This is a genomic window from Pseudomonas sp. QLc11A, from assembly GCF_052112305.1.
Classification (GTDB): domain Bacteria; phylum Pseudomonadota; class Gammaproteobacteria; order Pseudomonadales; family Pseudomonadaceae; genus Aquipseudomonas; species Aquipseudomonas laurylsulfatiphila.
The window spans coordinates 171,427-214,530 of sequence record NZ_JAVAJJ010000012.1; the positions used below are offsets into that span (position 1 = coordinate 171,427).

A 43,104-nucleotide genomic window follows, 5' to 3' on the forward strand; every position below is an offset into this window, starting at 1 on the left:
CCTCGGCGGAGCCCAGGCGTACTACGGCGTGACGCCGGACCTGACCACCTTCGGCAAGATCATCGGTGGCGGCATGCCGGTCGGCTGTTTCGGCGGCAAGCGTGAAATCATGCAGCGCATCGCCCCGCTGGGTCCGGTCTACCAGGCCGGTACGCTGTCCGGTAACCCGCTGGCGATGGCCGCCGGCCTGACCACCCTGCGCCTGATCAGCCGTCCGGGCTTCCACGCCGAGCTGACCGACTACACCACTCGCCTGCTCGACGGTCTGCAACAGCGCGCCGATGCGGCGGGCATTCCGTTCGTGACCACACAAGCCGGCGGCATGTTCGGCCTGTACTTCAGTGGCGCCGACGACATCGTCACTTTCGATGACGTGATGGCCAGTGACGCCGCGCTGTTCGGCCGCTTCTTCCACCTGATGCTCGAAGGTGGCGTGTACCTGGCACCGAGTGCCTTCGAAGCCGGTTTCACGTCGATCGCCCACGGTGAAGCCGAGCTGAAACTGACCCTGGACGCCGCCGAGCGTGCCTTCGCTGCCTTGAAATAACGCTGTAGCGCTGACGTTGGCCATTGCCAGCGTCAGCTTTCACCTACACGCCCGCCTCCATTCCTACACTTCCAGCAAAAATCCTCCGCAAAACGGGAGATATATTTCCCGCGCAGCAGAAAAACGAGTAAAGACTTTGTAAGGTTGGCCCTGCTTATTTCATAATGCGCGCTTATTGGATCCCTCGATGGGTCCGCGCGCCCTTCAGAGGTAAGTCGATTCCCATGAACCGCACCGGCCGCACCCTTGCACTGGGCTGCCTGTTGCTTCTTCAGCCCCTGCTCGCGCACGCACAAGCAGGCGGCAACTCGTTGTTGATCCCAGCGATGGGTCGCTGCACCCTCAATACCCAGCCGCAAGACCTGGAACAGGCGATCGCCGCCTGCCAGAAAGCGTCGGATGAAGGGGATGCGCAAGCGCAATACGAGTTGGGTGAGTTCTACTACGAAGGTAAAAACGCGCCACGCGACCTCAATCAAGCCCTGAGCTATTTCGAAAAAGCCTCGCTGCAAGGCCATGCCCAGGCGCAATTCAAGCTCGGTACCATGTTCTTCCACGGCGAAGGCGTACCGGCCAATAACGTTCAGGCGTACATCCTGCTGAAGATGGCGGCGGTCAACGGCGCCGAAGACGCACTGGACACCGCCGACGAAGTCACCGAAAAAATGCCCCGCGAAGAGCTCGAACTCGCCACCCAGGTGCTCGGGCAAATTTTCCGTAAATATTTGATGGAGTTGCAGAGCGCTGACGGGCGTACGCCTTTCGCGCCGCTGCCCTGATTTTTGCGTTGATCTGACTGGCCCCATCGCGAGCAAGCGCGCTCCCACATTCGACTGCATTCCCATATGAGAACTCGGTCAACTGTGGGAGCGAGCTTGCTCGCGATAGGGGCGACTCGATCTTGAGGCTTACTTCTCAGGCATCGGCATCGGAAACGGCATGACATTGCCGACCGCGCCACGGGCTTCGCTGATTTTCGGGGTCCCCAGACGCTCGACTTCGTCGATCCGCACGATCGAATGCATCGGCACAAAACTGCGCACCACGCCCTCGAACTGAGCCTTGAGCTTTTCTTCGCTCGGATCGACGACCACTTGCGTGCGCTCGCCAAAGACGAACTCTTCCACTTCCAGAAAGCCCCACAGATCACTTTGATAGATCTGCTTGGCGTACATTTCGAACACCTGGCCCTGGTTGAGGAAAATCACCTTGTAGATTGGAGCTTCACGTTTGGTCATGGTGGGCGGGTAACACATCGAGGGATAAAAAAGAGGGCGCGAACTATAGCATAGCCGCCGGACGCACAGCGGTAGGAACCTTGAGACATGTTCCCTATAATGCGCGGTTCTTTGAATCACGTGATGACTCTTTCCATGGCCAAGAAGCTTTACATCGAAACCCACGGTTGCCAGATGAACGAGTACGACAGCTCGCGCATGGTCGATCTGCTGGGCGAACACCAGGCCCTGGAAGTCACCGCGCGCGCTGAAGACGCCGACGTCATCCTGCTCAACACCTGCTCGATCCGCGAACGTGCGCAGGACCGCGTCTACTCCCAACTCGGGCGCTGGCGCGAACTGAAGCTGGCCAACCCGGACATGGTGATCGCCGTCGGCGGTTGCGTGGCCAGCCAGGAAGGCGCGGCCATCCGCGATCGCGCACCGTACGTCGACGTGGTGTTCGGCCCGCAAACCCTGCACCGCCTGCCGGAAATGATCGACGCCGCACGCATCAGCAAGCTGCCGCAAGTCGACGTCTCGTTCCCGGAAATCGAAAAGTTCGACCATTTGCCCGAGCCACGCATCGACGGCCCGAGTGCTTACGTGTCGGTGATGGAAGGCTGCAGCAAGTACTGCACGTTCTGCGTGGTGCCCTACACCCGCGGCGAAGAAGTCAGCCGGCCGTTCGACGACGTGATTGCCGAGATCATTCACCTGGCCGAAAACGGCGTGCGCGAAGTGACACTGTTGGGGCAAAACGTCAACGGTTATCGCGGCCTCACCCATGACGGGCGCCTGGCGGATCTGGCCGAGCTGATCCGCGTGGTTGCCGCCGTCGATGGCATCGACCGCATCCGCTACACCACGTCGCATCCGCTGGAGTTCTCCGACAGCCTGATCCAGGCCCACGCCGATGTGCCGGAGTTGGTCAAGCACCTGCATTTGCCAGTGCAGTCGGGCTCGGACCGCATCCTCGCCGCGATGAAACGCAACCACACCGCGCTGGAATACAAATCCAAACTGCGCAAGCTGCGCGCCGCCGTGCCGGGCATCTGCATCAGCTCGGACTTCATCGTCGGCTTCCCGGGCGAGACCGAGAAAGACTTCGAACAGACCATGAAGCTAATCCAGGACGTCGGTTTCGACTTTTCCTACTCGTTCGTCTACAGCCAACGCCCCGGAACTCCGGCCGCAGACCTGGCCGATGAAACGCCGGAGGAGCTGAAAAAAGAGCGCCTGAATGCCCTGCAACATCGCCTGAACCAGCAAGGTTTCGAGATCAGCCGACAAATGGTCGGTTCGATCCAGCGAATCCTGGTGACCGATTACTCGAAAAAAGACCCGGGCGAGCTGCAAGGCCGGACCGAGAATAACCGTATCGTCAACTTCCGCTGCGACAATCCGACCCTGATCGGCCAGTTCGCGGACGTGCACATCGATGCCGCGCAGCCGCACTCGCTGCGGGGTTCGCTGATTCAATAACACCGAATATCCCTGTGTGAGCGGGCTTGCTCGCGAAGGCGGTCTGTCAGCGCCATTAATGTCGACTGACACTCCGTCTCCGCGAGCAAGCCCGCTCCCACAGGCACAGCGCCAGAGGCGGGAATCGGGTTGCCTCATTTAAGAGCTTTCGCACCCGCGCCACTGGCGTTATCCTTGATTTCATCTCAATTGCCCCAGGGCGGCTAAATACGACCTTGAACGCACCCATAGAACCACATCGTTTCATCCTCGAGCCTTTTGAAGCTCGCCGCTTCGCCAATCTGTGCGGGCAATTCGACGAGCATTTGCGCTTGATCGAGCAACGCCTGACCATCGAGATCCGCAATCGCGGCAACCAGTTCGAGCTGATCGGCGAGCCCAAACACACCACCTCCGCGGAAAACCTCCTGCGCCGCCTGTACCGGGAAACCAAGGGTACCGAGCTGTCGCCGGACATGGTGCACCTGTTCCTGCAGGAATCTGCCGTGGAACAGCTGGACAACCACTCCCCCGCCGAACCATCCGTGGCGCTGCGCACCAAAAAAGGCATGATTCGCCCCCGCGGCTTGAATCAGCTGCGCTATGTGAAGGAAATCCTCGGTAACGACATCAACTTCGGCATCGGCCCGGCCGGTACCGGCAAGACCTATCTGGCCGTCGCCTGCGCGGTGGATGCACTGGAGCGCGAGCAGATTCGCCGCATCCTGCTGGTGCGCCCGGCGGTCGAAGCGGGTGAAAAACTCGGTTTCCTGCCTGGCGACCTGTCGCAAAAAATCGACCCGTATCTGCGCCCGCTCTACGACGCGCTCTACGAAATGCTCGGTTTCGAATACGTTGCCAAGCTGATCGAGCGCCAGGTGATCGAAGTCGCGCCACTGGCTTACATGCGCGGCCGCACGCTGAACAACAGCTTCATCATTCTTGACGAAAGCCAGAACACCACGGTCGAGCAAATGAAGATGTTCCTGACCCGGATCGGCTTCGGCTCCACGGCCGTCATCACCGGGGACATCACCCAGGTCGACCTGCCACGCGGCACCAAGTCCGGCCTGCACCATGTGATTGAAGTGCTCAAGGAAGTGCCGGGGATCAGCTTCACCCATTTCCAGCCCAAGGACGTCGTGCGCCATCCGCTGGTACAGCGCATCGTTGAAGCCTACGAGCGCTTCGAAACCCGTGCGGCCGACGATGCAGCCGCCAAGGATAGCCGCCGCGATGCTTGAGCTTGACCTGCAAATCGCTACCCAAGCCCCTGCCCCCAGCGAAGCCGAGTTCCGCCAGTGGTGCGAACTGGCTTTGCGCCAGCGCAGCGCCGACTCGGAAATGACCATTCGCCTGGTCGACGAAGCCGAAGGACGCGAGCTGAACCACACCTGGCGGCAAAAGGATTACGCAACTAACGTCTTGTCATTCCCGGCCGATGTGCCGGATGAGTTCCTCGACATCCCGCTGCTGGGCGATCTGGTGATCTGTGTCGCCGTGGTCGAGCGTGAAGCCGCCGAACAAGGCAAGCAACTCAAGGCCCATTGGGCACACCTGGTGATTCACGGCTGCTTGCATCTGCTCGGTTACGACCATATTGATGACGACGAAGCCGAGGAGATGGAAGCACTGGAACGAACGTTGCTTGCAGAATTGGGCTTTCCCGATCCGTACGCGGACGACGAAACCGATTTATCCCCCACAGAAACAACAAAGGATTCAGAGTAATCGCTATGAGCGAAGATCGATCGAGCAACGGGCAGAAGTCATGGCTGGGGAAGCTCACCCAGGCTTTTGCCCACGAGCCGAAAAACCGCCAGGAGCTTTTGGAGCTACTGCGCGATGCACACCAGAACAAACTGTTGGACAGCGAAGCGCTGGCCATCGTCGAAGGCGCCATCCAGGTGGCTGACTTGCAGGTGCGGGACATCATGGTCCCGCGCTCGCAAATGGTCAGCATCAAGGCGAACCAGACACCCCGCGAGTTCCTGCCCGCCGTGGTCGACTCGGCTCACTCGCGCTACCCGGTCATCGGCGAAAGCCACGATGACGTGATGGGCGTGCTGCTGGCCAAGGACCTGCTGCCCTTGATCCTCAAGGAGAACGGCGACAGCTTCAACATCAAGGATCTGCTGCGTCCGGCCACCTTCGTGCCGGAATCCAAGCGCCTTAACGTGCTGCTGCGCGAATTTCGCGCCAACCACAACCACATGGCCATCGTCATCGACGAGTACGGTGGCGTGGCAGGCCTGGTCACCATCGAAGACGTGCTGGAACAAATCGTCGGCGACATCGAAGACGAACACGATGTCGAAGAAGACAGCTATATCAAGCCGCTGCCGAGCGGTGATTTCCTGATCAAGGCCCTGACACCGATCGAGAACTTCAACGAATTTTTCGACAGCGAGTTCTCCGATGATGAATTCGACACCGTTGGCGGTCTGGTGATGAGTGCGTTCGGGCATCTGCCAAAACGTAACGAAATCACTGAAATCGGCCCATACCGCTTCCGCATCCTGAACGCCGACAGCCGTCGGATTCACTTGCTTCGCCTGACGCCCATTGCTCGCTAAGGATTGAAATGCGCTGGACAACCCGCCCCGGCTGGCCCGGTAACCTGCTGGCCGTGGCGGCCGGTGCAATCACCACCCTGGCCCTGGCGCCGTTCGATATCTGGCCACTGGCACTGCTCGCCGTCGGCCTGTTCTATGCCGGCCTGCGCGAACTGAGCCCACGTCAAGCCTTGGGTCGCGGCTGGTGTTTCGGTTTCGGCCTGTTCGGTGCCGGCACCAGCTGGATCTACTACAGCATTCATCACTTCGGCGGCGCTTCGGTATTGCTGGCCGGCTTCCTGATGCTGCTTTTCACGGCGGCGATTGCCTGGTTCTTTGCCCTGCCCGCCTGGATTTGGGCGCGCTGGCTGCGCCGCAATGAGGCGCCGCTGGCCGACGCCCTGGCCTTCGCTGCGCTGTGGGTCGCCCAGGAAGCCTTCCGCGGCTGGTTCCTGACCGGTTTCCCGTGGCTGTATTCCGGCTACAGCCAACTCGATGGCCCGCTGGCCGGGCTCGCGCCCCTTGGTGGGATGTGGCTGATTTCCTTCACCCTGGCCTTGACGGCAGCGCTGATCTACAACGGCTTGCGCCTGGTTCGCACGGGGCGCAAAGGCTTCATTGCTGCCGGTGTATTGCTGCTGGTCGGTCCATGGCTGCTCGGCATGGCGCTCAAACACCACGCCTGGACCAGCCCTTCGGGCCCGCCACTGAGCGTCGCCGCCATTCAGGGCAACATCGAACAAAGCATGAAGTGGGATCCTGCGCAGCTCAACGCGCAGTTGGCGCTGTACCGCGACATGAGCTTCAGCTCCAAACGCGTCGATCTGCTCATCTGGCCGGAAACGGCGATCCCGGTGCTCAAGGAGTCCGCCGAGGGCTACCTGAACATGATGGGCGACTTCGCGGCCGAACGTAAATCGGCGTTGATTACCGGCGTCCCGGTCCGCATGGAGGTACGCCACGAGAAGCGTTTCTTCAATGGCATCACCGTGACTGGTGAAGGCGACGGCACTTACCTCAAGCAGAAACTGGTGCCCTTTGGTGAATATGTTCCCTTGCAAGACATCCTGCGCGGGCTGATCGCCTTCTTCGACCTGCCAATGTCGGACTTCGCTCGCGGCCCGTCTGACCAGCCGCTACTGCAAGCCAAGGGCTATCAGATCGCGCCGTTCATCTGCTATGAAGTGGTTTATCCGGAGTTCGCCGCCAGCCTTGCCGCCCGCAGCGACCTGTTGCTGACCATCAGCAACGACACCTGGTTCGGCACCTCCATTGGCCCGCTGCAACACTTGCAGATGGCACAGATGCGCGCGCTGGAAGCCGGCCGCTGGATGATCCGCGCCACCAACAACGGCGTGTCCGGCCTGATCAACCCGTTCGGTCAGATTACCGATCAGATCCCGCAGTTCGAACGCGGCATCCTGTATGGCGAAGTGGTGCCGATGCACAACCTGACTCCGTACCTGGAATGGCGTTCATGGCCGCTGATCATTGTCTGTGTGCTGTTGTTTGGCTGGGCACTGATTGCCAGCCGGATGGCCAAGACCCTTTAAAAGCTTCGCGAGCAAGCCCGCTCCCACATTTGATCGGCGTCGTAAACAAATACTGTGACCGACTTAGATCCAGTGTGGGAGCGGGCTTGCTCCGGGCGGCGATCCGACGAAGGCGGCATCACAGGCACCGCATCAATCAGTGCCGACATCACCTCGATAGAACAACGAATAACCGACCTGCCCCACCGCCTCGTTCATCAACTGCCCGCTCTGCCAGATCGCCTTGAATTCCGGCATCCAGCCACCCAGCGGCCGCGAATTATCGCCGCCCAGAAACCCTACCGGCGCCGGCACCACCTCAAAACCGGCCTTGCGAAAACTCCAGGCCGCCCGCGGCATATGCCAGGCCTGAGTCACAAGCACGACTCGCTTGATGCCCTGGGGAAGCAACAGCTCGGCGCTGAACTGCGCATTTTCCCAGGTCGTGCGGCTGCGCCCTTCCTGCCAGCGCACGCTCAAGCCAAAATCGTCACGCAAAGCGTCAGCCATCATCTGCGCCTCGCTGGGCGGCGTGCCGTAATGCAGGCCGCCGCTGGTCAGTACCGGCAATCCGGAAGCCTTGGCCAGCCGCGCGGCAAAGCGCTGGCGCTCCAGACCGACGCCCGTGGGCTGGTCGGCGCCCCAGGCCACGTCACCGCGCTCGCGCCCCGAACCGAGGACCACGATCGCATCCGCACGCTGCCCCAGGACTGCCCATTCACTGCGGGCAAGCGGCGGCTCCCGCTCGAGCAGGCCGGCAGCCCACTGGACAACCACCGGCAGGCTCATCAGCCAGAAACCACCCAGGCCCAGAGCAAAGCACGCACCGGCAAGCCTCGGCCTTGAGCGGCGCAACCACCAGGCGAGCAAAAGCAGCAGCAATAGAATGCCGGGCGGCAATAGAAGTTGTTTTACGAAATAACGGAACGGCATCGAGCATCTCCTGGAGATGCCCGAAGCCTAAGTGGGTTGGCGCAATGCGACAATCAATATGGAAGGACTATGCTTCAAAAACTCATGGAGCATGGCACCGTGTCCTATTTGAACTGCAAAGACCGGACCTTTACCGCGTCTCTGCCGGGAACCTTGTCCTTGAGCCAGATGATCTTGGCTGAACGTGGTGCGTCGAGTTGCTTTACCGCTTCTGACAAGCATCCGTGCGTCTCACGTTCGCTGCGATCCAGATACGCCTTGACCAGTGCAAACTCTGCGGGGCTCAGGCCGCGCAGTTCCAGCTCCAGAGGGCGTTCGTCGCGCAACCGGCCAGCGGTCCTTGCCGCTTCCAGGGCCAAGGCCAAACGATCGATCAGCCTTTCGTATAGCTCCGGTTTTGTAGCTTTTTGCTGTGACTCAACCATCCCTCACCTCATTGGAAGATATGACCTACTCCCCAGTTAGAGCTTAGCTTCCATGAACAAACCGGCTGAACGCCGCGACCAACGGCCCTCGCAGCGGTTTTCGCAGGACGTGTGGCAGCAATCAGGGTTTCCCTCGGTAGAGCGCGGTCATGTATGCTACGGCGCTTCCTGTAACTCCACTTCCAGCTCGGCTGGCCAGCGAAAACGCCAATGAGGCGGCTTCAACGTCCAGCGTTGCATTGAAGAGGATTAGGCCACCCCTATTCAGTTCAAAAGTAGCCATGCACGAACAATATCAGCCCCGTGAAATCGAAGCCGCCGCCCAGTCGTTCTGGGACGAGCAAAAGTCCTTTGAAGTCAGTGAACAGCCAGGCAAGGAGACGTACTACTGCCTGTCGATGTTCCCTTACCCCAGCGGCAAGCTACACATGGGGCATGTGCGCAACTACACCATCGGCGACGTGATCTCCCGCTACCAGCGCATGCAGGGCAAGAACGTTCTGCAACCGATGGGTTGGGACGCCTTCGGCATGCCGGCGGAAAACGCCGCGATGAAGAACAACGTAGCGCCCGCCAAGTGGACCTACGAAAACATCGCCTACATGAAAAGCCAGCTGCGCAGCCTGGGCCTGGCGGTGGACTGGTCGCGCGAAGTGACCACCTGCAAGCCCGATTACTACCGCTGGGAACAATGGCTGTTCACCCGCCTGTTCGAAAAAGGTGTGATCTACAAGAAAAGCGGCACCGTTAACTGGGACCCGGTCGACCAGACCGTCCTGGCCAACGAACAGGTGATCGACGGTCGCGGCTGGCGTTCCGGTGCACTGATCGAGAAGCGCGAAATTCCGATGTACTACTTCAAGATCACTGCCTACGCGGATGAACTGCTGGAAAGCCTCGACGAACTGACTGGCTGGCCTGAGCAGGTCAAGACCATGCAGCGCAACTGGATCGGCAAATCCCGCGGCATGGAAGTGCAGTTCCCGTACAACGTCGACTCCATCGGCGAAACCGGTGCACTGAAAGTCTTCACCACCCGTCCGGACACTTTAATGGGAGCGACTTACGTCGCCGTGGCCGCCGAACACCACCTGGCCACCCTCGCGGCACAGAACAATCCCGAGCTGCAAGCGTTCATCGCTGAATGCAAAGGCGGCAGCGTGGCTGAAGCCGACGTCGCCACCCAGGAGAAAAAAGGCCTGCCGACCGGCCTGTTCGTCGAGCATCCGCTGACCGGCGAAAAGCTGCCGGTATGGGTCGCCAACTATGTGCTGATGCATTACGGTGATGGCGCGGTAATGGCGGTTCCGGCCCACGACGAGCGCGATTTCGAATTCGCCCACAAATACAACCTGCCGGTCAAATCGGTCGTGCGCACCAGTTCCGGTGACACCAACCCCGCGCCATGGCAAGACGCCTACGGCGAGCACGGCACGCTGATCAATTCCGGCGAGTTCGACGGCCTCGACTTCGCGGGCGCCTTCGACGCCATCGAAGTCGCGCTGATCAAGAAAGAACTGGGCGCCTCGCGTACCCAGTTCCGCCTGCGCGACTGGGGCATCAGCCGTCAGCGCTACTGGGGCTGCCCGATCCCGATCATCCACTGCTCCACCTGCGGTGACGTGCCGGTACCTGAAGATCAACTGCCGGTCGTGCTGCCGGAAGACGTGGTGCCGGATGGCGCCGGTTCGCCACTGGCGCGCATGCCCGAGTTCTACGAGTGCAGCTGCCCTAAATGCGGCTCACCTGCCAAGCGCGAAACCGACACCATGGACACCTTCGTCGAGTCCTCGTGGTACTACGCCCGCTACGCCTCGCCACACTTTGAAGGCGGCCTGGTGGAAAAATCGGCGGCCGACCACTGGCTGCCGGTTGACCAGTACATCGGCGGTATCGAACACGCGATTCTTCACCTGCTGTACGCGCGCTTCTTCCACAAGCTGATGCGCGACGAAGGCCTGGTGAGCTCCAACGAGCCGTTCAAGAACCTGCTGACCCAGGGCATGGTGATCGCCGAGACGTACTACCGTCGCGAAGCCAACGGCGCCTACACCTGGTTCAACCCGGCGGACGTCGAGCTGGAGCGCGACAGCAAGGCCAAAGTGATCAGCGCCAAGCTGATTGCCGACGGCCTGCCGGTGGAAATCGGCGGCACCGAGAAGATGGCCAAGTCGAAGAACAACGGCGTAGACCCACAGTCGATGATTGACCAGTTCGGTGCAGACACCTGCCGCCTGTTCATGATGTTCGCCTCGCCACCTGACATGAGCGCGGAATGGTCCGACTCCGGCGTAGAGGGCTCGCACCGTTTCCTCAAGCGCGTCTGGCGTCTGGCTCAAGCGCACGTCACCCAGGGCCTGCCGGGCAAACTGGACGTCGCCAGCCTGAATGACGAGCAGAAAGCCGTTCGTCGCTCGATCCACCTGGCCATCAAGCAGGCCAGCCAGGACGTCGGCCAGAACCACAAATTCAACACCGCCATCGCCCAGGTGATGACGCTGATGAACGTACTGGAGAAAGCCGCACAAGGCACCGAACAGGATCGCGCACTGGTTCAGGAAGGCCTGGAAACCGTGACCCTGCTGCTCGCCCCGATCACACCGCACATCAGCCACGAGTTGTGGCATCGACTGGGCCACGCTGATCCTGTGATCGACGCCGGTTGGCCGGTGCAGGACGACAGCGCACTGGTGCAGGACAGCCTGACGCTCGTCATCCAGGTCAACGGCAAGCTGCGTGGTCAGATCGAAATGCCGGCCAGTGCCAGCCGTGAAGAAGTCGAAGCCGCCGCCCGTGCCAACGAGAACGTCCTGCGCTTCGTCGACGGTCTGACCATTCGTAAAGTGATCGTAGTGCCCGGGAAACTGGTCAATATCGTCGCCAGCTAATTGGATCAGGCGCCAGGTGAGCCTGGCGCCGAGTAAAACCTTTCGGGCCGCTTGATCGGCCCACATGGTTTCAAGGGGAGCAACAAGATGATCAAACGCAATCTGCTGGTGATGGGCCTCGCGGTTCTGCTGAGCGCCTGCGGTTTCCAGCTGCGCGGTACCGGCACCAACCAACTGGCGATCAAAGAACTCGACCTGAGCGCCCGTAACGCTTATGGCGAAACCGTGACCCAGTTGCGTCGGGTACTGGAAGGTAGCGGCGTCAAAGTCTATACCGGCGCACCGTACAAACTGGTGCTGACCAATGAGCAGGAAAGCCAGCGCATCCTCAGCTACGCAGGCGCCAGCAGTACGGGCGAGTACCAGCTCACCACCGTGCTGAACTACGACATCCGTGGTCGCGGTGATCTGCCATTGTTGAGCGACAAGCTTGAAGTGCAGAAAGTCTTTATGCACGACGGCAGCAATCTGGTGGGGTCCGACCAGGAAGCCGCAACAGCCCGTGCGGAAGGCCGCCGGGAAATGGTTCAACGCATGATGCTGCGTCTGGAGCAACTGACCCCCGGCCAACTGGATCAGTTGCAGCAGACTGCCGAAGCCAAGGCCAAGGCTGACGCCGCGGCACTGGAAGCGGCAAAAAAGGCTGAAGCGGAAACCCCGCGCCAGTCGCCTGTCGAACTGCCGCAGCAGTAAGACTTACGGGGCGCTCAGGCGCCCCGTTCGCCCTCTCTTATGAAGCTCGCCCCCGCCCAACTCGCCAAACACCTGCAAGGCGCCCTTGCGCCCGTCTACATCATCAGCGGCGATGATCCGCTGCTGTGCCAGGAAGCGGCCGACGCCATCCGCACTGCTGCCCGTCAGCAGGGATTCGATGAACGCCAGGTTTTTGCCGCCGACGCCAATTTCGACTGGGGGACCTTGCTGCAAGCCGGTGCCAGCATGTCGTTGTTCGCCGAAAAGCGCCTGCTGGAACTGCGCCTGCCTTCCGGCAAACCCGGCGACAAAGGTGCCGCCGCGCTTATCGAATATTGCTCGCGCCCGGCCGACGACACCGTGCTGCTGATCAGCTTGCCGAAACTCGATGGCAGCGCACAGAAAACCAAGTGGGGCAAAGCGCTGGTCGAAGGACAGCAGACTCAGTTCGTACAGATCTGGCCAGTCGACGTCGCCCAGTTGCCCAGCTGGATCCGCCAACGCCTGTCCCAGGCCGGGCTATCCGCCAGCCAGGACGCTGTTGAGCTGATTGCAGCACGGGTCGAGGGCAACCTGCTGGCCGCTGCCCAGGAAATTGAAAAGCTCAAACTGATGGCCGAAGGGGGTCAGATCACGGTTGAAACGGTGCAGGCGGCGGTGGCCGACAGTGCGCGCTTCGACGTGTTTGGCCTGACCGATGCGGTGCTCAATGGTGAAGCGGCCCACGCATTGCGCATGCTCGAAGGCTTGCGCGGCGAAGGCGTCGAGCCGCCGGTGATTCTCTGGGCCCTGGCCCGGGAGCTGCGACTGCTGGCCAATATTTCCCTGCAATACAGCCAGGGGACGCCGCTGGACAAGGCCTTCAGCCAGGCCAAACCGCCAGTCTGGGACAAACGTAAACCGTTGATGAGCAAAGCACTGCAACGCTACTCGGCACAACGCTGGGCGCAACTGCTGCTGGAAGCGCAACGCATCGACGCGCAGATCAAGGGCCAGGCGGCGGGTTCGCCGTGGATGAGCTTGAGCCGGTTGACGCTGTTGATGGCCGGGCAGCGCTTAGCCCTACCCGCTGAATAACACCGCCCCCTGTAGGAGCGAGCTTGCTCGCGAAGCACCTGAGGGCAACGCGTTAAATCAGAAACTCTGGTGTTATCGTTAACGACCATCGCGAGCAAGCTCGCTCCTACAGAGAGCGGCGCTTTTTCTGATACTCACCGGGACTGGACAGCCCCCAAACTTCGGCCGATGATTTGCCGCGCAAAATCCACTCACTTGCGAGAAATCATCATGAGCAAAAAGCCATCAACGCATGGCCCCAACAAGGCCAAATCCATCATCGCCCAGCCATTGTTCCGCAGTCGCCAGGAACGTCCCGCCAAGGGCAAAGGCAGTTATCGCCGCGAAGCCTTCCAGTCTGACAACTGGGAGGCTTCTTACTTTCTGGCTGCGTAAAGCAGAACCCCCCTTCAACATGTTAAGGTCTGTACCTGATTCGTACTCCCTGGACCCGTGCATGCCCTTTTGTCTTCCCCGTCGTTGGCACCTACGCCAACTGATCGCTGCCTCCAGCCTTGTTTTGCTTGTCGCCTGTGCGGAAAAACCGACCGCAGCCGACGCTCAGCCGCTTCAGACGCTTCCTGTCGCCACCGCCCCGGCGGTTGTTCCGCCTGTGGTTCCGACGGGTGAGAACCTCGACATCCAGCCAACCCAGACCTTCGCCGAATGGCAGGCGGGTTTCCGCAAGGATGCCCTGGCCGCGGGTATCCGCGCCGATCTGTTTGATCGCGCTTTCGCCAATGTCAGCTTCGACCCCAGTGTGATTCGTGCCGACCGCAGCCAACCGGAATTCGCAAAGCCGGTGTGGGAATACCTCGATGGCGCCCTGTCGCCGCTGCGGGTACGTAAAGGCCAGTCGCTGGTCAACCAGTACGCGGACATCCTGCAAAGCATCGAGCAGCGTTATGGCGTTGATCGTCAGGCGCTGGTGGCTGTGTGGGGCATGGAAAGCAATTTTGGCCAGTTCCAGGGCAGCAAGTCGGTGATCAACTCACTGGCGACCCTGGCCTATGAAGGCCGTCGCCCAGGTTTCGCCCACGCACAATTGATTGCCGCCCTGCAAATCCTGCAACAAGGCGATATCGAGCCCGAGAGGATGCTGGGATCCTGGGCCGGCGCCATGGGCCAGACCCAGTTCATCCCGACCACCTACAACACCCATGCCGTGGACTTCGATGGTGACGGGCGGCGCGATATCTGGAGCAGTTCGGCCGACGCCCTGGCGTCTACCGCGCACTACCTGCAGAGTTCTGGCTGGCAGAGAGGCCAGCCATGGGGCTTTGAAGTCCAGCTGCCGAGCGGGTTCAACTACCTGCTGGCCGACGGCACGATTCGCAAGAGCGTCGCTGAATGGCGGCAATTGGGCATTACCCTGCCCAACGGTGGCCAGGTCCCGGCCGGCTCCGAGCAATTGTCCGCAGCCCTGCTGCTGCCGGCCGGTTACCGTGGCCCGGCGTTCCTGGTGCTCGATAACTTCCGGGCGATCCTCAAGTACAACAACTCGTCGTCCTACGCCCTGGGCGTGAGCCTGTTGTCCGAACGCTTCAATGGTGCGGGCTTGATCAGTGGCACGTGGCCAAAGGATGACTTGCCACTGAGCCGAACCGAGCGGATCGAGCTGCAAAACCTGCTGAGCGCGCAAAACTACGACGCTGGCACCGCCGACGGGATCATTGGCGCCAACACCCGCAAGGCGATCCGCAGCGCCCAGCAGTCGTTTGGCTGGCCAGCGGATGGCTATCCGACGCACAAGTTGCTGGAAGGGTTGCGTAACCGATAGTTTGTCGTATGGCTGGAACCGCTTTCGCGAGCAAGCCCGCTCCCACATTGATTTTGTGGCGCTCACAGATCAAATGTGGGAGCGGGCTTGCTCGCGAAGACTGAGTACCAGGCAACGAACATCTAACGTTTGGTCACCACATCCTGCTCCAGCATCAACTCCTTGTTCCCGGCATCCAAGCGCACCAACGCCCCCATGGGCAGCGTCAGATTCGGGTCGCAATGCCCGCTTCGCCACCCGGACAACACCGGAATCTTCAATGGCGCGAAGGTCTGCTTGAGCAACCTGTCCAGCGCGGCCACCTCCACTCCCGCCACATCTCCGACCAACACACCGCGCAGTTTGTGCAACGTACCCGCCAGGCGCAGTTGGGTCAGCAACCGGTCGATGCGATACAGCGGCTCGTTGATGTCCTCGATCAACAGAATGACGCCCTCGGCATCAATCTCGTAGGGCGTGCCCATGGTCGCGGCGATCATGGCCAGATTGCCTCCGAGCAAGCGCCCATGAGCCACGCCCGGCTCGATCGTGGTCAGTGGATAGGCCACCGGATGCGCCAGCACCGAGCCCGCCCTCACCTGCCCGCGCAGCATGTTGAAAAAGGAAGACTCCGTTGGTATTTGCTTGCCACCCAGCAGGTCGGCATTGAGCAATGGACCATGAAATGTCACGAAGCCGGCATAACGACTGATCGCCAAATGCACGGCAGTGATGTCGCTGTAACCGATGAATGGCTTGGCATTGTCGCGCAGCAATTGGAAATCGATGCGATCAAGCAGCCGGGGCGTGCCGTAACCTCCGCGCAGGCAGATGATGGCATCGACTTCACGATCCGCGAACGCAGCGTGCAGGTCATTGAGCCGCACGTCGTCGCTGCCGGCCAGGTAGCCGTCTTTCTCGTAGACCCCGGGAAACACTTTCAGTGAGTAACCTCGGGCACACATCCATTGCACCGCCTTGTCGGTGTCCAGCGTCGCGGGACCGGCGGGTGCGATAACGCCGATCATGCCTTCCGACGGCAGTGCCGGGACGGGAGCATGGGGGCAAAGGGTGTGGGTCGGTCGAGCGGTCATTCGTGAATCTCCCTGCGTAAACACGTCAGCACACAGTAGTCAGGAACGGGGACAAACTGAAGAGGGTCAATCGCCCCGCAGGTTGCAGGAAAAAGCGGCCAGTGCCGTAGGCCGGGCAAAAAAACGCCCGCAAGGCTGAACACCGTGCGGGCGTTTTTCATTTGCGTGCGCAGATCAGGACGACATCAGCTCGGCCTTGACCAGCTTGGCCTGCTCGTCGGCGTGATACGAGGAGCGTACCAACGGACCCGAGGCAACGTTCTTGAAGCCCATCTTGTAGCCTTCCTCGGCGAACCAGGCGAAGGTGTCCGGGTGCACGAAGCGTTGCACCGGCAAGTGACTGCGGGACGGTTGCAGGTACTGGCCCAGGGTCAGCATGTCGATGTCGTGCTCGCGCATGCGCTTCATGACTTCGATGACTTCTTCGTCGGTCTCGCCCAGGCCCAGCATCAGCCCGGACTTGGTCGGAATGTGCGGCATCATCTGCTTGAAGCGTTGCAGCAGGGTCAACGACCACTGGTAGTCCGAACCCGGACGCGCAGCCTTGTACAAGCGCGGCACGGTTTCCAGGTTGTGGTTGAACACATCCGGCGGCTCGGCGGCAGTGATTTCCAGGGCGATGTCCATGCGGCCACGGTAGTCCGGAACCAGGGTTTCGAGCTGCACGTTCGGCGACAGCTTGCGGATTTCGCGGATGCAGTCGGCAAAGTGCTGGGCGCCACCGTCGCGCAGGTCGTCGCGGTCCACCGAGGTGATCACCACGTACTTCAGGCGCAGGTCGGCAATGGCGATGGCCAGGCTTTCCGGTTCGTTGACGTCCAGTGGCTTCGGACGGCCGTGGCCGACGTCGCAGAACGGGCAACGACGGGTGCAGATGTCACCCATGATCATGAAGGTCGCAGTGCCGCCCGAGAAGCACTCGCCCAGGTTCGGGCAGGAAGCCTCTTCGCACACGCTGTGCAGCTTGTGCTTGCGCAGCAGGGCCTTGATGCGGTCGACTTCCGGCGAAACCGGGATGCGCACACGAATCCAGTCCGGCTTCTTCGGCAGTTCGGTGGTCGGAATGATCTTCACCGGGATACGTGCAACCTTTTCGGCGCCGCGCAGCTTGACGCCGGCTTCAACCTTGGGACGCGGGGCCGGGCGCTCGGTGACATCGAGCGTCGGGATCATGGTTTGCACTGCATCAGTAGTCATATCAGTCGATTCCGCCCGTGAGGGTCGTCTGCTCAGCATAGTCGAGGTGTTTGACGAGCTGCGCGCGCAGCCGGGCACTTACCTCGGCAAATTCAATCGATCCTGCGTGATCGCTCAGCTGGGTCATCGCCAGCCCGGCGTAGCCGCAGGGATTAATCCGTCGAAACGGTTCCAGGTTCATGTCCACGTTCAAGGCCAGGCCATGAAAGGAACAACCGTGGCGGATCCGCAGACCCAGGGAGGCGATTTTCGCCCCGTCGACGTAGACACCCGGTGCATCGGGCTTGGCCGCGGCGGTGACACCGTAGCTGGCCAGCAGCTCGATCAGGCATTGCTCCATCCGGCTGACCAGATCGCGCACGCCAAACCCGAGCCTGCGTACGTCCAGCAGCAGATAAGCCACCAACTGGCCGGGGCCGTGGTAGGTCACCTGCCCCCCACGGTCGACCTGCACCACCGGAATGTCACCGGGAAGCAGCAGATGTTCGGCCTTGCCGGCCTGGCCCTGGGTGAACACCGCCGGGTGCTCCACCAGCCAGACCTCGTCGGCAACATCGGTGCCGCGTTCGTTGGTAAAGCGTTGCATGGCATGCCAGACCGGCTCGTAAGCCATCTGGCCGAGCTCGCGAAAGCCCAGCGTGCCGGACATCACAACACCATGTGCACGAAACCGGTGGCCCGCAGTTCGCTGTTGATGTTGTACAGCTGATCCTGGTCGGTCGCGACGATGTGCAACTGAATGGTGGTGTATTTGCCGTTGCTGCTCTGGCGCTCGTCAATACGCTCGTCGTTGATCTTGGCGTGCTTGCTGACGATGTCGATGATTCTGTCCTTGTTGCCCACGCCGGTGTCGCTGATCACCTTGACTGGATAATCAGTGGCAGGGAATTCGATCTTTGGCGCCTTTACTTCGGTATCGGTCATGGCGTAACGGCCTCATAAGCGTAAGCCGTGGCGACGGCAAAGCCCCGCGCCGGATCAGCACGGGGTTTTGCAGGAGCACACTATCAGTTGAACAAGCCGTAGAAGAATAGACGGATGCTATCCCACATGCGACGGAAGATACCACCCTCTTCGACGCCATCCAGAGCGATCAGGTCGGCGCTGTGCACTACCTTGTCTTCCAGTTTGACTTCGACTTTACCGATCACGTCGCCCTTGGCGATTGGCGCAATCAGTTGCGGGTTCATGGTCATGCTGGCGGCGAGCTTTTTCAGCTGGCCTTTTGGCAGAGTCATGGTCAGGTCTTCAGCCAGACCGGCCTTGATCTGGTTGGTGGCGCCTTTCCAGACCGGAGCCTGGGCCAGTTCGGTGCCCTTCTGATAGAAGGTCTGGGTTTCGAAGAAACGGAAACCGTAGGTCAACAGCTTCTGGGTTTCGGCGGCACGGGCCACTTCGCTGTTGGTGCCGAACACCACGGCGATCAGCCGCATGCCGTCACGTACGGCCGAAGACACCATGCAGTAGCCGGCTTCGTCGGTGTGACCGGTCTTCAGGCCGTCGACAGTCTTGTCGCGCCACAGCAGCAGGTTACGGTTGGGTTGCTTGATGCCGTTCCAGAAGAACTCTTTCTGCGAGTAGATCGCGTAGTGAGCCGGGTCTTCGTGGATGATCGCGCGGGCCAGCACAGCCATGTCGTGAGCCGACGAATAGTGCTCAGGATTCGGCAGACCGGTCGGGTTCATGAAGTGGCTGTTGGTCATGCCCAGGTCAGCCACGGTCTTGTTCATCATGTCGGCGAAGGCGTCTTCGCTGCCGGCGATGTGCTCGGAGAGCGCGACGCTGGCGTCGTTGCCCGACTGGATGATGATGCCGTGCAGCAGGTCGCTGACAGTGACTTGCGAACCCACCTTGATAAACATCCGCGAACCACCGGTGCGCCAGGCGTTTTCGCTGACGGTCACCGGGTCGTTTTCACCGATCTGGCCACGACGGATTTCCAGGGTCGCAATGTACGCGGTCATCAGCTTGGTCAAGCTGGCCGGTGGCAGACGCTGGTCACCATTGTTCTCGACCAGCACGTTGCCGCTGCTGGCATCCATGAGCACGTAGGCCTTGGCAGCCAATTGTGGTGGCGAAGGCATCATCTCGGCCGCAAAAGCAGCGGGTGAGAGAAGCAGCGGGACTAACAGGAACAGGCGTTTGGCAAAGGTGGTGATGTTCATCCGTCTCTCGAAATCGCTAATGGAAACTGCCCGAGGGCAAAACTAATCAGATGACTTTCTAACGAGTCATCGCGTGTTCAGTTGCTCACTCTGTAACCCTTGCCGGGCTTTTGTTCTTCAACGAGCCAACAACCTGATTCACCCCCCAATCGCTGGTGAATCGTCAATCAAGTTCTACGTGTTGCTTACTCCGTGACCACACTTGGCGAACCAAGGTTGGCCAGGCGTACGCTGTTCTGTACCTGGGCAATTTCACCCGGCGAACCGATCGGTCCCATGCGCACCCGATGCAGGGTCTGCTGATTGCGCACGATCGAGCTGATGAACACCGGAGCGCTCACCATCCCGCTGAGCTTCGACCTCAGCAGTTCTGCAGCGTCCGGGTTGGCGAACGCGCCCACCTGCAGATACTGGCCAGAGGCTGGTGCAGAAGCGTTTTTTTTTGCGTCGGCAAGTTGAACAGGGACGACGGCGGCGGCGTGTTGCTGCGGCGGAGGTGTCCATTGCTCGACGGTGCCGGCCGAAGCCGTGATCACCGGGGCGCTATTCTGCGCGACTTTCGGTTCGTTGAGCATTAATGGTGCCGGACGGCCCTTGGCAGCCCACCATTGCTGTGGATCGATGCCTTCGACCTTGACCCGTGCGGTACCGGTTTCAGCGTAGCCGAGCTTCTTGGCGGCCGCGTACGACAAGTCGATGATCCGGTCGGAGTAGAACGGCCCACGGTCGTTGACCCGCAGGATCACGGTCTTGTTGTTGTCCAGGTTGGTCACCCGAACGTAACTTGGCAGCGGCAAAGTCTTGTGAGCGGCACTCATGCCGTACAGATCATAGACTTCGCCATTGGCGGTGTTCTGGCCATGGAATTTGGTGCCGTACCAGGACGCCGTACCCGACTGCACGTAGGTCCTGGACTCTTGCAGCGGAAAGTAGGTTTTGCCCAGTACCGAGTACGGGGCGGCCTTGTACGGGCCGGTGTGCAGGGTCGGCGTGGCGTCCGGGATACGCGACACATCGACGTCCCACCACGGCGCGCCATCCTTGTGGGCACGGTTGATGTCCAGCCCCGGCGTCGCGCGTACGGCGGTGGTGGACTTCGGGGCCGGCGCGCGGCTGGTCGAACAACTGGCGACCAGCACTGCCAACGCGGCGCATGCCATCAGCTTCAGGGGTTTATTGATAGGCAATGCCCGCATTACTTGACGCCCCGTGCTTGGACCAGCTGTTCAGACAGTTGATGTACGGCCATGGCGTACATCACGCTGCGGTTATAACGCGTGATCGCGTAAAAATTCTTCAGGCCCATCCAGTACTCGGGGCCATTGTCGCCTTCCAGGCGGAAAGCAGTAACCGGCATATCATCGCGCAGCGCATCATGACTTGACCACCCCAGGGCTCGCAACTCCCCGACGGTTTTCGTCGGTTCGATTCCTGTGGTCAAACCTTCGTCAACCTGATCGCCACGGACATCGGCGCGGCTGACCACCGGTTCGCCGGCGACCCAGCCATGACGCTTGAAGTAACTGGCGACACTGCCAATGGCATCGTCCGGGTTGGTCCAGATATTGATATGGCCATCACCGTCGAAATCCACCGCATAGGCGCGGAAACTGCTCGGCATGAATTGCGGCAAGCCCATTGCGCCAGCGTATGAGCCTTTGAGCGTCAACGGATCGACCTGCTCTTCGCGGGCCAGCAGCAGGAACTCACGCAATTCCTTGCGGAAAAACTCGGCACGGGGAGGATAGTCGAAACCCAGTGTCGACAAGGCATCGATCACCCGGAAATTTCCGGTATTACGGCCGAAAAAGGTTTCAACGCCGATGATCGAGACAATCACCTGGGCCGGCACGCCGTACTCCTGCTCGGCACGCGCCAGCACCGCTTCGTGCTGACGCCAGAAGTCCACCCCGCGGGCTATGCGCGCATCAGTGATGAACATCGGGCGATACTCGCTCCACTGCTTGACCCGTTCGGCAGGTTTCGAGATGGCGTCCAGAATCGACTGCTTGCGCTCGGCTTCGCGGAACACGCCCATCAATTGTTCACCGGCGAAACCGTAGTCGCGGGTCATTTCACCGACGAATTCGGCCACCTGGGGTGACCCTTCGTAGTCGCCGGCCAACGCTTCCTGCCCGCTGCCAAGGATGCTTACCAGGCTGACCCATGGCGCATATCGAGTCGCCCAGCCACGCATTACTTGCATTGAAAATTTCACCTTATTCAAACCTGCGCGATCCACTTGCGATGGGTATGGATCGACATCAAAACCCCAAACGCTGACAGCAGCGTCACCAGCGAAGTTCCTCCGTAGCTAATGAACGGCAACGGCACCCCCACCACCGGCAACAGGCCACTGACCATACCGATGTTGACGAAAACATAAACAAAAAACGTCATGGTCAGGCTGCCCGCAAGCAACTTGCCGAACAATGTCTGCGCCTGGGCAGTAATCACCAGACCGCGGCCAATCAACAGCAGGTAGATCAGCAGCAACGCACAGATCCCCACCAGGCCGAACTCTTCACCCAGTACGGCAATGATGAAATCGGTATGGCTTTCCGGCAGGAAGTCCAGGTGCGACTGGGTGCCCAGCAACCACCCCTTGCCGAACACACCACCGGAGCCGATGGCGGCCTTGGACTGGATGATGTTCCAGCCCGTACCAAGCGGATCGCTCTCCGGGTCGAGGAATGTCAGGATTCGCTGCTTCTGGTAGTCGTGCATGATGAAGAACCACATGGCAATCGCCACGGGAACGGCGGCAGCCAGCACGGTGAGGATCCAGCGCCAGCGCAAGCCACCCATGAACAGCACGAAAGCGCCGCCGGCCAGGATCAGCAGCGAGGTGCCAAGGTCCGGTTGCCGCACGATCAGAATGAACGGCACGCCGATCAGCATCAGACTCACGCCCACGTGTTTGAGCTGGGGCGGCAAGGTGCGCTTGGACAAATACCAGGCAATGGTCGCCGGCATCAGGATCTTCATGAACTCCGAGGGCTGGAAGCGGATCACCCCGGGAATGTTGATCCAGCGGGTAGCGCCCATGGCGTTGTGGCCCATGATGTCCACCACCAGCAACAGCATCACCCCGACCACGTAGCCCAGCGGCACCCAGCGCGCCATGAAGCGCGGCTCGAACTGGGCGATGACGATCATCGACACCAGGCCGATGCCGAACGAAGTGGCCTGCTTGCCCAGCAGATCCCAGCTCTTGCCGCTGGCCGAATACAGCACGAACAGGCTGCCGGCGGCGAGGGTCAGCAGCAGGATCAGCAGCGGGCCGTCGATGTGCAGGCGTTGCAGCAGCGTCGCACGGCGACGCATCACATCCTCACTGGAGAGCATGCGATCGAAGTTATTCATCACGGGCGGTAGCCTCTGCACTGATAGGGCTGGCGTATTCGGGCTTCAACCGACCGTCCTGGTCCAGGAGCCAGGCATCCATGACTTGGCGCACCACTGGCGCAGCGACACCGGAACCGGACTCGCCGTTCTCGACCATCACCGACACCACGATTTTCGGATCGTCGGCCGGCGCGAAGCCGACGAACAAGGCGTGGTCGCGATGGCGCTCCTGAACCTTGGAACGGTCATACTTCTCACCCTGTTTGATCGCGACCACCTGGGCCGTACCCGACTTGCCGGCGATTCGGTATTGCGCGCCGATCGAGGCTTTGCGCGCCGTACCACGGGCACCATGCATAACCTGCTGCATGCCGTGGTTGACCTTGGTCCAGTCCGACGGGTCGCGCAGGATGATGTCCGGCATCGGATTCTCATCCACCGGTTTCACACCCTCGATGGTCTTGGCCAGGTGCGGACGATTCCAGATGCCTTTGTTGGCCACCAGTGCGGTGGCCTGGGCCAACTGCAACGGAGTCGACTGCATATAGCCCTGGCCGATCCCCAGAATCAGCGTCTCGCCCGGGAACCATGCCTGGCGACGGGTCGCACGCTTCCATTCGCGGGACGGCATCAACCCCGGCGACTCTTCGAACATGTCCAGGGAGACTTTCTGGCCAATGCCGAACTTGGTCATGTACGCCGACAACCGGTCGATCCCCAGCTTGTGCGCCAGATCATAGAAGTAGGTGTCGTTGGAACGCATGATCGCTGTGTCGAGGTCGACAAAGCCATCGCCGGTACGGTTCCAGTTACGGTATTTGTGATCGTAGTTGGGCAGCATGTAGTAACCGGGGTCGAACACTCGGCTCGACGCTGTCACCACGCCAGCATCCAGACCGGCAATCGCCACCGCCGGCTTGATGGTCGAGCCCGGCGGGTACAGGCCACGCAGCACGCGGTTGAACAGCGGCCGATCGATGGAATCGCGCAGCTCGGAATAGGCCTTGAAACTGATGCCGGTGACGAACAGGTTCGGATCGAAACTCGGTTGGCTGACCATCGCCAGCACTTCGCCGGTTTTCGGGTCCAACGCGACCACCGCGCCACGGCGACCACCCAGCGCAGCCTCGGCGGCCTCCTGCAATTTGATGTCCAGGCTCAGGACGATGTCTTTGCCGGGAATCGGATCGGTACGCTTGAGCACGCGCAGCACGCGGCCCCGGGCGTTGGTCTCGACTTCCTCGTAACCCACCTGGCCGTGCAGCTCGGGCTCGTAGAAGCGCTCAATGCCGGTTTTGCCAATGTGGTGGGTGCCGCTGTAGTTGACCGGGTCCAGCGACTTGAGTTCTTTCTCGTTGATCCGCCCCATGTAACCCACCGAGTGCGCAAAGTGCGCGCCCTGCGGGTAGTGACGAACCAGTTGCGCGACTACTTCCACACCAGGCAGGCGGAACTGGTTCACGGCAATCCGGGCGATCTGCTCTTCGGTCAGCTCGAACAGGATCGGCACTGGCTCGAACGGTCGGCGCCCCTGACGCATGCGCTTCTCGAAGATCACCCGATCCTCGGGCGTCAGCTCCAGCACTTCGACGATCACGTCGAGCACTTGCCGCCAGTCGCCGGACCGCTCGCGGGTCATGCTCAGGCTGAAGCTGGGCCGGTTATCGGCGATCACCACGCCATTGCGGTCGAAGATCAAGCCGCGGGTCGGCGGAATCGGCTGCACATGGACACGGTTGTTTTCCGACAGGGTCGAGTGGTACTCGTACTGGATCACCTGCAGAAAATACAGGCGCGCAATCAACACGCCAATCAGCGCCACCACTGCAATGGCCCCGAACACGACGCGGCCACGCACCAGACGGGCGTCTTTTTCGTGGTCCTTGATGCGGATCGGCTGGGTCATGAGAGGGCAGAACTACTTGTGGTAAGGGTGACCGGACAGCACGGTCCAGGCACGGTACAACTGTTCGCCGATCAGAATCCGCACCAGCGGGTGCGGCAAGGTCAGCGGCGACAACGACCAGCGCTGGTCAGCCCGGGCACAGACTTCCGGCGCCAGCCCTTCGGGGCCGCCGACCATGAAGTTGACGGTGCGCGAGTCCAGCCGCCAGCGATCGAGCTCGACCGCCAGTTGCTCGGTGCTCCAGGGCTTGCCATGGACTTCGAGGGTGACAACGCGCTCGTTCGGCCCGACCTTGGCCAGCATGGCTTCGCCTTCCTGACGGATGAAGCGGGCCACGTCGGCATTCTTGCCACGGGTATTGAGCGGTATTTCCACCAGTTCCAGCGCCAGTTCGGACGGAAGACGCTTGGCATATTCATGCCAGCCTTCTTCCACCCACTTGGGCATGCGTGAACCGACGGCGATCAGTCGCAGTCGCACAGCGGTCCCTTATTCCTGGTCTTTGTTGAGCTTGTTGAAGTGCTCGTGACCAACTTCAGGGCTGTGGTGCTTGCCATCGGCCGCACGGCTCTGCTCGGCACCTTTCCAGAGGCGCTCCAGGTCGTAGAACTGACGGGCGTTGGAAGTCATCATGTGAACGATCACGTCGTCCATGTCCAACAGCACCCAGTCGCTGTCGCCCTTGCCTTCTTCACCCAGCGGCTTGATGCCCAGGGCTTTGACGGCCTCGCGAACCTTGTCCAGCATCGCGCCGATCTGGCGGTTGGAGGTACCGGTGGCGATGATCATGTAGTCAGTGATGCTCTGCTTGTCGCGAACATCAATCACCAGCACGTCCTGGGCCTTGACGTCTTCCAGGGCGGCTACGGCGATCTTGACCAGTTCGTCGCCCTTAGGCGGCTCGGCGGCAAGGACCTTTTCCGGCAGCGGGGCGCTCTTGAATGTGCCTTTGCGTTTTACTTTGCTTTCGTTGTTGCTCGTCATATAAAACTCGTTTTGCTCGTTTGTTCGGGCGCTTCAATACACGTTGTTGCCACGTGCCTTGAGGCACTCCTATTCAGTTCGACGCACGGTAGAGCCCGTGCGCATCGATGTAGGCCAGGACCGCGTCGGGCACCAGGAAACGTACCGACTTACCGCTGGCCAGCAGTTGACGGATCTGGGTGGCGGATACCGCGAGCGGTGTCTGCCAGACGAATGCAATCTGTCCGCTCGGCCCTTTGAGGGCCAGCGGGTCGCTCACCGAGCGCGCTGCCAGCAGGTTGCGCAAGGCATCCGGCGGTTCGCTGTCGGCATCCGGGCGTTGCAACACCAGGATATGGCAATGCTGGAGCAACTCTTCCCAGCGATGCCAAGTGGGCAGGCCGCAAAAAGCGTCCCAGCCCAAAAGCAGAAAAACCTGGTCGGATACGGCCAGTTCGGCGCGCATCAGTTCCAGGGTATCAATGGTGTAGGACGGTTTGTCCCGCTGCAATTCGCGGGCGTCCACCACCAACGGTGCCACACCGGCCACCGCGCACTCGACCATCGCCAGACGGTCTTTTGCCGACACCTGCGGCTTGTCCCGATGAGGTGGCCTGGCACTGGGTGTCAGACGCAGCTCATCGAGCGCCAGGGTTTCGGCGACTTCCAGTGCACCGCGCAAATGGCCGATGTGCACCGGGTCGAACGTTCCGCCCAGCACGCCAATGCGGCGAGGCGCTGGCTCGCTGACGGTGACCGGGGCTGACGGGTCGATGTCGCCCAAGTCAGACCGGCTCCTGTCCGCGCAGCTGCCCGTCGCCAACCACGATGTACTTCTCGCAGGTCAGTCCTTCGAGGCCCACCGGGCCACGGGCGTGCAGCTTATCAGTAGAAATGCCGATCTCGGCACCCAATCCGTATTCGAAGCCATCGGCGAAGCATGTCGGGGTGTTGATCATCACCGACGACGAGTCGACTTCAGCCACGAAACGCCGGGTGTCGCCCTGGTGTTCGCTGACAATCGAATCGGTGTGGTGAGAGCCGTAATGATTGATGTGCTCGATGGCCTGTTCCAGACCGTCGACCACGCGGATCGACAGAATCGGCGCCAGGTATTCGGTGCTCCAGTCTTCCTCGGTGGCCGGCACGGCATCGATGATCGCCCGGGTACGCTCGCAACCGCGCAGCTCGACACCTTTTTCGCGGAACTGGGCGGCCATCGCGGGCAGGAAATCCTTGGCGACGGTTTGATCCACCAGCAGCGTTTCCATGGCACCGCAGATGCCATAACGATACGTCTTGGCGTTGAACGCGATGCGCCGGGCCTTGGCCAGGTCGGCGTGCTCACTCACGTAAACGTGGCAAATGCCGTCCAGGTGCTTGATCACCGGCACGCGGGCATCACGACTGACCCGTTCGATCAGGCCTCGGCCGCCACGGGGCACGATGACATCGACGTATTCAGGCATGGAGATCAACGCGCCGACGGCAGCGCGGTCCGTGGTTTCGACCACTTGCACCACAGCGGCGGGCAGACCGGCTTCGGCCAGGCCGCGCTGGATGCAGGCGGCGATGGCCCGATTGGAATGAATGGCCTCTGAACCGCCACGCAGGATGGTCGCGTTGCCGGACTTCAGGCACAGACTGGCGGCATCGATGGTCACGTTCGGCCGCGACTCGTAGATGATTCCGATCACGCCCAGTGGCACGCGCATCTTGCCGACCTGAATACCCGACGGACGGAAACTCATGTCGCGGATCGCGCCGACCGGGTCCGGCAGGGCCGCCACCTGGCGCAGGCCGACGATCATGCCGTCAATACGCGCAGGTGTCAGCGCCAGACGTTCAAGGAGGGCTGGCTCCAGACCATTGGCGCGACCGGCAGCCAGATCCAGCTCATTGGCCGCCGTCAGCTCGGTGCGGGCAGCGTCCAGCGCATTGGCAGCGGCCTGCAGGGCGCGGTTTTTCTGCGCGGTGCTGGCGCGGCCGATCACGCGGGAAGCTTCGCGGGCAGCGCAACCCAGGCGGGTCATGTAATCAAGAACGGACTCAGTCATGGTCTGGCGTGGTCTTTGATAAGGTCTTGGTAAAGAGTAAAGCGGCAGATTATAGCTGTCGCGTCCCGGGACTAACAGCGGTGACGGGCGGATGGTCGAAATGGAGGGGTATTTGCCGACGTTCAGCCGGGATTAAGCTGCAAATTGTTATCATCACGACTCATTCAGCCCTGACAAATGCCAGCCATCATGTCCAACCTGACTGTTCGAGCGTCCGCCGTGAGCCTGCCCGCGGGCCTCCCGGACGCGTTTTTCGACCGTGACGCGCAAATTCTGGCCCGGGACTTACTGGGCAAAATCATTCGCCATCGAGTGGGCGACCTGTGGCTCAGCGCCCGGATCATTGAGACCGAAGCCTATTACTGCGCGGAAAAAGGCAGCCACGCGTCCCTCGGCTACACAGAAAAGCGTAAGGCTTTGTTTCTGGATGGCGGCCACATCTATATGTATTACGCCCGGGGCGGCGATTCCCTTAATTTCAGCGCCCAAGGGCCCGGTAACGCCGTGCTCATCAAGTCCGCCTATCCGTGGGTCGATGAACTGAGTGGGCCGGCCAGCCTGGCACAGATGCTGTTGAACAATCCCGATGCCCAGGGTCACCCTCGCCCGTCGCAAAAGCTCTGCGCCGGGCAAACCCTGCTCTGCAAGGCGCTGGGCCTGAAAGTGCCGGTGTGGGACGCCAAACGCTTCGACCATGAACTGCTGCTGGTGGAGCATGTCGGCCAGACGCCCTCCCACATCATCCAGACCACACGTCTGGGCATCCCCCACGGACGCGATGAACACTTGATGTACCGCTTCGTCGACGGAACCTACGCGGCTTACTGCACGCGGAACCCGCTGCGTCGGGGGCAAGTCGAAGGTCGCGATTATTTTGTGCTGTCCTGAAATTGACTCAGACTTGATGCAAACGGAACCTCATGTGGGAGCGGGCTTGCCCGCGAAGGCGGTGTGTCAGGCGACAATGATATTGCCTGGAGGGTCCCATTCGCGAGCAAGCCCGCTCCCACAGGGGGTCAGTGGCGTATTCAACGTTGCACTCATCCCCTGGAAGCAATTGAACATTTGATGGAGTGGTTTTTATGGGCCCATGGCTCGATAGCGTGACCGAATGGTTGGCGCTCAACCCGCAATGGCTGGCAGCAGCGGTATTCATCGTAGCCTTTGTGGAATGCCTGGCGATTGCCGGGCTGATCGTTCCCGGTACGGTGTTGCTGTTCGCCGTGGCGGTACTGGCAGGCAGTGGCGCGCTGACACTCAGTGAGACGCTCTTGCTGGGTTTCGTCGCCGGGGTGCTGGGTGACGTCGTTTCGTATTTTCTGGGGCGGCACTTCCATCAGAACATCCGGCGCCTGCCAGGCTTGCGCCATCATCCGGAATGGATCGCCGGGGCAGAGTCATATTTCCAGCGCTACGGCATCGCCAGCCTGCTGGTTGGGCGCTTTATCGGCCCCCTGCGGCCAATGCTGCCGATGGTGGCCGGAATGTGCGACATGCCTTTCCCGCGCTTCTTCGCCGTCAGCCTGTTGGCCGGCGCAGGCTGGTCGGTGGCTTATCTGATGCCTGGCTGGGCCACGGGCGCGGCAATCCGCTTGCCGTTGCCCGAAGGCTTCTGGCTCCAGGCCGGGGTTGTTGCCGGCAGCATTGCTCTGATGGTCGGCTTGAGCGCGACCAGTAGCCTGCGCCGACATCGCCGCGCGACGCTGTTCATTACAGGGATGAGTCTTCTGATTCTGGCGGGGCTGTTTATCGGATATTCGCACCTGTCCGCACTCGATCAAGGCGTGATGACACTGGTGCAGGAACATCGTAAACCGTTGCTGGATGAAGTGGCGGTGGTCTTCACGCTGATCGGCGAATTCCGCAACATGTTGCTGTTCAGTGCGCTGCTGACCGGTTTGCTGCTGCTGATGCGGCAATGGCGGCACGCGATTTTCGCGGGCAGCACACTGCTCTTCACGGCCCTGGCCAATACCGCGACCAAGTACTTTTTCGCCCGCTTGCGCCCCGAAGTGTTGAGCGATCCGCTCACCAGCTACAGCATGCCCAGCGGCCATGCTTCAGGGTCTTTCGCGCTGTTCCTCACCCTCGCCGTTCTGGCCGGCCGCGGGCAACCACCCCGGATGCGCCTGACCTGGTTATTGGTGGGATGCCTGCCCGCACTGGCGATTTCGCTTTCGCGTGTCTACCTCGGTGCGCATTGGCCGACGGATGTATTGGCCGGCGCAATGCTGGCGGCGTGTGTCTGCGGGGCCAGCCTGTGGCTGATCCAGCGCAAGGAACCGCTCAACGCCTTGCCGCCCAAGGTCTGGTGGCTGGTACTCCCAGCCTTGGTGGCATTGTTCGGGTTCTTCGTGTTGCGGCATTTGCCGCATACGATGTTGAGATATGCTTATTAAGCACGTTACTTACGCAGCACACCAACTTCCCCCCCCAAAAAACAATCCCGATCGCACTGACCGGGATTATTTTACAAGCAGGCATTTGATTTTAACCTTTGAAGCGACCCACCGACCTGCAACAACAAATGTTTAACTCAAAGGTGGGAGCGCATTCCTAAAGTCCTCAGCGCGCTCCTCAAGATACTTATCCAGACGCCCATAATATTGATGGAATACAGCATCAAGCTCTTTGTCTACCTTATCCCTGACGTCAACATATCTGGCAGCCGGATTGATCTCAATCAACTCATCGGCCATTTGACGCCAGACAACGGTCTGAATGAAAAAAGATTCTTTCTCCTGCGAGGGATGAACCATAGTCAACTCTTCAACATCACTGTTCATAATTTAAACTCTCCTTGTTGTTATCAACCCCCAAACCCGGGGCACACGGAGAACTTAAATAAAACAACTCTCCACTACAAGACCTCAAATTTTTAAAATTAGAACAAAACAATTAAGCAAACAACTCTCCTTGCAATTCATCCAGCAACGCCTGAATCGCATCCAGTCGCTGTTGCGGATCATCAAGTTGCAGCAGGTCGATCTTGTCCAGCTCGGCGAAAGGGAGCAGGTACGCCAACTGATTAGCCAGCGATTGCTGCCCGGTCGCCTCCGTGCCCATGTTCAAGGCTTCGACCATCGGGTGTTCAGCCAGGGCCTTGAGCAACGCCACCAGATCGGCATCCTCGTCCTGCAGCGGCTGCTCCGGCTCGTCTTCCAGCCACTCGACCTCGGCGACGGTCAACTGATCCCGTTGCACTTCGGTGCGCAAAACGTGAAAGCGCCGACCGCCCTGGACCCGAATCCCCAGCAGACCGTTGTCCTGCTGCTTGAAATCTGTGATCAGCGCTTCACAGCCCACCAGCGCGTAGCCGGCCGGCGCGTAGCCGGCCGGCGCGTAAGGATTTGTTGCTGGATGGCGGCCACACCTATATGTATTACGCATGGGGCGGGGATTCGTTGAACTTCAGTGCCCAGAGGCCGGGTAACGACGTAGTGTCGCGCCAACTCACTTTTGGAGTAGGCGCCGGACAGCCAGTCGCCTATAAGCCTCACTCACTGATCCATTGGGGACTCTCGACTCCTGACCACATTTTTGCACCTGTAAACGATATCTCCCCTTGCAACTCATGCAGGGGTAGCTGCTGCTCAATGCTTTTTTCCATCAATAAATTGAAGATTGATGGCGACACCCCAATAATCAAAACAGGCTCGCACTGTTACAATGGACTCACATCCACTGCCTTCATTCCTCTAGGCGCCTGGACCGGCCTGAAAGATACTTTTTGCCCGTCTTTAATGCTTTTAAGTATGCCGTCATGATATACGACAAGGTCCGCACTGCCATCATCAGGCGCGATAAACCCAAACCCCTTTTCATCATTGTACAATTTGACTGTTCCCGTTTTCATTTCTCACTTCCACTTATTGAATATACAAATATCGTTAAAAAATCTCGCCATTGCGTGCAACTTTTTGCAAGTCGAATGCTCACACACTCTTGGCGCGAACGCATTTTTATGCAGAATTCAGAATGACGCTCTATAAACCCTTGAATTCAACCCAGAAATGACGCGACATTCTCTGAAATTACTCTGACATCCCCTTGCCCAACTCAGAATTGACAAAGCGGACTGCAGGCCTTCGACCTTGCTATAGCATTCATCTTCAATACCTTAAGTTACCCCACCAAAACGTGAGAACTCAGAAGCTATTTCAAACGACACTGCAATGCAATGCAGGCACGAAGCCAAAACCGCTACTAATTGCGACTGACTGCTCATCACACTCAAACCTTCTGGATGTGTAATGCTCTGCCATACGACACTGACTGAAACATAAAAAATTCAGAGCGGAGAAGTGCTCTACATGAAATGAATTATTTTACCAATTACTACCTGCTACAACTAAGCAAATAACTCCCCTTGCAACTCGTCCAACAATGCCTGAATCGCATCCAGTCGTTGCTGTGGATCATCAAGTTGCAGCAGGTCGATCTTGTCCAGCTCGGCGAAAGGGAGCAGGTACGCCAACTGATTAGCCAGCGATTGCTGCCCGGTCGCCTCCGTACCCATGTTCAAGGCTTCGACCATCGGGTGTTCAGCCAGGGCCTTGAGCAACGCCACCAGATCGGCATCCTCGTCCTGCAGCGGTTGCTCCGGCTCGTCTTCCAGCCACTCGACCTCGGCGACGGTCAACTGATCCCGTTGCACTTCGGTGTGCAAAACGTGAAAGCGCCGACCGCCCTGGACCCGAATCCCCAGCAGACCGTTGTCCTGCTGCTTGAAATCTGTGATCAGCGCTTCACAGCCCACCAGCGCGTAGCCGGCCGGGGCGATTCCGACTTCTTCGCCGTCGAGGATGCACACCACGCCGAACCCGCCACCCTGCTTCATGCAGCGGCCGATCATGTCCAGATAGCGCGCCTCGAAGATCTGCAAGTCGAGGATGCAACCTGGGAACAGCACTGTGTTCAACGGAAAAAGCGGCAGACTCATAGACATTTCCTTACACGACCATCGACACCGCCAGCGGCAGGAAAACCGCCGTGGCCACACCCATCAGGCTCATCGCCAGCGCCGCGAAGGCGCCGCACTCTTCACTTTCCTGCAACGCCACCGACGTGCCGACCGCGTGGGCCGTCATGCCCAGTGCCATGCCCCTGGCTTCCGGGCTGTGCACGCCGAGGCGAGTCAACAGGGCCGGGCCGACAATCGCCCCGATCACACCGGTAATCAGGACGAACACCGCTGCCAGCGCCGCGACCCCACCGATCTGTTCAGCCACCAGCATCGCAATCGGCGACGTCACCGACTTCGGCGCCATGGTCATCAGGATCATGTGCTCGGCACCGAACCACCAGCCCAGCAACACGCCCATCCCCGTGGCCACCACCCCGCCTATCACCAGCGTAGTAAATATCGGCCAGAACAACTGCCGAATCCGTCGCAGGTTGAGATAAAGCGGCACCGCCAGCGCGACAGTGGCCGGACCGAGCAGGATGCTCAGGATCTCGGTGCTCTTGCGGTACTCGGTGTAAGTCAGGCCGCAACCCGCCAGCACACCGATCACCAGCAACATGGAGACCAGCACCGGCTGCAAAAAGATCCAGCGGGTTTTCTCGAATGCCGCAAGGACGAGTTGATAGGCACCGAGGGTGATACCGATGCCGAATAATGGGTGGTGAATCACCGAGGCCCAGGCGCCGTGCCAGTCGAAGATCATTGGTTGTCCTCGGAGTGAGCGTGACGCTTGACCATGCGCTGCATCAGCACCCCGGCGAAGGCCATCGAAAGCAACAGCGACAACACCAGCGCACCGACGATGGCCCAGAAGTCCGCCGCGATGTCAGCGGCATACACCATCACGCCCACGGCCGGCGGCACCAGCAACAGCGGCAGGTAGCGCAGCAGGCTGCCGGCCGCCAGGTTCAGTGGCTCGCCGACCTGTCCGCGGCAGATGAGGTACACCAGCAACAGCAGCAACCCCACAATCGGCCCCGGCAGCACAGGCAGAAACAAATGATTGATCGCCGTGCCGAGCAATTGGAACAGCACCAGCCACGTCAGGCCCCGTAACAGCATCAAAGATCTCCCGCAAAATCCGTCACCCGCATTGGCTTGGCATTATAAGCATGCTCGCGCTATGGACCGGCATTCGCCAAAAGCATGTCCAGTTGACCGCAGCGTTCAGCCATGTTGATCTAAAGTGGTAAGCCGGGAGGTCAAATCCCCCAACTCAAAACTATAAAACCGATGAACCCAAGGAGAGTCTCAATGCCCTATGTTCCAGTTGCAGAGCTCAAAGATTATGTCGGCAAGGAACTTGGACGTTCCGAATGGCTCACCATCGATCAGGACCGCATCAACCTGTTCGCCGAAGCCACAGGGGATTTTCAGTTCATCCACGTCGACCCGGTCAAGGCCGCGCAAACGCCATTTGGCAGCACTATCGCTCACGGATTTCTGTCGTTGTCGCTGATTCCGAAATTGATGGAAGACATCCTCGTCATGCCCGAAGGCTTGAAGATGGTGGTCAACTACGGCCTCGACAGCGTGCGCTTCATCCAGCCGGTCAAGGTCAATTCGCGGGTACGGCTGAAGGTCGACCTGACCGAAGTCATCGAGAAGAAACCCGGCCAATGGCTGCTCAAGGCCACCACCACCCTGGAAATCGAAGGTTCGGACAAACCGGCGTATATCGCCGAACCCCTGTCCCTGTGCTTCGTGTAAACCTTCCGGGATGCGAAGCAGCGTCTGCTGTTTCGCGCCCTCTTGCGGTACCTCGCCCTATATAAGGACCCATGGCTGCGGCATACTCCTTCGCCTAATTGCCCGGAATCCGCTATGCGCCCACTTGCACTCCTTGCCTTGACCCTGATGCTCACCGCTTGCGGCGACGGCGAATCTCCTTTGCCCCCCGACGCACGCCTGCCAGACGGCGGACGCTATCGCGGTGACCTGGTCAATGGCTTGCTGCAAGGCAAGGGTCGCATCGACTACCCGAACGGCAGCTGGTACGCCGGCGAATTCGACAAAGGCCAGTGGCAGGGCCAGGGCGAATGGCATGGCAGCAATGGCGAAGTCTATCGCGGGCAGTTCAATCAGGGACTGTTCGACGGCCAGGGAGCACTGACCACCAACGCCAACAGCTACAGCGGCGGCTTCAAGGCTGGCCGCCGTGACGGCGAAGGCACGCTCAAAGAAAACGGCATGAGTTACCGCGGTGAATTCAAGGCCGATCAATACGCCGGCCTGGGTCGCCTCGAACTCGAAGACGGCAGCTCCTATCAGGGCCAGTTCGCCCACGGCAAACCCAACGGCGAAGGCCAGCGCAGTGACGGCAACGGCAATCAGTTCACCGGGCACTTTGTCGACGGCCAACTGGAAGGCAACGGCACGTTCAACAGCGCCGATGGCGACATCTATGTCGGCGGTTTCAAGAACAATCAACTGCACGGCAAAGGCCGCTACGAAAACGCCGACGGCGATGTGTGGCTGGGCCAGTTCAAGGAAGGTTCGCTGAACGGCAAGGGCGAGTTGATCGGCACTGACGGCAGCCACTACATCGGCCACTTCAACGACTGGCGCTTTTCCGGTCAGGGCCGGCTGAACCTCGCCGACGGCAGCTTTTACACCGGCCAGTTCGACAACGACAGTTACCAGGGCCGTGGCACGCTGGTGCTGACCGATGGCACTGTGCTCAGCGGCACCTGGATCAATGGCCAGCGCGTGCGCGACGCCGAGGGCAAACTGTTGCCGGATACACTCGAGCTCGGCCTGCTGGCACAGGGGCGCTTGCTCGACGCAGCGCTGGCCAACATTCCGCCCTCGACCCCGGCGGTGGAGCTGTATTCGTTGACCCTGGGCGGTGATGGCAAGCAAAGCGTGTTTCTGCGCGAGTCCGACTACGTCGCCAATATGCTCTCCACCCGTTTCGGCGCCTTCGGCCAGATCCGCCTGGTGAACCATCGTGACCACCTCGCCGACCGCCCGATGGCTACCCGGGAGAACCTGCGTCGCGCCGCCCTGGCGCTGGCCGAACGCAGCGGTCCGGAAGACCTGATTTTCATCTACCTGACCAGCCATGGCACCAGCGAACACGAACTGGTACTGGACCAGCCGCGCATGGAACTGGCCGATCTGCCAGCCGACGAATTGGCCGCTGTTCTCGCCCCGCTGAAAAACCGCGACAAGATCATCGTGATTTCGTCCTGTTACTCCGGCGGTTTCATCCCCGCGCTCAAGGATGAACGGACCATGATCATGACGGCCTCGCGGGCCGACCGAGTCTCCTTCGGCTGCTCGGAGGAAGCCAACTTCACCTACTTCGGCGATGCCCTGTTCGTCCAGGCCCTGAACCAGACCGATGATCTGGAACAAGCCTTCAAACGGGCCAAGGCCACTGTCGCCGAGCGTGAGCTGGCGGACGGCTTCGAAGCATCCGAACCACAGATCTGGGCACCGAAAACCGTCCTCTCGCACTGGCAACTATTACGCAAACAACAGGCACGAAAAGCACTGCAAAGTGCATCCATGCAAAGCAAGGATGCAAACAGCAACTAAGCTGAACAGTATCAAGGGAGAAACACTATGTACTTGACGCCTCAGCACGTGCTGCTCGCCGGAGCCACCGGTTTGACGGGTGAACACCTGCTCGATCGCTTGCTCAGCGAGCCAACGATCACCCGGGTATTGGCCCCCTCACGCCGGCCACTGGCTGAACACCCGCACCTGGAAAACCCGGTCGGCGACCCGACGGCGTTCCTGCCACAACTGAACGGGCGGGTAGATATAGCCTATTGCTGCCTGGGCACCACGATCAAGCAGGCCGGCTCGGAGCAGGCGTTTCGCGCAGTGGACCTGGACATGGTGGTGGCATTCGCCAAACGCGCACGGGAGATGGGCGCACGACACCTGATCGTAATCAGTGCTCTGGGAGCCGATCGCAGATCCTCGATTTTCTACAACCGGGTCAAAGGCGAAATGGAGTACGCATTGCGCGCGCAGGACTGGCCGCAGCTGACTATTTGCCGCCCTTCGCTGTTACTGGGTGATCGCGTTGAGCCGCGCCTGGCCGAGAAAGTCGCCGGCCCCTTGTCACGCCTGATCCCGGGTAAATACCACGGCATCGAAGCCTGCCAACTGGCCCGCGCCATGTGGCGTCTTGCACTCGAAGAGCAGGACGGTGTGCGGATTGTCGAGTCGGATGAGTTGCGCAAACTCGGAAAATAATCCGCGGACCTGTGGCGAGGGGGCTTGCCCCCGTTCGACTGCGTAGCAGTCGTAAATAGGGTACTTGCGGTGAATCAGAAAAATGGAGATGGCCGGTTTTGGGGCTGCTCCGCAGCCCAACGGGGGCAAGCCCCCTCGCCACAACGCGCCCTTACAACCCACCCGTTGCCTGAAAACTCACCCCGATCACCGTCAGCAACGACAGCGGCAACAGCAGTGTATCGAGCAAGGCACTGGCCGGCAGATCAACGCCCGGATAGCTCGGCGCTTGCGCGCCGAAACGGTCCATCGCGCAACAACCGCCATTCATCGCATACAAATCCAGCCGCGTCCCGGCGTACACCACCGGCGCCCCCGGTTTGGCCGCATCTAGGGTGCGCACTGTGGCGCACCCGGCCAATTGCAGCGCCAGCACCATCACCAGCAGCTTATTCATCGCTGGTCAGATGATGTTCACCCCAACGCGGCAGCATGTCCTGAGGAATATTCAGCAGGTTAAGGATCCGTGCCACGACGAAATCGATCAGGTCGTCGATGGTTTGCGGCTGATGATAAAAGCCCGGTGATGCCGGCAGGATTGTCACGCCCATGTTCGACAACTTGAGCATGTGCTCCAGGTGAATGCTTGAATACGGCGCCTCGCGAGGCACAAGAATCAGCTGGCGACGCTCTTTGAGCGTCACATCGGCCGCACGCTCGATCAGGTTGTTGCAGGCGCCGCTAGCGATCGCCGACAACGTGCCAGTGGAGCACGGCACCACCACCATCGCCGCTGGCGCGCCGGAACCCGAGGCCACCGGCGACATCCAGTCTTCCCTGCCATACACCCGAATCTGCCCGGCGACGGCCCCCGTGTATTCGGTGAGGAATGCCTGCATCATCTGCGGTTTGGATGGCAGCGTGACGTCAGTCTCGGTCGCCATCACCAACTGCGCGGCCCTGGAAATCAGGAAGTGCACTTCACGATCTTCCCGCACCAGGCAGTCGAGCAGGCGTAAACCGTACTGAGCGCCTGAAGCGCCGGTCATCGCCAGGGTGATGCGGTCCGGGCCGTTGTTCATTTGAGTGCCTCGGCCAACTTGCCGTGAAGGCCGCCGAAGCCGCCGTTGCTCATGATGACCACGTGAGTGCCGGGTTGGGCCTGGCTCTTCACACGATCGATGATGCCCTCAAGGGAGTCGCTGACAATCGACGGCACAGTGCACAGTGCCGCGGTGCCCGCCAGGTCCCAGCCGAGGTTGGCGGGTGCGTACCAGATCACCTGATCGGCATCGACCACGCTTTCCGGCAGTCCGTCACGGTGCGCGCCAAGTTTCATGGAGTTGGAACGTGGCTCGATGATCGCGATCAACGGTGCATCGGCGATGCGCTTGCGCAGGCCGTCCAGCGTGGTGGCGATGGCGGTCGGGTGGTGAGCGAAGTCGTCATAAATGGTGATGCCACGGACTTCCGCGACTTTCTCCATCCGGCGTTTCACGCTTTTGAAGGCGCTCAACGCGGCGATGCCCATGGACGGCACCACACCGACGTGGCGTGCAGCGGCCAAAGTGGCCAATGCATTGGCGACGTTGTGCTGGCCAGTCATGTCCCATTCGACCACCCCCTGGGTGACGCCTTCGAACATCACTTCGAACTTCGAACCATCTTCACTGAGCAGTTTGACCTGCCACTGACCGCCGGCACCGGTAGTTTGCACCGGGGTCCAGCAACCCATTTCAATGACTCGCTGCAACGCCGGCTCAGTGGTCGGATGAATCACCAGGCCTTCGCTCGGGATGGTCCGCACCAGGTGATGGAACTGCCGCTCGATGGCCGGCAGGTCCGGGAAGATGTCCGCGTGATCGAACTCAAGGTTGTTCAGGATTGCCGTGCGCGGGCGGTAATGTACGAACTTGGAGCGCTTGTCGAAGAACGCACTGTCGTACTCGTCGGCTTCGATGACGAAGAAGGGTGTATCACCCAGGCGCGCCGACACCGAGAAGTTTTGCGGTACGCCGCCGATCAGGAAGCCCGGGGCCATGCCTGCATGCTCCAGCACCCAGGCCAGCATGCTGCTGGTGGTGGTCTTGCCGTGCGTACCGGCAACGGCCAGCACCCAACGACCTTGCAGCACGTGATCCGCCAGCCATTGCGGGCCGGACACGTACGGCAGGCCTTTGTTCAGCACGTACTCCACCGCCGGGTTGCCCCGGGACATGGCGTTGCCGATCACCACCAGATCAGGGGCCGGATCGAGTTGCGCCGGGTCATAGCCTTGTGTCAACTCGATGCCCTGGGCTTGCAACTGAGTGCTCATCGGCGGATAGACGTTGGCATCGGAGCCCGTCACGTGATGGCCCAGTTCTTTGGCCAGAACCGCCATTGACCCCATGAAAGTGCCGCAGATACCAAGAATATGAATGTGCATAGTCGACCTCGTAAAACTTGGTCGCAGGTTAGCTTAGGGAGGGGAAAATCGCACCTGATGTTTCAGATCCGAAGACGCCTTCGCGAGCAGGCTCGCTCCCACAAAGGCCCCATAGACCCTGTGGGAGCGGGCTTGCCCGCGATTGGGGGCGACGCAGCTTACCGGGCAATCCCGTGCTTGCGCAGCTTGCGATAAAGGGTATTTCGACTGACCCCCAACTGCTGCGCCGTATGCGTCATATGCCAGCGCGTCTGCTCCAGCGCACTGAGTAACGCCAGCCGCTCGGCATCCTCCAGCGGATGCTCCGATGGCTCTTCGATAGCCTGCGCCATCGCCGGCCTGGCCGAACGAATCATGGCCGGCAAATCTTCCAGACCGATCCGTCCGTCCTCACACAGCGCTGCCAACGTACGCAGCACATTTCGCAGCTGGCGTACGTTGCCCGGCCAGGCAAATCCCAACAAAGCCTCGCGTGCCGGCCCGTCAATCAACACCGCTTCTCCGTGCGCCTCTTCGGCCAGTAAAAAGTCGAGCAACTGCGATTTATCACTGCGATCACGCAATGCCGGCAGCGCGACTTCAAGGCCATTGAGGCGGTAATACAAATCCTCGCGGAAGCTGCCGTCCTGCACGCGATCCAGCAAATTACGGTGGGTGGCACTGATGATCCGCACGTTTACCGCTTCCGGCTCGCCACCGATCGGCACCACCTGCCGGTCCTCCAGCACCCTGAGCAATCGCGTCTGCAGGGCCAGTGGCATGTCACCGATTTCATCGAGGAACAAGGTCCCTCCGTCGGCCTGTTGCAACTTGCCGCGCATGCCTTCCTTGCGCGCACCGGTGAAGCTGCCGCCACGGTAACCGAACAGCTCGCTTTCGATCAGACTCTCGGGAATGGCCGCGCAATTGAGGGCGACGAAGGCTTTTTCCGCCCGCTGGCTGGCGTGGTGCAGCGCTTTGGCGAAGGCCTCCTTGCCGGACCCTGTTTCGCCGTTGATCAGCAACGGCACGTCGCGCTCGTAGACGCGCAAGGCCTTGCGAAAGTCCGCCTGCAAGGTCACATCATCCAGGCAAATGCCCGACAGGCGCGGTGCCGGTGCAGCCTTGGGAGCAAGCTCCATTGGAATAGGCAGCGACCGCCGCGCCTCGCCGCGCAATACCGCGAACAGCTTGCGACCATCACGGGTACGCAATGGCCAACTGGCTGCGGCACTGATACTCGCCCGCCCCAGCAACTCATCGAGCGAGCAATCGAAAAACGCCTCCACCGGTTTACCCAGCAAGCCGCCGCGGATATGTCCCAGCAGGTTCAGGGCACTCTGATTGACTGCGCAGATGCGCCCTTCTCCGTCGAACGCCAGCAGACCTTCGCTGAACAAACCGACGGACTCGGCCTGCAAGTGAAAACGCAGCAGCCATTGGTTGTCGAAGCAGCGCAGGAAGTAACAGCTCTCGATCATCTTCGCCGACAGATTGACCAGCGCCATGGTGTGGAACTGACTTTGCCGCGACACATCGCGCCGCGCCGACGACACGTCGAGCACCGCCAGCAATTCGCCATGGGGATCGAAGACCGGGCTCGCCGAGCAGGTCAGGCCGGTGTGGCGGCCGCGAAAGTGTTCGTCCTGATGGATGGTCAGCGACTGACGCTCCACCAGGCAGGTGCCGATACCGTTTGTGCCTTCGCAGGCCTCGCTCCAGTCGGCTCCGAGCCAGAGCCCGGCACGCTCGAAAATCTGTCGTTCGGCAGGTGCGGTGACGCAATTGAGGATCACGCCGCGGGCGTCGGTCAGCAGCACTGCATGGCCGGCACCGGAGAGTTGCTGGTGCAGGCTGGTCATTTCATTGCCAGCGATGTGCAGCACTTGCTGCAAGCGTTCGCGACTTTCAAGGACACGACCGTGTTCCAGCACCGTCGGTGCGATGCTCAGCGCCGGGTCGAGGTGATAGTCCTCAAGGCAGCGCAACCAGGAGCGGGCGATGGACGGATCACTGCCAGGGCCATGCAGGTGGGCCTTGCCCTGAGTAACGGTCAGAACTTGCTGGGCATGGCGACTCAAATGGTTGTCGTGCATTTCTTATTATTCTCCCCCCCGAAAGGTGTACACGCTCCCTGTAGGAGCTGCCGCGTCAGTCCTTGTGATTGCCCGAGCATCCTCCAGCCGGGCCTGCATTGCAATGCCTGCAAGACCACCCGGTCACGAGCTGTGCCAGATGCGGTACAAAGTGTCACGCCAGCTGTACCGAAAGCGTCACAGCCGCACTCCATCCGTCCGACAAAAAACGCGCAAGGCCTTGATTTGCCTGAGCTGCAACGCACTGGCCCGCCCCTTGCTCTACGCTTATAGCAAGCGCACATGCGCGACTCCCTATAAGCACAAAAGCAAGGAGAGACCACCATGCGTTACGCTCACCCCGGTACTGAAGGCGCTATCGTTTCGTTCAAAGCCAAATACGGTAACTACATCGGCGGCGAGTTCGTCGCGCCTGTCAAAGGTCAGTACTTCACCAATACCTCGCCAGTGAATGGCCAACCGATTGCCGAATTCCCCCGCTCCACGGCCGAAGACATCGACAAGGCCCTGGATGCTGCCCACGCCGCCGCCGATGCCTGGGGCGCCACGTCCGCCCAGGCGCGCTCGCTGGTGCTGCTGAAAATCGCCGACCGCATCGAACAGAACCTGGAACTGCTGGCAATCACCGAATCCTGGGACAACGGCAAGGCCGTGCGCGAAACCCTCAACGCCGACATCCCGCTGGCCGCCGACCATTTCCGCTACTTCGCCGGCTGCATCCGCGCCCAGGAAGGCAGCGCCGCCGAAATCGACGGCAACACCGTGGCCTATCACATCCATGAACCCCTCGGCGTGGTCGGCCAGATCATCCCGTGGAACTTCCCGATCCTGATGGCCGCGTGGAAACTCGCTCCAGCCCTGGCTGCCGGTAACTGCGTGGTACTCAAGCCCGCCGAGCAAACCCCGCTGGGCATCACCGTGCTGGTCGAGCTGATCGGCGACCTGCTGCCACCGGGTGTGCTGAACATCGTGCAAGGCTTCGGCAAAGAAGCCGGCGAAGCCCTGGCCACCAGCAAACGCATCGCCAAGATCGCCTTCACCGGCTCGACCCCGGTCGGCTCGCACATCATGAAATGCGCCGCCGAAAACATCATTCCGTCCACCGTGGAGCTGGGTGGCAAGTCGCCGAACATCTTCTTCGAAGACATCATGAAGGCCGAACCGTCCTTCATCGAGAAAGCCGCCGAAGGCCTGGTGCTGGCGTTCTTCAACCAGGGCGAAGTCTGCACCTGCCCTTCCCGCGCGCTGGTGCAGGAGTCGATCTACGACGAATTCATGCAAGTGGTGATGAAGAAGGTCCTGCAAATCAAGCGCGGCGACCCGCTGGACACCGACACCATGGTCGGCGCCCAGGCGTCCGAGCAGCAATTCGACAAGATCCTTTCGTACCTGGAAATCGCCAAGGGCGAAGGGGCCGAGTTGCTGACCGGCGGCAAGGTGGAAAAACTCGAGGGCAACCTGGCGAGCGGCTATTACATCCAGCCGACGCTGCTCAAGGGCACCAACAAGATGCGCGTGTTCCAGGAAGAAATCTTCGGCCCGGTGGTGAGCATCACCACCTTCAAGGACGAAGCCGAAGCCCTGGCCATCGCCAACGATACCGAGTTCGGCCTCGGCGCCGGCCTCTGGACCCGCGACATCAACC

Annotated in this window: 43 protein-coding genes and 2 pseudogenes (1 of these 45 only partly in view); 19 read left to right on the forward strand and 26 right to left on the reverse strand. The window is 60.5% G+C overall.

From position 1 onward, the window contains the following. Together hemL and Q8X48_RS18575 are read left to right on the forward strand one after the other, a co-directional pair. A protein-coding gene (gene hemL, locus Q8X48_RS18570; protein WP_008052405.1) for a glutamate-1-semialdehyde 2,1-aminomutase crosses the window boundary here: on the forward strand, window positions 1–547 show its final stretch. The gene continues 737 nt to the left of window position 1, outside the view; 547 of the gene's 1,284 nt are visible here — the last part of the coding sequence; its start codon lies beyond the left edge, outside the window; its stop codon occupies window positions 545–547. A gap of 224 nt (window positions 548–771) precedes the next feature. Continuing rightward, complete coding sequence (locus Q8X48_RS18575; protein ID WP_095965710.1) at window positions 772–1,326, forward strand: tetratricopeptide repeat protein; 555 nt, start codon at window positions 772–774, stop codon at window positions 1,324–1,326. Between the two features lie 129 nt (window positions 1,327–1,455). Here the strand turns inward: Q8X48_RS18575 and Q8X48_RS18580 are convergent, their stop codons facing one another. Further along, a complete protein-coding gene (locus Q8X48_RS18580) occupies window positions 1,456–1,785 on the reverse strand; it encodes a DUF1820 family protein (protein WP_003185742.1) in 330 nt (109 codons plus the stop codon). Between the two features lie 135 nt (window positions 1,786–1,920). Between Q8X48_RS18580 and miaB the strand changes: the two genes are divergently transcribed. The 5 genes from miaB (at window position 1,921) to lnt (ending at window position 7,336) form a co-directional block, all read left to right on the forward strand. Then, complete coding sequence (miaB, locus tag Q8X48_RS18585; protein ID WP_407800986.1) at window positions 1,921–3,249, forward strand: tRNA (N6-isopentenyl adenosine(37)-C2)-methylthiotransferase MiaB; 1,329 nt, start codon at window positions 1,921–1,923, stop codon at window positions 3,247–3,249. A 215-nt stretch (window positions 3,250–3,464) separates the two neighbouring features. Continuing rightward, window positions 3,465–4,472 (forward strand): PhoH family protein, encoded by a 1,008-nt coding sequence (locus Q8X48_RS18590; protein WP_015096962.1) that lies wholly within the window; start codon window positions 3,465–3,467, stop codon window positions 4,470–4,472. Further along, the gene (gene ybeY / locus Q8X48_RS18595; RefSeq protein WP_015096963.1) at window positions 4,465–4,959 is read left to right on the forward strand and encodes an rRNA maturation RNase YbeY; all 495 of its coding nucleotides are present in this window, start codon (window positions 4,465–4,467) and stop codon (window positions 4,957–4,959) included. The genes Q8X48_RS18590 and ybeY overlap by 8 nt, the downstream gene beginning before the upstream one ends. Before the next feature lie 5 nt (window positions 4,960–4,964). After that, window positions 4,965–5,804, forward strand: coding sequence for an HlyC/CorC family transporter (locus Q8X48_RS18600; RefSeq protein ID WP_007975860.1), 840 nt, complete (start codon window positions 4,965–4,967; stop codon window positions 5,802–5,804). A gap of 8 nt (window positions 5,805–5,812) precedes the next feature. Further along, the gene (gene lnt / locus Q8X48_RS18605; RefSeq protein WP_102673657.1) at window positions 5,813–7,336 is read left to right on the forward strand and encodes an apolipoprotein N-acyltransferase; all 1,524 of its coding nucleotides are present in this window, start codon (window positions 5,813–5,815) and stop codon (window positions 7,334–7,336) included. A gap of 132 nt (window positions 7,337–7,468) precedes the next feature. On the opposite strand, the gene Q8X48_RS18610 is transcribed toward lnt, so the two are convergent. After that, complete coding sequence (locus Q8X48_RS18610; RefSeq protein WP_407800982.1) at window positions 7,469–8,248, reverse strand: YdcF family protein; 780 nt, start codon at window positions 8,246–8,248, stop codon at window positions 7,469–7,471. A gap of 104 nt (window positions 8,249–8,352) precedes the next feature. Then, window positions 8,353–8,673, reverse strand: a complete 321-nt coding sequence (locus tag Q8X48_RS18615) for a hypothetical protein (protein ID WP_015096967.1) — start codon at window positions 8,671–8,673, stop codon at window positions 8,353–8,355. A gap of 281 nt (window positions 8,674–8,954) precedes the next feature. On the opposite strand from Q8X48_RS18615, the gene leuS reads away from it, so the two are divergent. The 5 genes from leuS (at window position 8,955) to Q8X48_RS18640 (ending at window position 15,090) form a co-directional block, all read left to right on the forward strand. Beyond that, window positions 8,955–11,561, forward strand: a complete 2,607-nt coding sequence (gene leuS / locus Q8X48_RS18620; RefSeq protein ID WP_407800981.1) for a leucine--tRNA ligase — start codon at window positions 8,955–8,957, stop codon at window positions 11,559–11,561. Between the two features lie 87 nt (window positions 11,562–11,648). After that, complete coding sequence (locus Q8X48_RS18625; protein WP_407800980.1) at window positions 11,649–12,254, forward strand: LPS-assembly lipoprotein LptE; 606 nt, start codon at window positions 11,649–11,651, stop codon at window positions 12,252–12,254. A gap of 39 nt (window positions 12,255–12,293) precedes the next feature. Further along, the gene (holA, locus tag Q8X48_RS18630) at window positions 12,294–13,331 is read left to right on the forward strand and encodes a DNA polymerase III subunit delta (protein WP_095965715.1); all 1,038 of its coding nucleotides are present in this window, start codon (window positions 12,294–12,296) and stop codon (window positions 13,329–13,331) included. Window positions 13,332–13,541: 210 nt separating this feature from the next. After that, window positions 13,542–13,706 (forward strand): alternative ribosome rescue factor ArfA, encoded by a 165-nt coding sequence (gene arfA / locus Q8X48_RS18635; protein ID WP_015096971.1) that lies wholly within the window; start codon window positions 13,542–13,544, stop codon window positions 13,704–13,706. A 61-nt stretch (window positions 13,707–13,767) separates the two neighbouring features. Next, the gene (locus tag Q8X48_RS18640; protein WP_407800978.1) at window positions 13,768–15,090 is read left to right on the forward strand and encodes a lytic murein transglycosylase; all 1,323 of its coding nucleotides are present in this window, start codon (window positions 13,768–13,770) and stop codon (window positions 15,088–15,090) included. Window positions 15,091–15,212: 122 nt separating this feature from the next. Here the strand turns inward: Q8X48_RS18640 and Q8X48_RS18645 are convergent, their stop codons facing one another. The 13 genes from Q8X48_RS18645 to Q8X48_RS18705 form a co-directional block, all read right to left on the reverse strand. Next, the gene (locus Q8X48_RS18645) at window positions 15,213–16,163 is read right to left on the reverse strand and encodes a S66 peptidase family protein (RefSeq protein WP_407800976.1); all 951 of its coding nucleotides are present in this window, start codon (window positions 16,161–16,163) and stop codon (window positions 15,213–15,215) included. Between the two features lie 174 nt (window positions 16,164–16,337). Continuing rightward, a complete protein-coding gene (lipA, locus tag Q8X48_RS18650; protein ID WP_162130289.1) occupies window positions 16,338–17,336 on the reverse strand; it encodes a lipoyl synthase in 999 nt (332 codons plus the stop codon). A 25-nt stretch (window positions 17,337–17,361) separates the two neighbouring features. Next, complete coding sequence (gene lipB / locus Q8X48_RS18655; protein ID WP_007975880.1) at window positions 17,362–18,009, reverse strand: lipoyl(octanoyl) transferase LipB; 648 nt, start codon at window positions 18,007–18,009, stop codon at window positions 17,362–17,364. Further along, window positions 18,009–18,284 (reverse strand): DUF493 domain-containing protein, encoded by a 276-nt coding sequence (locus Q8X48_RS18660; RefSeq protein WP_007975882.1) that lies wholly within the window; start codon window positions 18,282–18,284, stop codon window positions 18,009–18,011. Before Q8X48_RS18660 ends, lipB begins: the two co-directional genes overlap by 1 nt. A gap of 83 nt (window positions 18,285–18,367) precedes the next feature. Next, complete coding sequence (locus Q8X48_RS18665) at window positions 18,368–19,525, reverse strand: D-alanyl-D-alanine carboxypeptidase family protein (protein WP_126047734.1); 1,158 nt, start codon at window positions 19,523–19,525, stop codon at window positions 18,368–18,370. Window positions 19,526–19,710: 185 nt separating this feature from the next. After that, the gene (locus tag Q8X48_RS18670; protein ID WP_407800973.1) at window positions 19,711–20,721 is read right to left on the reverse strand and encodes a septal ring lytic transglycosylase RlpA family protein; all 1,011 of its coding nucleotides are present in this window, start codon (window positions 20,719–20,721) and stop codon (window positions 19,711–19,713) included. Continuing rightward, entirely contained in the window at window positions 20,721–21,731 is a 1,011-nt protein-coding gene (gene mltB / locus Q8X48_RS18675) for a lytic murein transglycosylase B (RefSeq protein WP_407800971.1), read from the reverse strand. Before mltB ends, Q8X48_RS18670 begins: the two co-directional genes overlap by 1 nt. A 17-nt stretch (window positions 21,732–21,748) precedes the next feature. Then, a complete protein-coding gene (gene rodA / locus Q8X48_RS18680; RefSeq protein ID WP_049810841.1) occupies window positions 21,749–22,852 on the reverse strand; it encodes a rod shape-determining protein RodA in 1,104 nt (367 codons plus the stop codon). Window positions 22,853–22,883: 31 nt separating this feature from the next. After that, a complete protein-coding gene (mrdA, locus tag Q8X48_RS18685) occupies window positions 22,884–24,779 on the reverse strand; it encodes a penicillin-binding protein 2 (RefSeq protein WP_015096978.1) in 1,896 nt (631 codons plus the stop codon). Window positions 24,780–24,791: 12 nt separating this feature from the next. Continuing rightward, on the reverse strand, window positions 24,792–25,259 hold the full coding sequence (gene rlmH / locus Q8X48_RS18690; RefSeq protein ID WP_007937439.1) for a 23S rRNA (pseudouridine(1915)-N(3))-methyltransferase RlmH: 468 nt from the start codon (window positions 25,257–25,259) through the stop codon (window positions 24,792–24,794). A 9-nt stretch (window positions 25,260–25,268) separates the two neighbouring features. Next, on the reverse strand, window positions 25,269–25,763 hold the full coding sequence (gene rsfS, locus Q8X48_RS18695; RefSeq protein ID WP_007975896.1) for a ribosome silencing factor: 495 nt from the start codon (window positions 25,761–25,763) through the stop codon (window positions 25,269–25,271). Between the two features lie 73 nt (window positions 25,764–25,836). Further along, window positions 25,837–26,526 carry a nicotinate-nucleotide adenylyltransferase gene (nadD, locus tag Q8X48_RS18700; RefSeq protein ID WP_407800970.1) on the reverse strand — a complete coding sequence of 230 codons (690 nt, stop codon included), beginning with the start codon at window positions 26,524–26,526 and terminating at the stop codon, window positions 25,837–25,839. Between the two features lies 1 nt (window position 26,527). After that, window positions 26,528–27,799: a glutamate-5-semialdehyde dehydrogenase gene (locus tag Q8X48_RS18705; protein ID WP_407800969.1), complete on the reverse strand. Its 1,272-nt coding sequence runs from the start codon at window positions 27,797–27,799 to the stop codon at window positions 26,528–26,530. Between the two features lie 189 nt (window positions 27,800–27,988). Between Q8X48_RS18705 and Q8X48_RS18710 the strand changes: the two genes are divergently transcribed. Beyond that, window positions 27,989–28,687, forward strand: a complete 699-nt coding sequence (locus tag Q8X48_RS18710; protein WP_407800967.1) for a DNA-3-methyladenine glycosylase — start codon at window positions 27,989–27,991, stop codon at window positions 28,685–28,687. A 194-nt stretch (window positions 28,688–28,881) separates the two neighbouring features. Continuing rightward, window positions 28,882–30,198 carry a bifunctional DedA family/phosphatase PAP2 family protein gene (locus Q8X48_RS18715; RefSeq protein ID WP_407800966.1) on the forward strand — a complete coding sequence of 439 codons (1,317 nt, stop codon included), beginning with the start codon at window positions 28,882–28,884 and terminating at the stop codon, window positions 30,196–30,198. Window positions 30,199–30,330: 132 nt separating this feature from the next. On the opposite strand, the gene Q8X48_RS18720 is transcribed toward Q8X48_RS18715, so the two are convergent. Beyond that, a complete protein-coding gene (locus Q8X48_RS18720; RefSeq protein ID WP_407800965.1) occupies window positions 30,331–30,585 on the reverse strand; it encodes a hypothetical protein in 255 nt (84 codons plus the stop codon). A 112-nt stretch (window positions 30,586–30,697) separates the two neighbouring features. Then, window positions 30,698–31,132 (reverse strand): annotated as a pseudogene (locus Q8X48_RS18725) (LON peptidase substrate-binding domain-containing protein); the annotation flags it as partial. Between the two features lie 8 nt (window positions 31,133–31,140). Between Q8X48_RS18725 and Q8X48_RS18730 the strand changes: the two are divergent. Next, window positions 31,141–31,242 (forward strand): annotated as a pseudogene (locus Q8X48_RS18730) (DNA-3-methyladenine glycosylase); the annotation flags it as partial. A gap of 221 nt (window positions 31,243–31,463) precedes the next feature. On the opposite strand, the gene Q8X48_RS18735 reads toward Q8X48_RS18730, so the two are convergent. The 4 genes from Q8X48_RS18735 to Q8X48_RS18750 all read right to left on the reverse strand — a co-directional run bounded on the left by Q8X48_RS18735 (window position 31,464) and on the right by Q8X48_RS18750 (window position 33,827). Continuing rightward, the gene (locus Q8X48_RS18735) at window positions 31,464–31,655 is read right to left on the reverse strand and encodes a cold-shock protein (protein WP_407800963.1); all 192 of its coding nucleotides are present in this window, start codon (window positions 31,653–31,655) and stop codon (window positions 31,464–31,466) included. Window positions 31,656–32,150: 495 nt separating this feature from the next. Next, on the reverse strand, window positions 32,151–32,741 hold the full coding sequence (locus Q8X48_RS18740) for an LON peptidase substrate-binding domain-containing protein (protein ID WP_407800961.1): 591 nt from the start codon (window positions 32,739–32,741) through the stop codon (window positions 32,151–32,153). 10 nt (window positions 32,742–32,751) lie between these two features. Beyond that, on the reverse strand, window positions 32,752–33,468 hold the full coding sequence (locus tag Q8X48_RS18745; RefSeq protein WP_407800959.1) for an LrgB family protein: 717 nt from the start codon (window positions 33,466–33,468) through the stop codon (window positions 32,752–32,754). Then, complete coding sequence (locus Q8X48_RS18750; protein ID WP_015096984.1) at window positions 33,465–33,827, reverse strand: CidA/LrgA family protein; 363 nt, start codon at window positions 33,825–33,827, stop codon at window positions 33,465–33,467. Before Q8X48_RS18750 ends, Q8X48_RS18745 begins: the two co-directional genes overlap by 4 nt. A 192-nt stretch (window positions 33,828–34,019) precedes the next feature. Here Q8X48_RS18750 and Q8X48_RS18755 point away from each other — a divergent pair, with 192 nt between their 5' ends. The 3 genes from Q8X48_RS18755 (at window position 34,020) to Q8X48_RS18765 (ending at window position 36,977) form a co-directional block, all read left to right on the forward strand. After that, window positions 34,020–34,475 (forward strand): MaoC family dehydratase, encoded by a 456-nt coding sequence (locus Q8X48_RS18755; RefSeq protein ID WP_008001099.1) that lies wholly within the window; start codon window positions 34,020–34,022, stop codon window positions 34,473–34,475. A 114-nt stretch (window positions 34,476–34,589) separates the two neighbouring features. Then, window positions 34,590–36,308 (forward strand): C13 family peptidase, encoded by a 1,719-nt coding sequence (locus Q8X48_RS18760; RefSeq protein ID WP_407800957.1) that lies wholly within the window; start codon window positions 34,590–34,592, stop codon window positions 36,306–36,308. Window positions 36,309–36,335: 27 nt separating this feature from the next. Then, the gene (locus Q8X48_RS18765) at window positions 36,336–36,977 is read left to right on the forward strand and encodes an oxidoreductase (protein WP_102673666.1); all 642 of its coding nucleotides are present in this window, start codon (window positions 36,336–36,338) and stop codon (window positions 36,975–36,977) included. Window positions 36,978–37,128: 151 nt separating this feature from the next. Here the strand turns inward: Q8X48_RS18765 and Q8X48_RS18770 are convergent, their stop codons facing one another. The 4 genes from Q8X48_RS18770 to Q8X48_RS18785 all read right to left on the reverse strand — a co-directional run bounded on the left by Q8X48_RS18770 (window position 37,129) and on the right by Q8X48_RS18785 (window position 41,459). After that, window positions 37,129–37,413, reverse strand: a complete 285-nt coding sequence (locus Q8X48_RS18770) for a YceK/YidQ family lipoprotein (RefSeq protein ID WP_217836464.1) — start codon at window positions 37,411–37,413, stop codon at window positions 37,129–37,131. Beyond that, the gene (ubiX, locus tag Q8X48_RS18775; protein ID WP_015096988.1) at window positions 37,406–38,038 is read right to left on the reverse strand and encodes a flavin prenyltransferase UbiX; all 633 of its coding nucleotides are present in this window, start codon (window positions 38,036–38,038) and stop codon (window positions 37,406–37,408) included. Before ubiX ends, Q8X48_RS18770 begins: the two co-directional genes overlap by 8 nt. Beyond that, a complete protein-coding gene (mpl, locus tag Q8X48_RS18780) occupies window positions 38,035–39,384 on the reverse strand; it encodes a UDP-N-acetylmuramate:L-alanyl-gamma-D-glutamyl-meso-diaminopimelate ligase (RefSeq protein ID WP_116581882.1) in 1,350 nt (449 codons plus the stop codon). Before mpl ends, ubiX begins: the two co-directional genes overlap by 4 nt. Window positions 39,385–39,542: 158 nt before the next feature. After that, entirely contained in the window at window positions 39,543–41,459 is a 1,917-nt protein-coding gene (locus tag Q8X48_RS18785; protein WP_407800955.1) for a sigma-54-dependent Fis family transcriptional regulator, read from the reverse strand. A 324-nt stretch (window positions 41,460–41,783) separates the two neighbouring features. Here Q8X48_RS18785 and Q8X48_RS18790 point away from each other — a divergent pair. Further along, window positions 41,784–43,104, forward strand: a 1,321-nt coding sequence (locus tag Q8X48_RS18790) for an aldehyde dehydrogenase family protein (protein WP_407802775.1), incomplete at its 3' end; no start/stop codon positions are given.

Bases quoted from the DNA above. Each gene is read 5' to 3' on its own strand.
- Q8X48_RS18575 (WP_095965710.1), top strand. From the start codon at position 772: ATGAACCGCACCGGCCGCACCCTTGCACTGGGCTGCCTGTTGCTTCTT.
- Q8X48_RS18580 (WP_003185742.1), bottom strand. From the start codon at position 1,785: ATGACCAAACGTGAAGCTCCAATCTACAAGGTGATTTTCCTCAACCAG.
- miaB (WP_407800986.1), top strand. From the start codon at position 1,921: ATGGCCAAGAAGCTTTACATCGAAACCCACGGTTGCCAGATGAACGAG.
- ybeY (WP_015096963.1), top strand. From the start codon at position 4,465: ATGCTTGAGCTTGACCTGCAAATCGCTACCCAAGCCCCTGCCCCCAGC.
- Q8X48_RS18600 (WP_007975860.1), top strand. From the start codon at position 4,965: ATGAGCGAAGATCGATCGAGCAACGGGCAGAAGTCATGGCTGGGGAAG.
- lnt (WP_102673657.1), top strand. From the start codon at position 5,813: ATGCGCTGGACAACCCGCCCCGGCTGGCCCGGTAACCTGCTGGCCGTG.
- Q8X48_RS18610 (WP_407800982.1), bottom strand. From the start codon at position 8,248: ATGCCGTTCCGTTATTTCGTAAAACAACTTCTATTGCCGCCCGGCATT.
- Q8X48_RS18615 (WP_015096967.1), bottom strand. From the start codon at position 8,673: ATGGTTGAGTCACAGCAAAAAGCTACAAAACCGGAGCTATACGAAAGG.
- leuS (WP_407800981.1), top strand. From the start codon at position 8,955: ATGCACGAACAATATCAGCCCCGTGAAATCGAAGCCGCCGCCCAGTCG.
- Q8X48_RS18625 (WP_407800980.1), top strand. From the start codon at position 11,649: ATGATCAAACGCAATCTGCTGGTGATGGGCCTCGCGGTTCTGCTGAGC.
- holA (WP_095965715.1), top strand. From the start codon at position 12,294: ATGAAGCTCGCCCCCGCCCAACTCGCCAAACACCTGCAAGGCGCCCTT.
- arfA (WP_015096971.1), top strand. From the start codon at position 13,542: ATGAGCAAAAAGCCATCAACGCATGGCCCCAACAAGGCCAAATCCATC.
- Q8X48_RS18640 (WP_407800978.1), top strand. From the start codon at position 13,768: ATGCCCTTTTGTCTTCCCCGTCGTTGGCACCTACGCCAACTGATCGCT.
- Q8X48_RS18645 (WP_407800976.1), bottom strand. From the start codon at position 16,163: ATGACCGCTCGACCGACCCACACCCTTTGCCCCCATGCTCCCGTCCCG.
- lipA (WP_162130289.1), bottom strand. From the start codon at position 17,336: ATGATCCCGACGCTCGATGTCACCGAGCGCCCGGCCCCGCGTCCCAAG.
- lipB (WP_007975880.1), bottom strand. From the start codon at position 18,009: ATGTCCGGCACGCTGGGCTTTCGCGAGCTCGGCCAGATGGCTTACGAG.
- Q8X48_RS18660 (WP_007975882.1), bottom strand. From the start codon at position 18,284: ATGACCGATACCGAAGTAAAGGCGCCAAAGATCGAATTCCCTGCCACT.
- Q8X48_RS18665 (WP_126047734.1), bottom strand. From the start codon at position 19,525: ATGAACATCACCACCTTTGCCAAACGCCTGTTCCTGTTAGTCCCGCTG.
- Q8X48_RS18670 (WP_407800973.1), bottom strand. From the start codon at position 20,721: ATGCGGGCATTGCCTATCAATAAACCCCTGAAGCTGATGGCATGCGCC.
- mltB (WP_407800971.1), bottom strand. From the start codon at position 21,731: ATGCAAGTAATGCGTGGCTGGGCGACTCGATATGCGCCATGGGTCAGC.
- rodA (WP_049810841.1), bottom strand. From the start codon at position 22,852: ATGCGTCGCCGTGCGACGCTGCTGCAACGCCTGCACATCGACGGCCCG.
- mrdA (WP_015096978.1), bottom strand. From the start codon at position 24,779: ATGACCCAGCCGATCCGCATCAAGGACCACGAAAAAGACGCCCGTCTG.
- rsfS (WP_007975896.1), bottom strand. From the start codon at position 25,763: ATGACGAGCAACAACGAAAGCAAAGTAAAACGCAAAGGCACATTCAAG.
- Q8X48_RS18705 (WP_407800969.1), bottom strand. From the start codon at position 27,799: ATGACTGAGTCCGTTCTTGATTACATGACCCGCCTGGGTTGCGCTGCC.
- Q8X48_RS18710 (WP_407800967.1), top strand. From the start codon at position 27,989: ATGTCCAACCTGACTGTTCGAGCGTCCGCCGTGAGCCTGCCCGCGGGC.
- Q8X48_RS18715 (WP_407800966.1), top strand. From the start codon at position 28,882: ATGGGCCCATGGCTCGATAGCGTGACCGAATGGTTGGCGCTCAACCCG.
- Q8X48_RS18720 (WP_407800965.1), bottom strand. From the start codon at position 30,585: ATGAACAGTGATGTTGAAGAGTTGACTATGGTTCATCCCTCGCAGGAG.
- Q8X48_RS18735 (WP_407800963.1), bottom strand. From the start codon at position 31,655: ATGAAAACGGGAACAGTCAAATTGTACAATGATGAAAAGGGGTTTGGG.
- Q8X48_RS18740 (WP_407800961.1), bottom strand. From the start codon at position 32,741: ATGAGTCTGCCGCTTTTTCCGTTGAACACAGTGCTGTTCCCAGGTTGC.
- Q8X48_RS18745 (WP_407800959.1), bottom strand. From the start codon at position 33,468: ATGATCTTCGACTGGCACGGCGCCTGGGCCTCGGTGATTCACCACCCA.
- Q8X48_RS18750 (WP_015096984.1), bottom strand. From the start codon at position 33,827: ATGCTGTTACGGGGCCTGACGTGGCTGGTGCTGTTCCAATTGCTCGGC.
- Q8X48_RS18755 (WP_008001099.1), top strand. From the start codon at position 34,020: ATGCCCTATGTTCCAGTTGCAGAGCTCAAAGATTATGTCGGCAAGGAA.
- Q8X48_RS18760 (WP_407800957.1), top strand. From the start codon at position 34,590: ATGCGCCCACTTGCACTCCTTGCCTTGACCCTGATGCTCACCGCTTGC.
- Q8X48_RS18765 (WP_102673666.1), top strand. From the start codon at position 36,336: ATGTACTTGACGCCTCAGCACGTGCTGCTCGCCGGAGCCACCGGTTTG.
- Q8X48_RS18770 (WP_217836464.1), bottom strand. From the start codon at position 37,413: ATGAATAAGCTGCTGGTGATGGTGCTGGCGCTGCAATTGGCCGGGTGC.
- ubiX (WP_015096988.1), bottom strand. From the start codon at position 38,038: ATGAACAACGGCCCGGACCGCATCACCCTGGCGATGACCGGCGCTTCA.
- mpl (WP_116581882.1), bottom strand. From the start codon at position 39,384: ATGCACATTCATATTCTTGGTATCTGCGGCACTTTCATGGGGTCAATG.
- Q8X48_RS18785 (WP_407800955.1), bottom strand. From the start codon at position 41,459: ATGCACGACAACCATTTGAGTCGCCATGCCCAGCAAGTTCTGACCGTT.